At 32.3% G+C, this 57,671-nt stretch carries 55 protein-coding genes and 1 riboswitch (2 of these 56 cut by a window edge); of the genes, 9 read left to right on the top strand and 46 right to left on the bottom strand.

What is annotated here, in order from left to right; all coding sequences use genetic code 11:
* Positions 1–1,195, bottom strand: partial view of a threonine/serine exporter family protein gene (locus tag AC5LAX_RS01745; RefSeq protein ID WP_288909007.1) — the 5' portion only. 134 nt of this gene lie to the left of the window's left edge; only the first 1,195 of its 1,329 coding nucleotides appear in the window; it begins with the start codon at positions 1,193–1,195; the stop codon falls past the left edge of the window.
* Between the two features lie 269 nt (positions 1,196–1,464).
* On the opposite strand from AC5LAX_RS01745, the gene AC5LAX_RS01740 reads away from it, so the two are divergent.
* The gene (locus tag AC5LAX_RS01740) at positions 1,465–1,812 is read left to right on the top strand and encodes a DMT family transporter (protein WP_204922121.1); all 348 of its coding nucleotides are present in this window, start codon (positions 1,465–1,467) and stop codon (positions 1,810–1,812) included.
* A gap of 14 nt (positions 1,813–1,826) precedes the next feature.
* Positions 1,827–2,153 carry an SMR family transporter gene (locus AC5LAX_RS01735; RefSeq protein ID WP_288909008.1) on the top strand — a complete coding sequence of 109 codons (327 nt, stop codon included), beginning with the start codon at positions 1,827–1,829 and terminating at the stop codon, positions 2,151–2,153.
* A 92-nt stretch (positions 2,154–2,245) separates the two neighbouring features.
* Positions 2,246–2,434, top strand: a riboswitch (cobalamin riboswitch).
* Between the two features lie 254 nt (positions 2,435–2,688).
* Here the strand turns inward: AC5LAX_RS01735 and AC5LAX_RS01730 are convergent.
* The gene (locus AC5LAX_RS01730; RefSeq protein ID WP_288909009.1) at positions 2,689–3,141 is read right to left on the bottom strand and encodes a NanQ anomerase/TabA/YiaL family protein; all 453 of its coding nucleotides are present in this window, start codon (positions 3,139–3,141) and stop codon (positions 2,689–2,691) included.
* 113 nt (positions 3,142–3,254) lie between these two features.
* Between AC5LAX_RS01730 and uvrB the strand changes: the two genes are divergently transcribed.
* On the top strand, positions 3,255–5,279 hold the full coding sequence (gene uvrB / locus AC5LAX_RS01725) for an excinuclease ABC subunit UvrB (protein WP_288909010.1): 2,025 nt from the start codon (positions 3,255–3,257) through the stop codon (positions 5,277–5,279).
* Positions 5,280–5,331: 52 nt separating this feature from the next.
* On the opposite strand, the gene AC5LAX_RS01720 is transcribed toward uvrB, so the two are convergent.
* From AC5LAX_RS01720 to AC5LAX_RS01700, 5 genes are all read right to left on the bottom strand, one after another.
* Positions 5,332–6,288 carry an ABC transporter ATP-binding protein gene (locus AC5LAX_RS01720; RefSeq protein ID WP_117977062.1) on the bottom strand — a complete coding sequence of 319 codons (957 nt, stop codon included), beginning with the start codon at positions 6,286–6,288 and terminating at the stop codon, positions 5,332–5,334.
* A complete protein-coding gene (locus AC5LAX_RS01715) occupies positions 6,288–7,298 on the bottom strand; it encodes an ABC transporter ATP-binding protein (protein ID WP_115151262.1) in 1,011 nt (336 codons plus the stop codon). The genes AC5LAX_RS01720 and AC5LAX_RS01715 overlap by 1 nt, the downstream gene beginning before the upstream one ends.
* Positions 7,299–7,323: 25 nt before the next feature.
* A complete protein-coding gene (locus AC5LAX_RS01710) occupies positions 7,324–8,238 on the bottom strand; it encodes an ABC transporter permease (RefSeq protein ID WP_118035377.1) in 915 nt (304 codons plus the stop codon).
* A complete protein-coding gene (locus AC5LAX_RS01705; RefSeq protein ID WP_288909011.1) occupies positions 8,235–9,164 on the bottom strand; it encodes an ABC transporter permease in 930 nt (309 codons plus the stop codon). The genes AC5LAX_RS01710 and AC5LAX_RS01705 overlap by 4 nt, the downstream gene beginning before the upstream one ends.
* A 175-nt stretch (positions 9,165–9,339) precedes the next feature.
* Entirely contained in the window at positions 9,340–11,754 is a 2,415-nt protein-coding gene (locus AC5LAX_RS01700; RefSeq protein WP_288909012.1) for a glycyl radical protein, read from the bottom strand.
* A gap of 208 nt (positions 11,755–11,962) precedes the next feature.
* On the opposite strand from AC5LAX_RS01700, the gene AC5LAX_RS01695 reads away from it, so the two are divergent.
* The 3 genes from AC5LAX_RS01695 (at position 11,963) to AC5LAX_RS01685 (ending at position 14,189) form a co-directional block, all read left to right on the top strand.
* The gene (locus tag AC5LAX_RS01695) at positions 11,963–12,877 is read left to right on the top strand and encodes a glycyl-radical enzyme activating protein (RefSeq protein WP_288909013.1); all 915 of its coding nucleotides are present in this window, start codon (positions 11,963–11,965) and stop codon (positions 12,875–12,877) included.
* 67 nt (positions 12,878–12,944) lie between these two features.
* Positions 12,945–13,697, top strand: a complete 753-nt coding sequence (locus AC5LAX_RS01690; protein WP_288909014.1) for a DeoR/GlpR family DNA-binding transcription regulator — start codon at positions 12,945–12,947, stop codon at positions 13,695–13,697.
* Between the two features lie 87 nt (positions 13,698–13,784).
* Entirely contained in the window at positions 13,785–14,189 is a 405-nt protein-coding gene (locus tag AC5LAX_RS01685) for a hypothetical protein (RefSeq protein ID WP_224169720.1), read from the top strand.
* 61 nt (positions 14,190–14,250) lie between these two features.
* Here AC5LAX_RS01685 and AC5LAX_RS01680 read toward each other — a convergent pair whose 3' ends face one another.
* The 19 genes from AC5LAX_RS01680 to AC5LAX_RS01590 all read right to left on the bottom strand — a co-directional run bounded on the left by AC5LAX_RS01680 (position 14,251) and on the right by AC5LAX_RS01590 (position 34,844).
* Complete coding sequence (locus AC5LAX_RS01680; RefSeq protein ID WP_033405531.1) at positions 14,251–15,810, bottom strand: DEAD/DEAH box helicase; 1,560 nt, start codon at positions 15,808–15,810, stop codon at positions 14,251–14,253.
* A gap of 82 nt (positions 15,811–15,892) precedes the next feature.
* Positions 15,893–17,134, bottom strand: coding sequence for a competence/damage-inducible protein A (locus AC5LAX_RS01675; RefSeq protein WP_115151256.1), 1,242 nt, complete (start codon positions 17,132–17,134; stop codon positions 15,893–15,895).
* Positions 17,135–17,160: 26 nt separating this feature from the next.
* Positions 17,161–18,501 carry a 30S ribosomal protein S12 methylthiotransferase RimO gene (gene rimO / locus AC5LAX_RS01670; protein ID WP_288909015.1) on the bottom strand — a complete coding sequence of 447 codons (1,341 nt, stop codon included), beginning with the start codon at positions 18,499–18,501 and terminating at the stop codon, positions 17,161–17,163.
* A 33-nt stretch (positions 18,502–18,534) separates the two neighbouring features.
* Complete coding sequence (locus tag AC5LAX_RS01665) at positions 18,535–19,578, bottom strand: ABC transporter substrate-binding protein (RefSeq protein ID WP_233432698.1); 1,044 nt, start codon at positions 19,576–19,578, stop codon at positions 18,535–18,537.
* A 78-nt stretch (positions 19,579–19,656) separates the two neighbouring features.
* A complete protein-coding gene (ftsZ, locus tag AC5LAX_RS01660; protein WP_050900420.1) occupies positions 19,657–20,700 on the bottom strand; it encodes a cell division protein FtsZ in 1,044 nt (347 codons plus the stop codon).
* A 347-nt stretch (positions 20,701–21,047) separates the two neighbouring features.
* On the bottom strand, positions 21,048–21,389 hold the full coding sequence (locus tag AC5LAX_RS01655) for a small basic family protein (RefSeq protein ID WP_008538350.1): 342 nt from the start codon (positions 21,387–21,389) through the stop codon (positions 21,048–21,050).
* Between the two features lie 20 nt (positions 21,390–21,409).
* Complete coding sequence (locus AC5LAX_RS01650) at positions 21,410–22,087, bottom strand: DUF881 domain-containing protein (protein ID WP_018999195.1); 678 nt, start codon at positions 22,085–22,087, stop codon at positions 21,410–21,412.
* Between the two features lie 9 nt (positions 22,088–22,096).
* Complete coding sequence (locus tag AC5LAX_RS01645; protein WP_115151254.1) at positions 22,097–22,837, bottom strand: cell division protein FtsQ/DivIB; 741 nt, start codon at positions 22,835–22,837, stop codon at positions 22,097–22,099.
* A gap of 10 nt (positions 22,838–22,847) precedes the next feature.
* Positions 22,848–23,783, bottom strand: coding sequence for a D-alanine--D-alanine ligase family protein (locus AC5LAX_RS01640; protein WP_288909017.1), 936 nt, complete (start codon positions 23,781–23,783; stop codon positions 22,848–22,850).
* A 16-nt stretch (positions 23,784–23,799) separates the two neighbouring features.
* Positions 23,800–25,167 carry a UDP-N-acetylmuramate--L-alanine ligase gene (gene murC, locus AC5LAX_RS01635; RefSeq protein WP_008538355.1) on the bottom strand — a complete coding sequence of 456 codons (1,368 nt, stop codon included), beginning with the start codon at positions 25,165–25,167 and terminating at the stop codon, positions 23,800–23,802.
* Between the two features lie 22 nt (positions 25,168–25,189).
* Positions 25,190–26,308 (bottom strand): undecaprenyldiphospho-muramoylpentapeptide beta-N-acetylglucosaminyltransferase, encoded by a 1,119-nt coding sequence (gene murG / locus AC5LAX_RS01630; protein ID WP_117585070.1) that lies wholly within the window; start codon positions 26,306–26,308, stop codon positions 25,190–25,192.
* A 28-nt stretch (positions 26,309–26,336) separates the two neighbouring features.
* The gene (gene murD / locus AC5LAX_RS01625) at positions 26,337–27,701 is read right to left on the bottom strand and encodes a UDP-N-acetylmuramoyl-L-alanine--D-glutamate ligase (RefSeq protein WP_270510953.1); all 1,365 of its coding nucleotides are present in this window, start codon (positions 27,699–27,701) and stop codon (positions 26,337–26,339) included.
* Positions 27,702–27,792: 91 nt separating this feature from the next.
* Positions 27,793–28,767: a phospho-N-acetylmuramoyl-pentapeptide-transferase gene (gene mraY, locus AC5LAX_RS01620; protein ID WP_288909018.1), complete on the bottom strand. Its 975-nt coding sequence runs from the start codon at positions 28,765–28,767 to the stop codon at positions 27,793–27,795.
* Positions 28,764–30,155: a UDP-N-acetylmuramoyl-tripeptide--D-alanyl-D-alanine ligase gene (locus AC5LAX_RS01615; RefSeq protein WP_018999201.1), complete on the bottom strand. Its 1,392-nt coding sequence runs from the start codon at positions 30,153–30,155 to the stop codon at positions 28,764–28,766. The genes mraY and AC5LAX_RS01615 overlap by 4 nt, the downstream gene beginning before the upstream one ends.
* Positions 30,148–31,638, bottom strand: a complete 1,491-nt coding sequence (locus AC5LAX_RS01610; protein ID WP_018999202.1) for a UDP-N-acetylmuramoyl-L-alanyl-D-glutamate--2,6-diaminopimelate ligase — start codon at positions 31,636–31,638, stop codon at positions 30,148–30,150. The genes AC5LAX_RS01615 and AC5LAX_RS01610 overlap by 8 nt, the downstream gene beginning before the upstream one ends.
* Positions 31,639–31,792: 154 nt before the next feature.
* Positions 31,793–32,164, bottom strand: coding sequence for a cell division protein FtsL (ftsL, locus tag AC5LAX_RS01605; protein ID WP_022227783.1), 372 nt, complete (start codon positions 32,162–32,164; stop codon positions 31,793–31,795).
* Positions 32,165–32,182: 18 nt separating this feature from the next.
* Positions 32,183–33,118, bottom strand: a complete 936-nt coding sequence (gene rsmH, locus AC5LAX_RS01600) for a 16S rRNA (cytosine(1402)-N(4))-methyltransferase RsmH (protein ID WP_008538362.1) — start codon at positions 33,116–33,118, stop codon at positions 32,183–32,185.
* A gap of 90 nt (positions 33,119–33,208) precedes the next feature.
* Complete coding sequence (locus AC5LAX_RS01595) at positions 33,209–34,018, bottom strand: polysaccharide deacetylase family protein (protein WP_018999205.1); 810 nt, start codon at positions 34,016–34,018, stop codon at positions 33,209–33,211.
* Between the two features lie 34 nt (positions 34,019–34,052).
* Positions 34,053–34,844: a prolipoprotein diacylglyceryl transferase gene (locus AC5LAX_RS01590; protein WP_270649527.1), complete on the bottom strand. Its 792-nt coding sequence runs from the start codon at positions 34,842–34,844 to the stop codon at positions 34,053–34,055.
* Between the two features lie 325 nt (positions 34,845–35,169).
* Between AC5LAX_RS01590 and AC5LAX_RS01585 the strand changes: the two genes are divergently transcribed.
* The 3 genes from AC5LAX_RS01585 (at position 35,170) to AC5LAX_RS01575 (ending at position 36,606) form a co-directional block, all read left to right on the top strand.
* Positions 35,170–35,370 (top strand): DUF1858 domain-containing protein, encoded by a 201-nt coding sequence (locus AC5LAX_RS01585; RefSeq protein ID WP_008538365.1) that lies wholly within the window; start codon positions 35,170–35,172, stop codon positions 35,368–35,370.
* A gap of 64 nt (positions 35,371–35,434) precedes the next feature.
* On the top strand, positions 35,435–35,899 hold the full coding sequence (locus tag AC5LAX_RS01580; protein ID WP_018999207.1) for a YbaK/EbsC family protein: 465 nt from the start codon (positions 35,435–35,437) through the stop codon (positions 35,897–35,899).
* A 29-nt stretch (positions 35,900–35,928) separates the two neighbouring features.
* Complete coding sequence (locus AC5LAX_RS01575) at positions 35,929–36,606, top strand: ferredoxin-like domain-containing protein (RefSeq protein WP_008538367.1); 678 nt, start codon at positions 35,929–35,931, stop codon at positions 36,604–36,606.
* 82 nt (positions 36,607–36,688) lie between these two features.
* Here AC5LAX_RS01575 and AC5LAX_RS01570 read toward each other — a convergent pair whose 3' ends face one another.
* From AC5LAX_RS01570 to gatA, 20 genes are all read right to left on the bottom strand, one after another.
* On the bottom strand, positions 36,689–38,395 hold the full coding sequence (locus AC5LAX_RS01570) for a proline--tRNA ligase (RefSeq protein WP_270349341.1): 1,707 nt from the start codon (positions 38,393–38,395) through the stop codon (positions 36,689–36,691).
* Between the two features lie 160 nt (positions 38,396–38,555).
* The gene (gene ispG, locus AC5LAX_RS01565; RefSeq protein WP_288909021.1) at positions 38,556–39,614 is read right to left on the bottom strand and encodes a flavodoxin-dependent (E)-4-hydroxy-3-methylbut-2-enyl-diphosphate synthase; all 1,059 of its coding nucleotides are present in this window, start codon (positions 39,612–39,614) and stop codon (positions 38,556–38,558) included.
* Positions 39,615–39,651: 37 nt separating this feature from the next.
* A complete protein-coding gene (gene rseP, locus AC5LAX_RS01560; RefSeq protein WP_115151244.1) occupies positions 39,652–40,686 on the bottom strand; it encodes an RIP metalloprotease RseP in 1,035 nt (344 codons plus the stop codon).
* A complete protein-coding gene (locus tag AC5LAX_RS01555) occupies positions 40,680–41,831 on the bottom strand; it encodes a 1-deoxy-D-xylulose-5-phosphate reductoisomerase (protein ID WP_075554649.1) in 1,152 nt (383 codons plus the stop codon). The genes rseP and AC5LAX_RS01555 overlap by 7 nt, the downstream gene beginning before the upstream one ends.
* A gap of 19 nt (positions 41,832–41,850) precedes the next feature.
* Positions 41,851–42,675 (bottom strand): phosphatidate cytidylyltransferase, encoded by an 825-nt coding sequence (locus AC5LAX_RS01550; RefSeq protein ID WP_118035400.1) that lies wholly within the window; start codon positions 42,673–42,675, stop codon positions 41,851–41,853.
* Positions 42,676–42,699: 24 nt separating this feature from the next.
* Positions 42,700–43,476, bottom strand: coding sequence for an undecaprenyl pyrophosphate synthase (gene uppS / locus AC5LAX_RS01545; RefSeq protein WP_008538374.1), 777 nt, complete (start codon positions 43,474–43,476; stop codon positions 42,700–42,702).
* A gap of 83 nt (positions 43,477–43,559) precedes the next feature.
* A complete protein-coding gene (gene fdxA / locus AC5LAX_RS01540) occupies positions 43,560–43,727 on the bottom strand; it encodes a 4Fe-4S ferredoxin (RefSeq protein ID WP_008538375.1) in 168 nt (55 codons plus the stop codon).
* A gap of 3 nt (positions 43,728–43,730) precedes the next feature.
* Positions 43,731–43,931, bottom strand: coding sequence for a hypothetical protein (locus tag AC5LAX_RS01535; protein ID WP_008538376.1), 201 nt, complete (start codon positions 43,929–43,931; stop codon positions 43,731–43,733).
* Between the two features lie 4 nt (positions 43,932–43,935).
* Positions 43,936–44,493 (bottom strand): ribosome recycling factor, encoded by a 558-nt coding sequence (gene frr, locus AC5LAX_RS01530; protein ID WP_015562568.1) that lies wholly within the window; start codon positions 44,491–44,493, stop codon positions 43,936–43,938.
* Positions 44,493–45,218 (bottom strand): UMP kinase, encoded by a 726-nt coding sequence (pyrH, locus tag AC5LAX_RS01525; protein WP_008538378.1) that lies wholly within the window; start codon positions 45,216–45,218, stop codon positions 44,493–44,495. Before pyrH ends, frr begins: the two co-directional genes overlap by 1 nt.
* Before the next feature lie 182 nt (positions 45,219–45,400).
* Positions 45,401–46,048, bottom strand: a complete 648-nt coding sequence (gene tsf, locus AC5LAX_RS01520) for a translation elongation factor Ts (RefSeq protein WP_018999213.1) — start codon at positions 46,046–46,048, stop codon at positions 45,401–45,403.
* A gap of 84 nt (positions 46,049–46,132) precedes the next feature.
* Positions 46,133–46,864, bottom strand: coding sequence for a 30S ribosomal protein S2 (gene rpsB / locus AC5LAX_RS01515; protein ID WP_115151241.1), 732 nt, complete (start codon positions 46,862–46,864; stop codon positions 46,133–46,135).
* Between the two features lie 241 nt (positions 46,865–47,105).
* Positions 47,106–47,879 carry a GTP-sensing pleiotropic transcriptional regulator CodY gene (gene codY, locus AC5LAX_RS01510; protein ID WP_008538382.1) on the bottom strand — a complete coding sequence of 258 codons (774 nt, stop codon included), beginning with the start codon at positions 47,877–47,879 and terminating at the stop codon, positions 47,106–47,108.
* Between the two features lie 134 nt (positions 47,880–48,013).
* Complete coding sequence (gene hslU / locus AC5LAX_RS01505) at positions 48,014–49,408, bottom strand: ATP-dependent protease ATPase subunit HslU (protein WP_008538383.1); 1,395 nt, start codon at positions 49,406–49,408, stop codon at positions 48,014–48,016.
* 14 nt (positions 49,409–49,422) lie between these two features.
* The gene (hslV, locus tag AC5LAX_RS01500; protein ID WP_008538384.1) at positions 49,423–49,965 is read right to left on the bottom strand and encodes an ATP-dependent protease subunit HslV; all 543 of its coding nucleotides are present in this window, start codon (positions 49,963–49,965) and stop codon (positions 49,423–49,425) included.
* Positions 49,966–50,006: 41 nt separating this feature from the next.
* Positions 50,007–51,332: an FADH(2)-oxidizing methylenetetrahydrofolate--tRNA-(uracil(54)-C(5))-methyltransferase TrmFO gene (gene trmFO, locus AC5LAX_RS01495; RefSeq protein WP_008538385.1), complete on the bottom strand. Its 1,326-nt coding sequence runs from the start codon at positions 51,330–51,332 to the stop codon at positions 50,007–50,009.
* 25 nt (positions 51,333–51,357) lie between these two features.
* Positions 51,358–53,607 (bottom strand): type I DNA topoisomerase, encoded by a 2,250-nt coding sequence (topA, locus tag AC5LAX_RS01490; RefSeq protein ID WP_022227777.1) that lies wholly within the window; start codon positions 53,605–53,607, stop codon positions 51,358–51,360.
* Entirely contained in the window at positions 53,604–54,710 is a 1,107-nt protein-coding gene (gene dprA / locus AC5LAX_RS01485; protein ID WP_278403055.1) for a DNA-processing protein DprA, read from the bottom strand. Before dprA ends, topA begins: the two co-directional genes overlap by 4 nt.
* 183 nt (positions 54,711–54,893) lie before the next feature.
* Positions 54,894–56,321, bottom strand: a complete 1,428-nt coding sequence (gene gatB / locus AC5LAX_RS01480; protein ID WP_008538388.1) for an Asp-tRNA(Asn)/Glu-tRNA(Gln) amidotransferase subunit GatB — start codon at positions 56,319–56,321, stop codon at positions 54,894–54,896.
* On the bottom strand, positions 56,321–57,671 hold the 3' portion of the coding sequence (gene gatA / locus AC5LAX_RS01475) for an Asp-tRNA(Asn)/Glu-tRNA(Gln) amidotransferase subunit GatA (protein ID WP_288909023.1). It continues 113 nt past the right edge of the window; 1,351 of the gene's 1,464 nt are visible here — the last part of the coding sequence; its start codon lies off the right edge, out of view — the gene reads right to left on this strand; it ends in the stop codon at positions 56,321–56,323. Before gatA ends, gatB begins: the two co-directional genes overlap by 1 nt.

The raw sequence follows: 57,671 nt of genomic DNA, 5'->3' as shown, positions 1-57,671 counted from the left end.
CGCCATTGTTCAAAACATGATGATAATTCATATTATCCACATTTTCTAAATTAATGATACTAAATAATAAACGATACATAAAAACACCTGGAATTAAAGGAATTACAGACGGAATAGTCAATACATGACTAGGTGCATGTACTATATGTACAGCTTTCAAAGATAATAAACTGACTATAACAGCACCTGCAAGCGAAGCCGTTGCTTGTGAACAATCATATTCTAACATTAAAAAGTTGCGTACACCCACTGAAATTATCGCTCCACAGGCAACTACAATTAACAATCTAGGTGGCATATTAAAAATAGTTGCAAAACCTATAGCAGCTACTGAGGCTGCAACAGCACAGACTAAAAAGGAGTTAGAAGAAATGCTCAAGCTTGTAAAATCTTGAACTACACATAATTTTATGGCAAAAGCTATGCCAAAAGTCATACTTCCTATCATCAATAAAGTATTTATCGCCCTTGTCATTCCTGCTGTAATATAATTATCCACTAAATCATCTATCGCATTAATCAAAGGAATTCCCGGCACGATAAATAAACTACAAGCAATGAGTGGATGCCATGGCGTATTAGTTGGCATAAAATGTATAAAGTATGCACAAATAGTGGCTACGAAGGCAGAAATAGCTATTGAAGCATATGGATTAAATTTTAATAAATTGCATTTCATTCTCGTCCAATAACCTATCATTGCACAAATAGAAGTGTAGATAAATGCAAAAAAATCACCACCAAATAATAAACTAAAACCACCACAAGCCAGTCCTGCACTAATCATTACTAATGGTTTTTTATAATATCTTTTACGCAAGCAAATAAATCTCAGTTCTTTTTCAAATTCATATAAAGAATAATCTTGTTCAATAGCTCGCCAGGATAATTTACTAATTCCAGAAATTGCTGTCATATCTACTCCATGTCTATAACATTTTTGGAAATTAGTAATAGATTTGTCCCCTGTATTGATATTTACCATTATTGTCGTAAAAGTAATATGAATTTGTAATCTTCGCTCTGGTATTTTCATAAATACGCCCACGCGTTTCATATTGCGTACAATACGATTTGTATCAGCTCCACTTTCCATTAAAACTTTGCCCACACGCAAAATCAATTGTATTTTTCGTTCAATCTCCTTATCTTCTTTCAAATTTTTTAAATTATTATGTTCTAAATAATTATTCATTTTCCCTAACCTCTATAAATCTATTATTCAATTTTCTATTACCAAATAACATAAATATGATGATTTTATAACTATATCTCCTTCATCCTCTGCTATATTTATATTATTATGCAAAGTAATATTAAATTCAAATACAGCTTTGTTATTCAATCTATAATTAAAATGCATTGATAAAATTAAACAAAGAGCTATTGACTATGGTGTTATACCATAGTTTATACTTGAAATAAGAAGTAATATATTTCTATTTTAAGAAAGGATTTGTTATTATGGTTACGAAGAAATATTGCTGGTTAATGTTATTGCTAGCAATTATTTTGGAAATAACAGGTACAGCTTTAATGAAATTTTTTGCCATAAAAGGTGGTATGGAAGGTTATATCTTAATGCTTTTATTTATATTTTGTTCCTATTTTGCATTAAGTAAAGCCATTGTAAAAATTCCTATCAGTACTGCTTATGCTATTTGGGAAGGTATAGGCTTAATCGGCACAGCTTCTGTAGCTTATTTTATTTTTAATGAAGACTTATCTTTATTAAAAGTTTTAGCTTTTATGGTAATCTTAAGTGGTTTAATCATGATAAAAAAAGGAACTTATACTGTTTCAAATAAATAATGGGGTTGAATATTATGTCAGACACTACGATTGGTACTTTATTGATTATTGGTTCTGTATTTTTTGATGTATTGGCTAATATTTGTCTAAAAAAATCTCAAGGATTTAAATATAAATTATATGGATTTTTGGCAATCAGTTTAGTCGGATTTGCGTTTTTATGTTTAGCTTACGCTATTAGCATCATGGATTTAAGCATTGCTTATGCCTTATTTGGTGCTTGTGGTTTACTTTTAACTACAATTATTGATAAATTATTTTTCGGTCTACGCATCAAGCCTTTGGGAATTATTGGCTTAATGACTATGCTTATGGGCATTGTTTTAATAAAAATGATTTAAAATAAAAATAACTGCTGAGAATAAATTTTTCAGCAGTTATTTTATTTCTATTGACACAAATTCTATATAGTGATATTCTAAAAAAGAACTGAATATAGTTCAAAGAATCAGGTGTCCATTTGGACTTAATAGGGAATTCAGTACGTAATTTATTATTAAGCTGAAACGGTCCCGCCACTGTATGAGGGAACTTATCCAAATTTATGTCACTGGGAAACTGGGAAGGCTTGGATATAGTAATGAACTCGAGTCAGGAGAACTGCCTGATTAACAATCACCGTGTGCAATTAATTTATTTTAATTGCCATACCTGCGAGCGATGGGGAGGAGATTAGACAGTAAATTTTAGAATTTACTCAATGTGTCTATTCACCTCTTTTCAAAGCGAAAAGGGGTTTTTTATTTATCGGTTTTACTTTATGTCTTCAGCAAACATAAAGTAATCATTGCTCAAAATTCCAAACTAATCATTATATTGTTGTATTATTATACTTTTAGCATGCTTAAGTATTATCCTAAGCATGCTATTTTTTTCTTATAATTTAATTTTAAAGATAGCTTTTTTTATAGTTTGACTTTGTTGACAGATAATAGCTGTGCGATGAGCATCTTCTGGATAACAAATTAGAAAATCACCTTTGTTAATTAAGTTAACAGTCGCTTTTTCTTCACCTGTTAATTCCACAAAATCGCGATTTTCATCAAATGATTTTACTTGCATATCATCGCAAAAGCTCACATCAATACTTTCTTTGCCTTCAATAATCATATGCACATCAATATATTTTTTATGTGCTTCCCAAAAGCGCTCTTCACGTTTTACTGTAGCATAGTTTTCGATATTAACAAAAAACTCATCGCCATTTATTTTATAACTACCTTTTTCATATGTAGTTAAATCATGCTCTTTTGCATAAGTAAAACAAGCTTTAATTTTTTCTGTCAAAAAATCATACTTATCTGCATATTTAAGATTGCCAAAAATCATGTTTATAACCTCTTTTCTTAGTTTATTAAAATAATTATATCATGATATTGAAAAAATATTCTTCTCCATTTATCATTAAAGCTAAATATTAATATTATAAGTGAGATGATTTTATGGTACACATACCAAAATTAAATACATTACAAACTGAAAATAAAATTCCCTTTAAAGTAGAAGCACCTTTTGAACCTACAGGCGACCAACCTCAAGCGATTGAAGCTTTAGCTCAAGGTATTCAAAATGGTCAAACATCGCAAGTTTTATTAGGTGCTACAGGTACAGGAAAGACTTTTACTATCGCTAAATTAATTGAAAAAGTCCAAAAACCTACACTCGTTATCGCTCATAATAAAACGCTAGCTGCACAATTAGCTAGTGAGTTTAAAGAATTTTTTCCGCATAATGCTGTAGAATATTTTGTCAGTTACTATGATTATTACCAACCAGAAGCTTATATTGCCCAAACAGATACTTATATCGAAAAAGATTCTTCCATCAATGATGAAATTGATAAGCTTCGCCATTCTGCAACTTGTTCTTTATTTGAACGTCGTGATGTCATCATTGTTGCTAGTGTATCTTGTATCTATGGCTTAGGTTCACCAGAAGATTATTATGATTTAGTCTTATCTGTGCGCGAAGGTCAAGAATATCCTCGTGATGATATTTTGCGAAAATTAGTTTCTATTCAATATGAACGCAATGATATAAATTTTGACCGTGGTAAATTTCGCGTTCGTGGCGATGTCATTGAAATTTTTCCTGCTGGCTATAGTGATAGAGCTATCCGCATTGAACTTTTTGGTGATGAGGTTGACCGTATTTTAGAAGTAGATACTCTAACTGGAGAAGTCTATGGTCAACGCAAACATATTTTAATTTATCCTGCTTCTCACTATGTAACTTCTAAAGAACATATGAAAGAAGCTATCGACTCCATAAAAGAAGAACTTCAACAGCAATTAAAAATCCTTGAAGATAATAATAAACTCTTAGAAGCTCAACGTTTGAAACAACGCACAAATTATGATTTAGAAACTATGGAAGAAATGGGATATTGCTCTGGCATCGAAAATTATTCACGCCATTTGACAGGCAGAAAAGCTGGCGAAGCTCCGTATACACTTCTTGATTATTTTCCTGATGATTTTTTAATCGTCATTGATGAATCTCATGTTACTATACCACAGATAAAAGCTATGTATGCAGGCGACCGCTCACGCAAAGAATCACTTGTGGATAACGGTTTTCGTCTACCTTCTGCCTTTGATAATCGCCCTCTACGCTTTGAAGAATTTCTCGAGCATATCAATCAGATAATCTATGTTTCTGCTACACCAGCACCATTTGAATTAGCACAAGCAAATCAAGTAGTAGAACAGATAATCCGCCCAACTGGTCTGTTAGATCCTGAAATAGAAATTCGCCCACTTGAAGGGCAAATGGACGATTTACTTGGAGAAATCAAAATCCGCACTAAGAAAAATGAACGCGTGCTCATCACTACTTTGACTAAAAAAATGGCTGAAAATCTCACTGATTATTTAAAAGAAATGGGCATTAAAGTCCGTTATCTTCATTCTGATATTGCCACTATTGAAAGAGCGGAAATCATTCGCGATTTGCGTTTAGGAAAATTTGATGTACTCGTAGGGATTAACTTATTACGTGAAGGCTTAGATATGCCAGAAGTTTCTTTAGTAGCTATCTTAGATGCTGATAAAGAAGGTTTCTTGCGTTCAGAGACATCTCTCATTCAAACAATTGGTCGTGCTGCTAGAAATGCTCATGGTAAAGTAATCATGTACGCCGACCGCATCACCGATTCTATGCAAAAAGCCATTGATGAAACAATGCGTCGTCGAGAAGTCCAAGATAAATACAATCAAGAACATCATATAATACCGAAGACAATTCAAAAGAAAATAAAAAATCTCATTGAAACTACTATGGTTGAGGAAGAAAAAACAAGTTATGATGCTGAAAAACCAAAGAAAAAACTGAAAATGACTGCTAAAGAAAAGAAAAAATTAATTCTTTCTTTAACTAAAGAAATGCAAGAAGCTTCTCGCAACTTAGAATTTGAACGAGCTGCTCAAATTCGCGATATTATCTTTGAATTAAACGAAAAAAAATAATTTATTTTATTTATAAAAAAGCACTATAGCATGAAAACTATAGTGCTTTTACTTATTCATCATAAAGATGACAACATACATATCTGTTATTTATCATTTTCATTTCAGGTAATTTTTGTCTACAAATTTCTTTAGCTTTTGGGCAACGTGTATTGAATGAACAACCTTTTGGCGGATTTAATGGACTTGGCAATTCACCTTGCAAGATAATTCGCTGTTTATGTTTTTCTTTTTGTGGATCTGGCAATGGAATTGAAGATAACAATGCTTTCGTATATGGGTGTAGAGGATTTGTATATAAATCTTCTGTATCGGCAAGTTCTACAATTTGCCCTAGATACATAACTGCTACTTTTTGGCTGATATAACGTACCATAGCTAAATCATGAGCGATAAATAAATATGTCAGACCTAATTCATGTTGTAATTTTTCTAGTAAGTTCACGACTTGTGCTTGAATAGATACATCAAGTGCTGAAATCGGTTCATCGCAGATAATCAGTTTAGGTTCACAAGCAAGTGCTCTAGCTATACCGATACGCTGTCTTTGTCCGCCACTAAATTCATGAGGAAAACGGTTTGCCTGCTCTTTACTCAATCCCACTAATTCCAATAATTCATAGATACGCTCTTGTCTTTGTTTTTTATCTGTATATAAATTATGCACAAGCAAAGGCTCTTCAATGATATCTGCCACTGTCATTCTTGGATTTAATGAAGCATATGGGTCTTGAAATATCATTTGAATATCCTTTGTCATCTCTTTATTTTGTGAAATATCTTTGCCTGCAAATATGATTTTGCCTTTTGTCGGTTTATATAAACCGATAATAGTCCTGCCTGTAGTTGATTTTCCACAGCCTGACTCACCTACAAGACCTAATGTTTTTCCTTCTTCTATAGAAAAACTGACATCATTTACTGCTTTTAAAATTTGTTTTGGTCTTCCCCAAAAAGAACGCTTCACAACAAAATCTTTATGTAGATTTTTGACTTCTAATAAATTCATCAAAATTCCTCCCTATTCTCTTTGGGTGCAAATTCATGCTCCAACCAACATTTTACATAATGATCTTTATTTAATTGTGTCTTTTCTGGCATCAACTGCATACAAATTTTCATTGCTTTTGTACAGCGTTTGACAAATGGACAATAATCAATAGTTTCTTTTAAATCTGGTGGCTGACCATCGATCACATATAATTTATCTTCTTTATTTAAATTTAAATGAGGCAAAGATTTTAATAAACCTCGCGTATAAGGGTGATGTGCATGATAAAACAAGTCGTCAACATTTGCTTTTTCTACGATTTGACCTGCATACATAACTGCTACTTCATCACAAATATTGGCAATAACTCCTAAATCATGCGATATCATAATGATGGACATATTCAATTTTTCTTGTAAGGATTTCAATAAATCTAAAATTTGTGCCTGCACAGTTACATCAAGAGCTGTTGTCGGCTCATCTGCTATCAATAATTCTGGTTCACAGGCAAGTGCCATTGCAATCATCACGCGTTGACGCATACCGCCACTGAATTGATGAGGATAATCTTTTAATCTTTTTTGGGCAAATGGTATCCCTACTAAATTTAATAATTCTACAGCTTTTTCTGTCGCTTCTTTATCCGATAATTGTTTATGCAAAAATAAAACTTCTTTTATCTGTGTACCAATCGTAAGTACAGGATTTAAAGATGTCATTGGGTCTTGGAATATCATCGCAATTTTATTGCCACGAATTTTGGCTAAATCTTCATCTTGAAAATTGACTAAATCTTGACCTTGCCATAAAATCTGACCATTTTCAATAATGCTATTCTCTTTAGGCAATAAACCCATGATAGCATGAGCCGTCACTGATTTTCCACAGCCTGACTCGCCCACTATACCCAGAGCTTGTCCTCTTTTTAAATCAAAACTAACATTGCGTACTGCTTTTACTTTTCCTCGATAAGTCTGAAAAGCAACTGCTAAATCTTTTACTTGTAAAATTTCTTTATTTTCTTCCATGGTAAACACTCATTTCTTCACTATTTTAACGACGCATCTTAGGGTCTAAAACATCTCGCAGACCATCACCTAAAAAGTTAAAAGCCAACATAGTGACACTGATAGCTACTGCTGGAAAAAATAATTGAAAAGGATATGCACGCAAATTATTTACGCCTTCTGACGCTAAAACGCCCCAACTAGCCATCGGTGCAGAAACACCAAGTCCGATAAAACTCAAAAAAGCTTCTGTAAATATTGCATCAGGAATAGCTAATGTCATTGTTACAATGATTGCCCCCATGGCATTTGGCAATAAATGTCTAAATAAAATTCTTTTTTTCGATACACCTATTGTTCTAGCTGCCAAAATAAATTCTTGTTCCTTCATTGATAAAATCTGACCACGCACAATTCTTGCCATCTGTAGCCAATAACCAATACCTAAAGCAATAAAAATATTAATAAGCCCTGGCTTTAAAATTACCATCAATAAAATTACATACAATAAAGTCGGTACACTATATAAGATATCCACAATATTCATCATTATGCGGTCAATCTTACCACCGCAAAAACCTGCTATTCCGCCATAAATTACACCAATAAAAAGATTTAATAAACTAGCCACTATACCAATAGCTAAAGAAATTCTCGCACCATATAATACGCGAATAAAAATATCTCTCCCCAAATTATCCGTACCAAACCAATGCTCCCAACTTGGAGAACTATTTGTCATCATCAAATTTTGTTCATCATAAGTATGGCTAGAAAAAATAGGGCCAAAGATAGCTACAATGATTAAACACACAATAATGATTAATCCCAGCAAAGCCATTTTATTTTTCTTTAACCTAATCCACGCATCTTGCCAATATCCCAAAGTTTCTTCTTTTTTTTGCACCTGCAAAATTTCTCGCTCTAAAGGCACAAATAAATCTTTATTTATCATCTTCATTCACCTTTTTCTTCACCGATTTTAATGCGTGGGTCTAATAATGGATAAAGTAAATCCACTACCATATTTAAAACAATTACAATCACACTATAAAAAATTGTTACACCTAAAATTACAGTATAATCTCGATTATAAATACTAGTTACAAAATATTGCCCCAAGCCTGGTATCGCAAAAATAGTTTCAATGACAAAACTACCTGTCAAAATACTAGCTGTCATTGGTCCTAAATAAGTTACTACAGGTATTAATGAATTAGGCAAAGCGTGTTTTATTAAAACTTTGCTCCATGATAAACCTTTTGCTCTCGCTGTTTTTATATAATCTTGTGATAAAATATCCAGCATACTAGAACGCGTCAATCTAGCGATAAATGACATTGGCATTCCTGATAAAGCCAAAGCTGGCATGATTTCATATCGCCAACCATTCCACATAGCAGCTGGCAATAAATGCAATTTTGTCGATAATACATATATAAGTAATGCCGCCACAACAAAACTAGGCACAGCAACTCCTAAAGTCGTAAAAAAATTAACTGCCCTATCTTGCCATTTATCTTTTTTCACACCTGCTAATATTCCCACTGGTATGCCGATGATAATTGCTATTAAAATCGCTTCTATACCCAATTTAAAAGATACTGGAAAACCATCTTTGATGATATCATTTACACTACGACCTGGATATTTAAATGATGGTCCTAAATCGCCTTGTACTAAATTGCATAAATAATCACCATACTGTTTATATAAAGGGTCATTTAATTTATATCTTTCTTCTATGCTATGTAATACATATGGAGGCAAAGATTTTTCTGCCGTAAAAGGCCCTCCTGGTATAGCATGCATTAGAAAAAAAGTTATCGTTATAACTATCCATAAAACAATAAATGCGTTAAAAATTCGCTTAATTATATATCCCATATCTCATCTAACCTCCAATATAGATTAAACTATATTATAAAATTTAATCATCTAAACTGCAAATTTATTATATCATCAAAATTCTATATCTATAAATTTATAAACAAAAAGACTCAAATCAGTATTTACACTAATTTGAGTCTTTTATATATTTCAATAAAAATTTAATTTAAAATTATAAACATTGTTCAGTTCTGCCAATAATATCATCTTGAGTTTTCTTAGACAAAACATTGAAAAAGGCACTATAACCTGCTACGCGTACGATTAAATCTTTATGTTTTTCTGGATGTTTTTGTGCATCAATCAAAGTTTCTCTCGATACGATATTATATTGAACATGATATCCATGCAGTCTATTGAAGAAAGCACGAATTAACATTTCTAATTTTTGTTTATTTTCTTCTGTAGAAAGCATTTGCGGTGTCATTTTTTGATTTAATAACACCCCACCAGTTATTTTTTCTGTTGGCAATTTAGCTACAGATTTAAACACAGCTGTTGGGCCATTTTTATCTGCATTATGTGCAGGACTACAACCTTCTGCAAGTGGTTCATAAGCATTTCTTCCATCAGGTGTCGCCATTGTTCCCATACCTTGACCTACATTGGCACTGATTGAAGATGTACCGCCATAGCGAATACCACCGATTGGGCCTCTATGATAACGAGTATTTGGATATTTTTTGATTTCATCTAAATAAGAATCATAAGCTTCAACTACAAGATTATCTACATAATCAATATCATTACCATATTTTGGCACTTCATCAATCAACATTGCCTGAATTTTTTTATTTTCATCAGATTGGAAATCATCTAAAATAGCATTCCAAAGTTGAATTGGTGTGATTTTCTTTTCTTCAAAAACTAATTTTTTAATTGCAGCTAAAGAGTCTGCCATATTGGCAATACCGACTTGAAGTCCAGATATGAAATCATATACTGCACCGCCTTCTTTGATAGTTTTTCCTCTACCAATACAATCATCAGTAAGTGCAGAACATAAAATATCTGGCACATCACGCTCAGAAGCTTTATCAATAGCATTTTCGACAATAACACTATAACGAGTCATTTCACGTACAGTTTTATCCCATGCAGATAATAATTCTTCATAGCTCTTCATATCTTTGAAATAGCCATAGCCTTTAGTGAAGCGTTTTCCTGTAGTTAAATCCACACCATCATTCATAGCACAAAGAAGCACTCTTGGGAAATTTATATAAGACATACCAGTACAACGATAACCCCATTTTCCTGGAACAGCAGTTTCTACACAACCAATAGCACTATAATTATAAGCGTCTTCTTCTTTTACACCCCAATTAATAAAAGATGGAATGATAATTTCATCATTATTTAAAGCAGGCATACCAAAACCTAATTTCATAACTTCAATACAATCATCAAAAAATGCTTTATTGATATTTTTATGATAACGAACTGTTAAATTTGGCTGTGTAAGTCTAGTCTGCGCTACAGATTGCAATACTACAAAACTCAATTCATTGACAGCATCTTTTTTGTCTGGAGTTTGCCCACCGATAGTAACATTTTGATACATTGGTGAACCTGCTGAACTTAAAGTATGAGCTTGGGAACGCACTTTATTAATAGTTAAAGTTTTTATCCATAAACAAGTCAAAAGTTCTAAAGCTTCATCTTTGGTGATGACTTTTTCTTGAATATCTTTTATATAGTAAGGATACATATATTGGTCAAATCTACCATAGCTCAAGGAATGACCATTGGATTCAATCTGTAAAATCAATTGAATAAACCATACAGATTGCACTGCTTCATAAAAAGAAGTTGCTGGTTCATATGGAACTTTAGCACAAATTCTGCTTATCTCTAATAATTCTGCTTTTCGTTTACTATCTTTTTCTTTATCGGCTAATTCCTGAGCTAATTTACTATAACGTTGTGCAAATTGATGAACGGCTTCAATAACGATTAACACAGCCTTATAAAATATATTTTTATCAATGCTATCTGGATCAGTAAGGTCAAGCTTTGCTTTTAAATCTTTTACTCTTTCTTCATAGCCTTTTAAACCAAAAGCTAAGATTTTTTCATAATTAACAGCTAAATGAGCATCTCCTGCATTTAATTTTCCTTCCATGCCAAAGACGCCAGTTTCCATAAATACACTGACTTCTTCTGGTAAAAGAGCTTCACCTCTAGCACGAAGATTATTATTTTCCCAAAATGGAGCTATATCTCTCAATTGCTGTTTTGTTTCTTCTGTGATATAAAAAACATCACCATCTCTTTTTTCAAAAAGGTCTAATTCGTTTAATACAAACTCCATAGTATATTCGGGGAAAATTGGGGCATTTTTATTTTTTGTAGCCTGATTACCTACAATCAAAGTTTTATCTTCAATATAAATACTCATATTTTCTAAAATTTTTTGTAGCATGAGTGCTCTTACCATTACACGTGGCTGATTTTGATTTTCTCTATATACTTGTGTAGCTAATACAGCTCTTTGAGCATCAATATATGGCTTTTCATCTAAAACTTCCTCACGAAAAGCTTTCATTCTATCAGTTAATGAGCCAAAATATGCTTTATTTTCCATAATCAATACCTCCAACAAGTATAAATCTTTATTTTAATTCGTAAATATTTTCTATTTCATCTATAATTAAAATAACTTATTTAAACTTATATGTCAATATTTTTCATCTTAATAAATAATTTTACTTTCAAATGAAAGTTTTGTAATTTATTTTTATTAGCGAAAATGATATAATTTATATAAAGTAAAATTAAGCGAGGAAGTTATCATGCGTAAAGCTAATTATATGCAAACAGGTGTAATTTTTAATATTCAAAAATTCAGTATAAATGATGGCCCTGGTATCCGCACTGTAGTTTTTTTCAAGGGTTGTCCTTTGCATTGTAAATGGTGTGCTAATCCTGAAAGTCAATTAGCCAAAATCCAAATTCTCTGGGACAAGAAGAAATGTCTTCATTGCCATCATTGTTTAGAAATTTGTCCCTCAAAAGCTATTTCCTTAAAAGACGATAATATTTTTATTGATACTAATAAATGCACTCTATGCAAACAATGTATAAATACATGTCCGCAAAAAGCATTAACAAGTGAAGGAGAGATTAAAACTGTACAGCAAGTTTTAGATATAGTACTTCAAGATGAAGTTTTTTATGAAGAAAGTGATGGCGGTATTACTCTATCTGGCGGAGAATTTCTCATGCAAACTCAATTTGCCGAAGAACTATTAATCGCAACTAAAGAAAAAAATCTACATACATGCTGTGAAACGACTGGCTTTTGCACTCCCGAAAAATTTCAGCACATCATACAATATATAGATTATATTTTATTTGATTTAAAACACTGGAATAGCCAAAAACATCTCGAAGGTACTGGCGTAGATAATAAATTGATTTTAACTAATATGAAATATGCCATCTCCACTGGCAAAAAAGTTCTTCCCAGAATTCCTGTAATCCCTAAATTCAATGACTCCTTAGAAGATGCTAAAAAATTTTGTGACGTTTTACATGATGTAGGTAGTAATCAATGTCAATTATTGCCATTTCATCAATTTGGCGAAAATAAATATCATCTTTTAAATAAACAATATGCTTATGAAAACCAACCTGCTCTTCATCGTGAAGACTTACAAGATTATTTGCAAATATTTTTAGATAATGATATCCATGCCTTTTTCTAATTTTTATAATCGTTTAAGCTTATGTTATACTAATAGATAATATTTCTATTAAAGATTGGAGTCTATAATGAAAAATAGAGCAAATAAAATCTTAGAATTGCTTACACTCTCACCTGAAAATAAAATGGAAGTAACTGTGCTTGCAGAAAAATTACAAGTCTCTCAAGTAACTATCCGCAAAGATTTAGATGCTTTAGAAAATAAAGGTATTATTAAACGAGAACACGGCATTGCTCTTTTATGTAGCACTGATGATATCAATGGCAGAATAGCTTATCATTATGAAGAAAAACGCAAAATCGCCCAAAAAGCTACCGAACTCATACATGATGGCGATACTATCATGATTGAAAACGGCAGTTGTTGTGCTCTTTTAGCTGAAAACTTAACCTTATCCAAAAAAGATTTAACCATCATCACCAATAGTGCATTTATTGCTGACTATATTCGCGGTAAAGCTAATTTTCAAATTATTCTCCTTGGTGGAATTTATCAGCCTGATTCCCAAGTCATGGTAGGCCCTATGGTTCGCCAAGGTGCAGAGAATTTTTTTGTAAATTTCTTTTTCATTGGCACTGATGGCTATTCTTCAAAGATAGGTTTTACTAATAAAGACCAAATGAGAGCTCAAGCTGTGCGTGATATGGCTCTTCAGGCAGAACAAGTAATCGTTTTGACTGAAAGTGAAAAATTTTCTAAGCATAGCGTTGTTCCTTTAAATTTAAAAGATAGTGTAAAAATGGTAATAACAGATAATCATATTACAGATATCATCAAAGCTGAGCTAGAAAGTAAACATATTCAAGTTATAATTTCTTAAAATTTCTACTAAATTTAACAAAAACCAACCACCTTCAGATTATATGATATAATTAATTTATTATGATTATGAAGGTGGTTATTTTATATGGGACAAATTTCTATTAATTTAACTGATAATGATAAATTAGCTCTAAAAAAAGAAGCTAAAAAACAAAAGAAATCCCTATCTGAATTTTGTCGTGAACGCATTTTAAATCCTCATAAACAGATACCTTCTGAAAATTCTACTAATTTTATCCACAGTGCAGATATAGATAAGAAATTAACAACATTAAATAAAAATCTTATAGTTTTATTCAATGAAATAAAAGCACTTCAACAAAATCAATTAGAAATACGCAAACAAATTTATTATAATTCCTCTTATCTTTATTTCCTAACTCATGAATTATTTGCAGATAATCCAGAAATCGCTCATAAAATTGATGAAAAAATAAAAAACTTAAATTTCAATTATGATAATTCTTCAACAGACAAAAATATAAAATAAAACAAAAATAGCATTATCCCTAAAGATAATGCTATTTTTATTATAAATGCTCTATTTATTTTTATTTACCTTTTGCAGGTTCAATATTTAATTTATAGCCTTTAATAGTATTTCTATGCATTACAGATATTACTTTTTCAGCTATATCTTTTGGCACTTCCACAAAAGTAAATTTATCATAAATATTGATTACACCAATTATGCTACCTGGAATATCAACTTCTGAAGCAAATGTGCGCACGATATCTTGTGGACGAATACCTTGTTTACGACCAATATTTAAGAATAAACGTACCATACCCGGTGCTCCACCTGTATTTTCAAAACGTTCATCTAAAACCTTATCGTCTTTTTCTTTCACGCCTTCAATAGAAAGCTGTAACGCTGCTGCTGCGATATCTACATAATCAAAACCTTCATTAGCAATATCAGAAATAATTAAATGATAATCTGCATACGTATTATTATTTAATGTTTTTAACAAACGTTCTTTGATTGCTTCTCTTTGACGTTCAATAACATCAGCAGGTGTTGGAAGCTCTCCTCGTATCATGCGAGATTTTGTCATGCGTTCAATCAATTTTAATTGACGATATTCTTTTGGTTCAATGAATGTAACAGCGATACCTGTACGACCAGCACGACCAGTACGACCGATACGATGTACATAAGATTCATGGTCTTGTGGAATATCAAAATTGATTACATGGCTGATATCATCTATATCAATACCACGAGCAGCCACATCTGTTGCAATTAAAATTTCAAGTTTTCCTTCACGGAAACGACGCATAACACGGTCGCGCTGTGCTTGGCTCATATCACCATGTAAGCTACCAGCCATATAACCACGAACTTGTAATGAAGCTTGAAGGTCATCAACATTTTTCTTTGTACGGCAGAAAATAATATATTTACCACTATCTTCTATATCAAGTACACGACAAAGACCTTCGAATTTATCACGAGTTTCAAAATATAATTGGTCAACTGATGGCACTGTAAGTTGTTCACGACTGATCATTACTTTTTGTGGATTATGCATATAGCTACGTGCTAATTTTTCAATTGGTGCTGGCATTGTAGCAGAGAATAATAAAGTCTGACGATTTTCACCTTGTGCCACATTTGACATAATTTCTTCAATATCTTCAATAAAGCCCATATCGAGCATTTCATCAGCTTCATCTAAAATGAGCATTTTTACATGGTCAAGTTTTATAGTATTGCGACGAATATGGTCGATGAGTCTACCTGGAGTACCTACTACTACTTTAACCCCAAAGCGAAGAGCTCTAATTTGACGATCTATCATTTGACCGCCATATACAGGTAAAGTTTTCACGCGTTTGTATTTACCAATTTTATTAAATTCTTCTGCAATCTGAATAGCAAGCTCACGTGTTGGAGTCAATACTAAAGCTTGAATGTATTTATTCTTTTCATCAATTTGTTCAATAGTTGGAATACCAAACGCTGCTGTTTTGCCTGTACCAGTTTGGGCTTGTCCTATAACATCATGACCTTCTAACGCTAAAGGTATAGTCTGTGCTTGAATTGGAGATGGTTCTTCAAATCCCATATCACGAACAGCATTTAATACCTTTTTACTTAATTGCATATCTTCAAATTTAATAATTTTTTCTTCCAAAAAATAGTCCTCCTATTTACTTTATTTCTTCATATCAAAGAAATATAATCCATTATTTATTCTTAATATATTGTCTTATCATTTCTAATGCTTGCTGAGTAGAGCGATATCTTACACGTGCTCTATCGCCAGAAAAAATATTTTCTTTTACTACTGTATTATCTTTACCAGCTACAGCAATATAAACTAAACCTACAGGCTTTTTATCTGTTCCTCCAGTAGGGCCTGCTATACCAGTTATGCCTACACCAATATCAGAACCTACGGCTTTTCTTACACCTTCAGCCATTTGTTTAGCTACTTCTGGTGATACTGCACCCTTTGTATCTAAAATTTCTTTATCTACATCAAGGAATTTCATCTTAGCTTCATTGCTATAAGTTACAATACTGCCTTTAATATACATAGAACTTCCTGAAATAGATGTCAATCTACTAGCTAGCATTCCACCAGTACAGGATTCAGCACAAGCTACAGTCAAGCAATTATCTTTCAATAATTTAGCTACGACTTCTTCCATATTCTCATCATCAACAGCATAAATATATTCACCAACGCGAGCTTTTACTTGAGCTTCTACTACTTCAATCATTTTTTCTGCTTCACTATGAGTTGATGCTTTAGCTGTGATGCGAATAATTACGCCTTCTGGTCGAATGAGTAATGCTAAAGTTGGATTAGATTGTGCTAAAATCAAATCTTTTATCTTTGTTTCTAATAAAGACTCACCTATACCACAAGTGTTTAATACTTTAGATACAATCACATGTTTAAAGCCAAATTTTCTTTGTAAAAATGGCTTTAAACTACGTTCAAACATATCTTTCATTTCACTTGGTGGCCCTGGTAAATTAATTAAATATTTACCATTATTTTCTAAGACAACACCAGACGCTATGCCATTATAATTTAAAAATACTTCAGCACCTTCTGGAAGTGTTACTTGACGCAAATTATTTTCAGTCCAGACAACATGTCTTTGAGCAAAATGTTCGTCCATGCGTCGTTTACTTTCAGCATGGATTTTTAATTTACGTCCAAAAATTTCTGCTGACACTTCTTTTGTTATATCGCCTTGTGTTGGTCCTAAACCACCAGAAGTTATGACGATATCTGCTCTAGATAATGCATGCTCTAACACTGCTTTCATGCGATCATGATTATCACCAACAGTTGTTTGATATACTACATCAAAACCTAATTCATTAAGACGAGCTGACATATAAGCTACATTTGTATTGATTACTTGACCTAATAACAATTCACTACCTGTAGTTACGATTTCTACTATCATCTAAAACTCATCTCCAATTAAATTATTTACGCGTCTACGCGTTCACCCACTACATCATAATCAAAGCCTTGTAAAATTCTAACTTTAACAATATCGCCTGGCTGACTGATATCATCACCTTCGATAAATACTTGACCATCTACATCTGGAGCTTCACGATAAGAACGACCATATGCCATATGTTGTTCATCATCGCGACCTTCAATCAATACATCAAGGACTTTACCTTCCATCTCAATATTAATAGTTTCAGAAATTTTACTTTGAAGACTCATTAAATCATGATAACGTTCTTGCATGATATTTTCATCAACTTGATTTGGCATATCATAAGCAGGTGTTCCTTCTTCACGAGAATAAGAGAAAATACCTACTTTATCAAAACGCTGTTTTTCTACAAAATTGCGAAGTGTAGTATATTGAGAATCTGTTTCTCCAGGGAAACCAACAATAAAGCTAGAACGAATTACAACACCTGGAATACGTTCACGCAATTTAGCTAATAATGCTTCTACACTTTCTTTTGTATCACTGCGACGCATGCGTTTTAATACATCATTATGCGCATGTTGTAATGGTAAATCTACATAATTACAGATTTTATCTTCACTAGCAATCAAATCGATTAATTCATCTGTAAATGTATGTGGATAAGCGTATTGTATACGCAACCATTTTACTTTCTCAATTTTAACTAATTTTTTTAATAATTCCACTAAAGATGGTTTTCCATAAATATCTCTACCATAATAAGTTGTATCTTGCGCAATAATATTAAATTCTTTTACACCTTTTTCAGCTAAAGCTTCAACTTCTTGCTTAATATCCTCAATAGTACGGCTACGATAATTACCACGTACATATGGAATAGCACAATATGCGCAACGATGATTACAACCTTCAGCAATTTTAATATATGCACTATAAAATGGAGTAGTAAAAATACGTGGTGTTGAAGCAGTGTAAATTTCTTTAGATTCACCTGTAATCAATACACGTTTTCTTTCTTGAATAGTAGCTTCAACAGCTTCCATAATACGGCTCCATGCACCAGTGCCAACGATAGCATCTACTTCTGGAAATTCTTCTAATAATTCTTGACCATAACGCTGACCCATACAACCGGCAATAATCAAAGAACGACATTTTCCTTTGCCTTCTTGTTTATATTCTGCCATATTTAAAATAGTTGTGATAGATTCTTCTTTAGCAGATTGAATAAAAGTACATGTATTTACAATTAGAATATCTGCCTTTGCTGGTTCAGATGTGATCTCAATATTATTTTTGGCTAAAATACCTAGCATAACTTCTGTATCTACTAGGTTTTTAGAACAACCTAAACTTATAAAACCGGCTTTTAACATAATTTCTCCTCCTGAGTTTAAACTCCAATTACTTTAATTTTTTAAACGCACATTTGTTACCCATTCATCTAAAATAGCTTTTTTGGCATTTTCATCAAAAATATTATTCTTTTCTAAAAATCTTATATTTTTCCCTGCAAATTCTTTATAAGTCAAAGATGTGTAATTTGTTGGTACATAATAATAACGATTTTTTTGTAAGCTGATTTGAATATCATCACCTAATAACCATTTGATAAAATTATTTGCCTCTACTTGTTGATTACTATCTTTAACAATGCCTACAGCTGTCAATTGGTATGCAGTCCCGTCTTTTGGATAAATGATGCTTATAGGATAATTATCATTTATATATCGCAACGTTTCACTTTGTACTGCTATAGCAACATCAGCCTCTCCCATACCAACCATACGCACTGGAGTGGATAAATATTTAGCATAACGCACTACTTTAGCATGAATTTGTTGCATCAATAACATAGTATTATCTATATTTTTATCTTGACTTAACGAATACAATACATTTGCAGCAGCTGAAGCCACCATAAAATCTGTCATAGCTATTTTTATATTATTATTCTGTGCTAAATCATTCCAAGTCAAAGGAATTTGCCAATTATTTTTTACATAATCTAAATTATAACAAAAAACAATAGGGTCATACCATACACCAATCCAAGAATTATTATTATCTTTAAATCGCTCTTTTACAATATCTTCTTCTTCAGATATATTGCTTGTTAATGCATTTAAACTTTTTAATTCTTCTAAAACTGTTGAATCTGCTAAGACCATATCAACATCTTTTATATTATTATGTTGAAAATTATTTATTAAATCCTCTTTTGCTATAGGAATAAAATTAACTTGAATATTAGCATCTTTTTGATATTCACTAGCAATAATCGAAGCCATCTCTACAGGAATTGTAGTATATACTGTTAAAGTTTTAGTTACAGGTATAAATTTATTGGCTTGTTCTTTTTTGCCAACACTTTGTGTTGTATAAAGTAAAGTCGCTAATACCATAAATACAATACATAACCCAATTATCAATAAAGGTATATATCGTCGCATACTTTCACTTCCTGTTGAAATTATTTCTTTGTTGAGCAAAAAACAGGCAATCAATGTCATGATTGCCTGTTAATAACCTTATTTACTACTATGTCTCATCCATGGTGGAAGATCTGGGAAGCCCATTCCCACTTCTTCTACTGCTGGCTGTTTTGGTACTGAAGGAAATTCAGGTACACCTTCATCAGCATTTTCGTCAAATCCTGTAGCTATAACAGTTATTCTTACAGTATCATCAAGAGTTTCATCTATTGCTGTACCAAAAATGATATTTGCATCTTCATGAGCAGCTTCAGAGATAATTCTTGAAGCTTCATTTACTTGTGCTAAGCCTAAATTTGGACCACCAGTAATATTATATAACACACCTTTTGCGCCCTGAATGGAAGTTTCTAACAATGGGCTATTTACTGCAATTTTAGCTGCATCAATAGCTGCATTATCACCTTGACCTTCACCTATACCCATGAGTGCAGAACCTGCATTACTCATAATTGTTTTTACGTCGGCAAAGTCAAGATTGATAAGACCTGGAACAGCAATCAAGTCGGAAATACCTTGTACACCTTGACGAAGAACATCGTCTGCTATACGGAATGCGTCTACCATTGAAGTTTTCTTATCAATAATATCCAACAATCTATCATTTGGAATTGTAATCAAAGTATCTACATTTGCTTTTAAATTTGCAATACCAGCTTCTGCTTGTTTCAAACGTTTTTTACCTTCAAAAGTAAATGGTCTAGTAACTACACCTACAGTAAGAGCGCCAACTTCTCTAGCACATTCAGCTACGATTGGAGCACCACCTGTACCTGTACCACCGCCCATACCAGCAGTTACGAAAATCATATCTGCACCTTGTAGGGCTTTTATGATATCATCGCGATTTTCTTGAGCAGCTTTTTCACCAATTTCTGGTCTAGCACCTGCACCTAAACCACGAGTTAATTTTTCACCAATCTGCATGCGATTTTGTGCCATAGCATGTACTAATGCTTGTGCATCTGTATTTATCGCAATAAATTCTACTCCCTTTAAACCAGAAGCAATCATTCTATTTACGGCATTATTACCGCCACCACCAACACCAACTACTTTTATTTTCGCAATCGGCTCCATTTCTTGTTCCTGATCAAACTCAAACACCACTGTAACCCCCAGTTCTCTATTCTCATAAGCTTTTTTTAATTTTAAATTAGTTCTACTAAAATTTTATATTTACAATCCTGTAACTTTATGTGTTAATTATTCTTTCAATTACTTATAAAATTAAAAAATATTACACTTAATAACTAATTATATAACAAAAAACATGTTTAGCCAATATCTTATTTGTTATTTTGTCAATAATTGCTTTATTAAAACCCTACCAATATATTCTAATATATAATAAAAAAGCTCTCAATACAACAGTTTAATAGCTTAAATATTTTATTTAACTATTATCTTGTATCAAGAGACTTATTTCATTTAGTAAATATATATGTTTTAACTACATCTAAATCCTGTAATAATTTAAAACCTAATGCTAATAAAATTACATAATATAAATCTAATCCTAAACTATCTCCAATAAACACAAATAATACAGCAATAATTACATTTGCAAAAAAAGTTATAATAAAAATATTGCCTTTAAATTTATCTCTCATTATTAATTTAATAGCACTACAAACAGATTCTATCCCAGCTAATATAGCCACTGAAAATAATTTATTATATTCTGTAGGAATAACAACTGGCACTATGTATCCTATACTGCCACCTAATAAACCTGCTATCACACATAAAATAACTACATTTTTCATAAAAATCCCCTACATAAAACTCATTGAGATATAGCTGTTACATATTTAAATTCTGTCGCACCCTTATATGCAGGAATAACTATATTATTATCCTTTTTTATATCCACTTGTATTCCCCATACACTCAAAGTTTCAGCTACTCCACCACGCATTTTTATAGCATCTTCCATACTTTTAGCATTACCTATAGCCTTTATTACAAATGGAGCTGCTACTCTTGTGTTATTTACTGAAATAGTAGGACCTGCACAGCGAATTTCTGAAGTTGATATCAGTCTTTGATCATTCAATGAGATTGCTTCTGCCCCCGCAGCTCGTAATTCATTGATTACTTTTAAAATATCTTCATCATGAATTATATATAAATTCGTATTATCTGAATTTGATATGATTTTTTTGCTATCTTCAATAGATACTACTACACCTGGTCCTTTAACTGCTGTTGTTCCTGCTAAAAAATTTATCCTTTCAGGAAATTCTTTTCGCAAATTTCCATCTTCTTTCAATCTAACAATTTCTGCTTTTAATTCATCACGTTCTTGTTCCGTACGCAATAACATATCAGATAATTTTTCTATTCGTTGATATTGAGTAGATGTCTTCACATTCTCTTGAGCCGTCCTTACTTGAACAGATATCATAAATCCCAATAAAAAGCATATAAAAATTATCGAATAAAATTTTTTATCTCTAATCATTATTTAGCCTCATTGCTTTATTTTTAATACTGGTCGAGCATAACTAAAATCAATGTATTCAACTGGTATAGTTGTTGTCTTTACATCATAAAAAAATTCATTTGTTTTATTTGCTAAATCCTCTGGATCTTCTATATTACCTAAAATAATTTTTGTTCCTTTTAGGGTATAAGCTTCAATAGTATTTGCATCAGCAATATTTATTTGTATAATCTGTTGTAATACTTCTGGTTTTAAATAACCTAAATAGCTTAAAACCTTATTTACTACTTCATTTTCAACTTTATCACCAGTATATACATCATCTAAAGAAATGCCTACTATCACTGGCTTTTGTATCTTTTTAGGATCTTTATATGTGTCAATTATCACACTATTTTTATCTAAATCAACATAACCATAACTGCAATTCATAACTGCAAGTGGTAATCTTTCTACAATTTCTATATTTAAACAGTTCGGAAAATCTCGCCAAACTTTAGCTGTATCTATGCGTAAATCGTTTTGTAAATAATTTTGAATAACATCTGTTTGTACAGAAAAAATATTTATAGGTTCTGTTATTCGTGCAATCTGCAAAACATCTTCTCTAGGTAAATAAGAATTACCTGTAACTTTTACATAACCTATTTTTAATATAGGCGAGTTAATTATAAATATAATTGCTAGTATAGCAAAGAGGCCTAATAGGCCTCTTTTTAAATTTTTAGCTGCAATTAATCTTTTTGATTTAACTTGCTTTTTTGTCATAAATTATTCCTTATTTTTCTTCTATAGCCATCTGCAAAATCATTTCACATAATTCACCAAAAGAGATGCCTACATGATTTGCTGCATCTGGAACTAAAGATGTCTGTGTCATACCTGGAACTGAATTTATTTCCAATACATATGGAATATTTTCTTCACTAAGCATAACATCTACACGTACAACACCACGACAATCAGCTACTGTACATGCATCAATACATAATTTTTGAATTTTAGCTGTTAATTCTTCGCTAAGTGGTGCTGGAATAATGTGGAAAGATTCACCTTTTGTATATTTGCTCTTATAATCATATCTACCAGAATTAGTAGTTATTTCGATAATTGGTAAAGCTTTCTTTTCTTTATTTCCATAAACAGGAATAGATAATTCTCTACCTTTGATGAATTCTTCAACTAAAATAGCATCATCATATTCAAAACATGCATCAATTGCTTTTTGTAAATCTTCTTTTTTCTCTACAATCTCTACTCCAATACTAGAACCCTGAGATGCTGCTTTTACAACTACTGGCATAGAGAATTTATCAGCAATTTCTTCTACTAAATTTCTATCAGTATCTGTCTTACGATAAATAAGGCAATTTGGTGTAGAAATTCCTGTAGAACGGAAAAGATATTTACTTGCTACTTTATCCATTGTTATGGCACTGGATAAAACGCTGCAACTTGTATATGGCATATCAATCATTTCAAGTACCGCTGCAATTCTGCCATCTTCACCATATTTACCATGAACAGCATTAAATACAATATCACAGCCACTTTCTTTGATATCTTCCACTAATGTTTTTGGCACAAATTCCATGCCTACTGCATTATAACCTTTTTCTTGTAAAGCATTTAAAATAGCTGTACCAGTTAATCTAGAAATTTCTGCTTCACTAGATGGGCCACCCATCAAGACAACAATCTTTTTAAAATTCATTTTCTATTCCTCACAATTATAAACTTTGAGCTAAATTTTCACCAACAGTATAGATATTACCTGCACCCATAGTAATGATTAAATCTCCAGCTTGAATATTTTCTTTAAGCCATGGTGCAATATCTTCTAATTTTTCAATGTAAACAGCATCTACACCTGTCTGTTTTTTTACTTCATCTACAATAGTTTTACCTGAAATTCCTTCGATAGGGTCTTCACTTGCTGCATAAATATCAGTTAATACCAATACATCTGCACCTACAAAACAAGAACCGAATTCTTTTTGTAATAATTGTGTTCTGCTATAACGATGTGGCTGGAAAGCTACTATTAAACGTTTTGGATTTGTCTGTTTAGCAGCTTTTATAGTTGTTTGAATTTCAGTTGGATGATGTGCATAATCATCTACAATCCAAACATTTTCATTTCTAAATTTTGTTTGGAAACGACGTTTTGTACCAGAAAAAACTTTAAAACCTTCTGCTATTTCTTCTATGCTCAATCCCATATGATGACATACAGCAATTGTAGCTAATGCATTTAATACATTATGTTTGCCTGGAATATTAAGAGCCACATCTCCTAAAACTTCACCTTTATAAATAACAGTAAAGCTTGTATGTGGTCCATCTATTTTAATATCTTTTGCCATATAATCAGCATCATGGTCCAAAGCATAAGAAATATATTTTCTATCCACTTTATCTGCTATATTTCTAATATTTTCATTATCAAAGCATAATACAGCAAGACCTGTTTCTTTATCTAAATTCTGTACAAATTGGATAAATGCTTTGATGATATTTTCCATAGAACCATAATGATCCATATGGTCATCTTCAATATTAGTAACAACTGCAATTTTAGGATAGAATTTCAAGAAAGAGCCATCACTTTCATCAGCTTCAGCTACTAAATAATCAGATTTACCAAGTTTTGCATTACCTTTTAAATAATCTACAAAACCACCAATTAAAATTGTAGGGTCAACTTTTGCATGTTCTAAAACTACACTGATCATAGAAGATGTAGTTGTTTTTCCATGAGCACCTGCTACTGCTATGCCTTTAGCATCATTTAATAGATAAGCTAAAATATCGGAACGATGAAATAATTTTAAACCTTTAGCTTTCGCAGCTACAAGTTCAGGATTATCTTGATGTATAGCAGAAGATAAAACTAATGCTTCTTTACCTTCTACATTCAAAGCATCATGACCTTTATAAATTGTAGCACCTTTTGCTTTTAAATGTTTTACTACTGCTGATTCACTCAAATCAGAACCAGATATTTCATATCCTTTATCTAACATTACTTCAGCAATGGCACTCATACCTACACCACCAATGCCAACAAAATGTAATTTTTTTATACCTTCAAGCACTTTTCAAGTACACCTCTCACAATCAATAATTTGTTTTTTTAGCCAAATCCACTACCATTTCAGCAATAGCTAAAGCAGCACTAGGTTTTCCCATATTACGGCTAGCTTCTACCATTTCTTGTAGACGATTTTCACTAGCAAGCATTTCTTCTAATACATTTATCAATTTTTCGCCTGTAAGTTCACGATTTAAGATAACTTTAGCAGCTCCATTTTTTTCTAATTCACGAGCATTAAATTCTTGATGATTTTCTGCTGCAAATGGATATGGTATTAATACTGCTGGTACACCTCTTGCTGTAAGCTCTGCTAAACTTGTAGCCCCAGCTCTGAAAACAGCTATGTCTGTAGCTGCTAATGCTTTTGGCATATCATACAAATATGGATAAACAGCCAAATTATCTACTTTATCTAAATTAACACCTAAATCAGCTAAGCCATTTTTTACAAAATCATATTCATTTTTACCTGTAACATGCATAATCTGCACACGATAATTATTGGCAAAATGTTTATGAACTTCAAGCATAGCTTTATTAATGCTATGAGCACCACGACTTCCACCAGATACTAAAATTGTTTTTTTCGTAGTATCTAATGAAAATTCCATTAAACCTTCATTTCTTGTACTCAATAAAATATCATCACGAATAGGATTACCTGTAAATACTACTTTATTTTCAGGAAAATAACTTAAAGCTCGTTTATATCCTACTGCTATTTTATCTACAAATCTTGCTAAAATTTTATTAGTAACACCTGGAATAGCATTTTGCTCTTGTATCAAAGCTGGTATTCCCATCAAACTTGCAGCCATCAAAATAGGTCCACATACATATCCACCTGTTCCAATAGCCACATCTGGTTTAAAATTTTTGACAATACTTCTAGCCTTCATTACAGCTCTTAACGCCTTACCTGCTACTACAAAATTTTTCATAGTCAAATGACGTTCAAAACCACTTATATCTAAGGTAACAAAAGGAATTTGTTCACGTGGAATAATATCAGCTTCCAAACCCTTTTTAGTACCTACATAGAGAAATTCTGCATTTGGCACTAATTTTTTTATATTATTTATCAATGTAATTGCTGGATAAATATGTCCTCCTGTGCCACCGCCAGATACAATTATCCTCATACTATTTTCTCACTTTCTCTATTTAAACTTATTTCAATTCATTAACTAAACGTTTAAAATCACGACCACGAGCTTCATAACCTTCATACATATCAAAACTTGCACATGCTGGTGATAATAATACTACTTGTGGAGCTTTGGCTATTTTATGAGCATAATTTACTGCTTCTTGCATAGAATATCCTGCTTCATAAATCTTATCTTCTGGATAATTATGTTTTAAAGCTTCTTCTTTAAAACGTTTTGTAGCATCGCCAACTAAAATTAAATTATCCACACGTTCATTTACTAAAGCATAAAATTCATCAAGTGGAGTATTTTTATCATCGCCACCTGCTATCAAAATTATATGTGGGAATGTTGCAATTGCTTTATTAGCAGCTTCTGGATTTGTTGCTTTAGAGTCATTATAATAAGTTACCCCATCAATAGTTTTAACAGGTTCAATGCGATGTTCTACTGGAGCAAAGGCTTTCAAAGCTTCTGCCATTTTTATAGTATCGCCACCTGCCAAAAAGGCTAAGCTTAAAGCTGCTAAAGCATTTTCTATATTATGGCTACCTTTGATTTGCATATCATCTACATTACAAATAACATGCATTAAACCTTTCCAACGAATAACAAGTTGATTATCTTTTACAAAAGCCCCTTCTTCTAATTCTTGGGAACTACTGAAAAAGCAGATTGTACTTTTTGCTCTATTTGCCATATCACGAGTATGTACATCATCATAATTTAAAACTAAGAAATTTTCTTCTGTATGATGAGCAAATACTTTTTCTTTTTCAGCTTGATAAACTTCCATAGTTTTATGACGAGCCAAATGGTCAGGAGTTACGTTTAATATAGCTGCACCTTTCGTTGCAAATTCACTAGAAGCTTCCATCTGATAACTGGATATTTCTGCTACAATACAACCATTTTCACCAATGCGATAACATTCTTCACAAAGTGGTGTACCAATATTACCACCAACACCAACATTATCTTCACCATAAATAGTCTTCATTAATTCGCCTAAAAGCATAGTTGTTGTAGTCTTACCATTTGTACCTGTAACAGCAAAAATAGGAGCTTTAGCTAATTTATAAGCAAACTCTACCTCACTAATAATTTTTACTTTTTCAGCTACTTTTTCAAAAAGTGGTAAATGTCTTGGTACAGCTGGAGAAATAATCACTAAATCTGCACCTTCAAATAAAGCTTCTGTTTGTTTTCCTAAAACTACTTTTATATCTAAAGCAGTAAGCTCAGTTAAATCGTGCTTTTCACCTAGTTTTTCATTAGCATCACTTAAAATAACATCTGCTCCTAGTTTTTTAGCAAGTTTAGCTGCTGCAAAACCACTAATGCCTGCACCGATTACAATAACCTTCTTATTGCTCAAATCCATTAAAAAAACCTCCTAAAATCTTTAAATTTATTTCTTTAATACATAAGAAATAAATGAAAGAAACCTAGCTCTATCTAAATATTAATCAGTATTAACTATAATGTAAAGTCAATAAAGCTAAAATACAAAAAACAAATTCAGCAAACCAAAAAGTCATAACTACACGAGTTTCTGACCAACCTTTTAATTCAAAATGATGGTGAATTGGACTCATTAAAAATACGCGTTTACCTGTAGTTTTAAAAGATGTTACCTGAATGATTACAGATAAAGTTTCGATTACAAATAAACCACCTAAGATAATCAATAATAATTCTGTCTTTGTCAAAATTCCAAGACCAGCTAAAACACCACCTAAAGCAAGAGAACCAGTATCACCCATGAATACTTTTGCTGGATGGTAATTGAATTTCAAGAAGGCTATACATGCACCGAAACAAGCAAAACTATAAATCGCTAAATTTGCTTTATTGAAATATAAACAAACAGCAGCAAAACCTAATGAAGCTACAGCCATAGCACCAGATGCTAAACCATCTAAACCATCAGTTAAATTTACAGCATTTGTAGTACCAATAAGCACACCAATTACTAAAACATAATAAAACCAACCAATATCATAAGTTTGTCCAATAAATGGTATCCAAACATCTTGAGTAAGTCCTGTATAATTTATACCAATATAAGTTACAATAATTGCAATAATAAATTGTCCTAGTAATTTTTGTTTAGCTTTTAAACCTAAATTACGTTTTAAAACAACTTTTATATAATCATCTAAAAATCCTAAAACAAAATGACCTAACATTACAAATAAAGCTAAAGCCACTTCTATAGTAAAATCTGCAAAAATTAAAGTTGCAATAGTAATACCACCAACAATCATAATACCGCCCATAGTTGGTGTTCCTGATTTAGCTTGATGACTTTTTGGCCCTTCTTCACGAATGCTTTGACCAAATTTTAATTTATGTAGTTCTGGAATTAAAAATGGTCCTACTGCCAAAACTACAAGGGCAGCAGCTACTGCTGCCCATATCATATTTAAATTAAATGCTTCTATCATTTATATTCTTTCTCCAATAACTCAATTATTTTTTCCATATGCATACCATGAGAGCCTTTAAATAAAACAGTATCTTCTTTTTGTAATTCTTTTTTCAATACATCTACTGCTTCTTCATGACTTGCACATTCAAAAACTTTTGCTACCCCTGCTTTTTTTGCAGCTTCAGCTGTGAATTTTGTCAATGTGCCTCTAGTGATTACAATATCCACACCTAATTTACCAGCTAATAAACCAATATCTTCATGAGCTTTTTGTTCTACACTACCCAATTCAAACATATCACCCATTACTAAAATTTTACGTTTCTTAGCTACTTTAGTTAAATTTTCTAAAGCTGCTTTTGTAGACATTGGACTTGCATTATATGCATCATTTATTAAATTAAAATCAGCTAATCTTTTATATTCAAAACGCATAGCAGTTGGTTTAAATGTAGCTAATCCTTTTTGCATTTCTTCAACAGTAAGTCCACAAGCATAACCTACAGCTAAAGCAGCTAAACAATTATAAACATTGTGTATGCCTATCATATTCAATGTGAAATGAGCTACTTTGTCGCCAACAATTGCATCAAATTCTGTTTTGCCATCATTTACAGTTTTGATATCAAAAGCCTTGATATCGCCTGCATGATTGATACCAAAATAAATTGCATGAGCTTTTGTCAATCTATTCATTTTAGAAACAAATTCATCATCAGCATTTAAAATGACATTTCCATTGATTTCAATAGCTTGTGCCATTTCACCTTTAGCCTTCGCTATATTTTCCATAGATCCTAAAAGTTCCATATGAGTTTCACCTACATTAGTGATTACACCCATTGTAGGTTTAGCGATATCAGTCAATTCTTTAATTTGACCTAATCCTCGCATACCCATTTCCACAACAGCTACATCATAACTTCCATCTAATTGCAATAAAGTCATAGGAAGTCCAATTTCATTATTAAAATTAGCCTGTGTTTTCAATACATTATATTTTCCTGATAATACAGCTGCTGTTAAATCTTTTGTAGTAGTTTTACCATTAGAACCAGTTATTGCTATTACAGGAATATTGAATTTCTTGCGCCAAAAATGAGCTAAATCTTGATATGCTTTTAATGTATCATCTACAGCTAAAATATCTATATCAATATCTTCAATCAAGGAAATATCATAATCTTTATTTACAATAGCCCCAATTGCTCCTTTTTTAGCAGCATCAGCAATAAAATCATGCCCATCAAAGTTTTCACCTTTTAAGGCAATAAATAACATTCCTTCTTCAATTTTTCTAGTATCAGTTGTTACACCACCAAAAACTGAAGCTGAAGTCAATTTTTTTAAGATAGCATTTGTAGCTTGCATTACTTGTGTTAATGAAAATTGATAATTAGCCATTAATCTTCCCCCTAATTGCTTCAATAGCTACTTCTTTATCATCAAAATGAATAGTTCCTGTTTTCAAAATCTGATAATTTTCATGACCTTTACCCGCAATAAGTACGATATCATCTTTTTGCGCAAGTTCAATAGCTCTGAAAATAGCTGTTCTTCTATCTGTGATTTTTTCATGGAAATTGCCATGAAGTGCAGGAAGCACACCAGCTTCTACTTCAGATAAAATAAATTCTGGATCTTCTGTTCTTGGATTATCAGAAGTTGCAATTACCACATCAGCAAGCTGTGCTGCAATACGACCCATAATAGGACGTTTTGTTCTATCACGATCACCACCACAACCAAATACTACAATCAAACGTTTTTTAGCGATTTCACGCGCTGTTTTTAAAACGTTTTCTAATCCATCTGGAGTATGTGCATAATCGACAATTACACTGAAATCTTGACCTTGACGTACAAGTTCAAAGCGTCCTGCTACAGCTTCAAATGCTTCAAGAGTTTCTTTGATTATATCAAAAGAAATTTTTTCAGCTAAAGCTACGCCAATTACACCTAAAATATTATAAACATTGAACATACCTGTAACTTTTAAATCAAAATGAACACAATCATCTTTGTATTTTACATCAAAAGAAGCACCCGATGCTTTTATTTCTACATTTTCAGCTTTTAATACAGCATCATTTTTAATACCATAAGTTATTAAATTGCATTTTGTATGCTCAATCATTGTTTTACTGCCAAGTTCATCATCTAAATTAATTACAGCATTTTTATTAGACTTCACTAAATTTGGCGCAGATAAACTATCAAATAATTTTGCCTTAGCTAGGGCATAATTTTCCATAGTTTTATGATAATCTAAATGGTCTTGAGTAAGATTTGTAAACATTGCAGTATCATATTCACAACCTGCTATACGATTCATATCTAAAGCATGTGAAGATACTTCCATAACTACATAATCGATATTTTGTTTATACATCTTATCTAAGATTTCTTGAAGGTCAATCACATCTGGTGTTGTATTGTGAATTGGCATTTCTTCATCTTCAATCATGATTTTAATTGTGCCAATAACACCAACTTTGTAACCAGCTTTACGCAAAATATCGCGAAGCATATATGTGCTACTTGTTTTACCGTTTGTTCCTGTAACACCAATCATACGCATTTTTTTACCTGGATAATCATAAAAATATGGTACAGCAAGTTCCATTGCTTCACGCATATTTGGCACTTTTATAACTGTAATATCTGCAGGAACTTCTACATCTTTTTCAGTCATAATCGCACAAGCTCCAGCTTCTATAGCTTGAGGAATAAATTTATTACCATCTACCCTAGTACCACAGATACATACGAATAAAGTGTTTTTTCTCACACGACGTGAATCATGAGTTATAAACTCAATTTCTTTATTCACATCTCCTTTTACTTCTACATTATTTAATACTGACACTAGTTGTTCAATGGTCATTGGAAACCCTCCTGAATTTGCTTTTTATATCTTTTAGCAATCTAAAATCAAACTATATTATAGCTCACTTATTTATATATGTATACTACAAAAAATTAAGCCATAAAATCTTAAAATAAAAATTTGTTTAAGAAATTTATGGCTTAATTGATAATCAATTTTTAGTTGAAAAGAAAAACTTATCCGGTACTATCATTCCTAATTCTTGTGTAGCAATAGATTGTATTCTTTCTGGTGATTTTAAATGTGCTATTTCTAAATGAAGACGAGAATTTTCTGCTTCTAATACTGTAGATTGATTTTTTAATTGATTTAAATAATAAGCATTGCTAGCAGCTGCACCACTACGCAATATAAAAAATCCGGCTAAAGCCACAACAATCACAAATAAAATAATACATCTTGAACGCAACGCATTATTTACATTTACATTTTTTGCCTGTTCTACTTTTACTAATTTTTTAGTTTTCATCTGTTTATAATTTTTTTGACTTTCGTCATAAGCAATTTTGCGTTGCGCTAACATAATAAAATCCTCCTAAGATTATAACTTCTCTGCTACTCTTAATTTTGCACTTTTAGAACGTGAATTATCGTCCATCTCATATTTTGATGGCTTTATAGCTTTACTGCAAAGCTTTATCTCAGGCTTATGATTACATACACAAATTGGTAAATGCGGTGGACAAATGCACCCACGAGATAACTCTTTAAAAACATTCTTTGTTATGCGATCTTCTAAAGAGTGAAAAGTTATTACTGCTATTTTCCCACCCTTATTTAAATGTTTTACTGCTGTTTTAAAAGTATTTTCTAAAATTCCTAATTCATTATTTACTTCTATACGAATAGCCTGAAAAATGCGTTTTGCTGGATGACCCGTTGCTTTTTTTCGCACAGCAGCTGGTATAGCACGGCGAATAATATCCACTAATTCGCCTGTAGTTTCTATTTTCTTTTCTTGACGATATTTTACAATAAACTCAGCTATACGTTTGCTCCAACGTTCTTCACCATATGTTTTAAAAATATGATTTAATTGTTCCTCATCATATTCATTAACCACATTATATGCAGAAAAATCTTGTGTTTTATCCATGCGCATATCAAGTGGTGCATCTTGCATATAAGAAAAACCTCTATCTGCTTCATCTAATTGATATGAGGAAACACCTAAATCAAATAAAATTCCATCAATATATTCTATATTTAAATCATTTAATATGGCTTCTAAATTTTTAAAATTACTATGCACAATATCTATTTTACATTGATATTGTTTTAATCTCTCAGTTGCAACTTTTATAGCATCTTCATCTTGGTCAATACCAATTAAATGACCATTTTCATTTAATTGACTTGCAATTCTTGATGAATGACCTGCTCCACCTAAAGTACAATCCACATATATACCATCAGGTTTAATAGCAAGCCCTGCTATTACTTCTTCTGGTAGAACACTAATATGTTCAAATTCCACCAATGAAACCCCTCTCATTTTATAAAATAATCATATTTATACAAGTATAATTGTAACAGTCATCAAAATTTATTTCAATAGCAAATTCGATTAACTCTTATACCAACCCAATCGTTCAAATACTGGTACATAATGCATGCGTTCATAAAAAGATAAAAATGTATTTTCTGTATGGAAAATAGGTACTCTTTCTAAAGCATAAATATTACTTGCTCTATCCACATTACCATATTTTATCGTAAATGCGCCACGATAACCTGCGTCATTAACTAATTTAGCAATATATAAATTATATGTGCCTGTAGGATAAGCCATAAACTTTGTATCTTGATTTAATTGCGTATCTAATGTTTGTTTAGATTTTGTAAGTTCATCTTTTAACTGCGCTTCTGTAAGCTCTGTCATAGATTTATGACTAGCTGTATGCGATTGAAAATCCATACCATTTGCTTTCATTTCTTTTATTTGTTCCCAAGTTAAATAATTAGGCTGATTGCTAACAAAATCTGTAATTACAAAAATAGTACCTGTAAAACCATATTTTTTCAAAATTGGATACGCATTTTGATAATTATCTTCATAACCATCATCAAAAGTAATCATGATAGGATTTTCTGGAAGCTCTGCTCCATTTACCATATAATCGTATAATTGGTCAGTATTTATGGTATTATAACCGTTCTCTTTTAAATAAGCCATTTGTCGGTCAAAATCTTCCGGTAATACTGATAAAGCTATATTCATATTATCAACCTTATGATAATTTAATATAGTAATTGGAATATCTTCTTCATTTTCTGCTGCTGATACAGGCATTACTTTAGGACTTGATAAAACTAAAGGCAAACAAACTAACATAATAAATAATATTATTTTTGTATATATTTTTTGTTTAAACACACCTATCTTCTCTCTTTCATCTTAAAATAAACACTCAATTATGTTGAAAACGTTTTACTACATATATAAATACAGTCGCTATCATTACAGTCAATGCTATCCACTGCATTGGATATAATAACATATCTTTATTAACACTAAAATACATAAAGCCAATACCAAATCTAATAATAGCCATCAAAATAACACTAAATAAAAAAACTGTGCCTTCAGCTAAAAATTTATATTTTCTATTTATAAGTAAACATAAAACAGAAATCATAAATACTATACTATAAGCAAAAGCTTGATATAAGGCTACTGGCTGAAAATATTGGTATGCTTCAAAACCTGTTGGACGATACCTATATTCTACATATTCAGCTAAACTATGGTCATTAGGAATATCTAAACCTAACGGAGTTCCCAATGAAAATTGCATCATAAAATTTGCCAATTGCAAAATAATCAAACCAAATAAAATTGAAGGCATCATTAAATCAAACCACAACCATAAATTATAACCATATTTGCGCAAAAAAACTATACTTGTTGCTAGAAAACCCAATAATGCTCCATAAATAGATAGACCACCTTGCCAAATACAAAAAATTTGACCTATATTTGACATATATGCATCTAAATGTATAATTACATAAAAAATTCTAGCACATATTAAACTCACAGGAATTATAAAAATCAATAAATCCCACATGGGGCTGAATTTTTCACCATATAATTTAAACATTATTTTACTTATACCTAAGCCTATTAGTAATGCAAAGACAATTATTAAGCCATACCAATAAATATTGATATCACCTAAATAAAAAGCTACAAATTCCATAAAATCTCCCTCTTTATCCCCATAACACATTTTTTATTTTTCATAATGTCTTATTGTACTGCTATCTAAAAAATTTATCAATTATCTATCTTTATTATTCTGCACTAAAAATAATATTTATAAAATATACTTATAGTATTTTTTCTATTTACAGCAAAATCTTTATTAAAAATAATTTAAAATAAATTCATATCATTTTTCTATGATTATTTACAAAAATATCATTTACTTATACCAAAACTAAAAAAAATATGATATAATTCCCATGTGAATAAAATTAATTATCAAATTTCACTATAAATCATAAATAAAGGAGATATTTTTCATGACTATAACTAAAGAAATGGGTATTATGGAAGTTGTTAGCCAATATCCTGAAACTGTAGAAGTATTCGTAAACGCTGGTATGGGTTGCCTCGGTTGTGCTGCTGCTCACTTTGAAAACATCGAACAAGGTGCAGGCGCTCATGGCATCGATATCGATAAACTCATCGAAGATTTAAATGCTGCTATCGAAGCAAAATAATATATTATAAAATAAAGCCACTGACTTTTGTTAGTGGCTTTTATTTTTAAAAGGAGCTGTCTTTATGTCCATAGAAAAAGTAAAATCATATTTCAAACAATTTAATATGGAAGATAAAATTATGGAATTTCCTGTTTCTAGTGCTACGGTAACTGAAGCTGCTAAAGCTTTAAATTGCCAAGAAGCTCATATTGCCAAAACTATGTCTTTTAAATTAAATGAAGATGCTATTCTTGTAGTTATGGCTGGTGATATGCGAATTGATAACCATAAATTCAAAGAAAAATTTCACAAAAAAGCTACTATGCTCAAAGCTGATGAAGTTGAGCCTATGACTGGCTTTCCTATCGGTGGAGTTTGTCCATTTGCTCCTAAAGATGGCGTAAAAGTATATCTTGATGAATCTTTAAAACGCTTTGATAAAGTTTATCCTGCTTGTGGTAGCCGAAATAGTGCTATTGAACTTAGTATTCCTGAACTAGAAAAATATTCTAAAGCTGTTGAATGGGTAAATATTGGTAAAAACTAAACAATATGTAAATACAAAGGAGAAATAAAATGATACCAGCAGGTATAATCCATCAAAAAAATAATTTCTATACAGCTAGAATTGTAGGTAATTGTGGCGAATTTTCAGCTCAAGAATTAATAGCTATCGCTCAAATTGCGTCAACATATGGCAATGGTAAAATTACTGCCACATCTAGAGGTACTATAGAAATTGAACAAATTTCCCCAGATAATATTGAGAGCATGTTAGCTGAAATAAAAGCACACAATCTGCGCTTAGGTGGTACAGGGACTACAGTTAGAGCTATCGTCAGCTGTAAAGGTACTACTTGCACTAAGGGTTTATATGATGTACATGCTTTAGCAACAGAATTAGATGATTTATTTTATGGTCAAATCGTACCTAAAAAATTAAAAATCGGTGTGTTTGGCTGTATCAATAGCTTAGGCAAAGCAAAATCTCAAGATATTGGCATAATGCCATCATTTAAAAATCCACATAAATTTGAAATATATATCGGTGGATTGTTAGGAAATAGCCCTGTATATGGTCAACATATTGATATCGCTTTAAATAAAGAACAATTAATTTGTGCTATAAAATTTATCATTGAAATTTATCAAAAAAATGGCAAATATCCTCAACGATTACGCAAAGTCTTAGATACAAATCCTAACCTTTGGCAAGAAATAACTGATTATTTAACAAAATTAATTCAAAAATAATAAAATAGCAAAAGCACCTTAAAAGTCAAAAACAATCTAACTTTTAAGGTGCTTTTTTATATAATGTCGTACTTAAAATCTATTATAGATTTTTAAGCATATCTTTTACTGTTTGTGCACAATCATCAACTTTTACATTAGAAGTAGCACCATCACGGCGAACTTTAATTTCTACTTCATTAGCATCTAAAAGTTTAGGGCTTACAGTAATACGTACTGGATAGCCAATTAAATCAGCATCTTTAAATTTTACGCCAGCTCTGTCTTTTCTATCATCTAAAAGTACATCTATACCAGCATTTTTCATATCAGCATAAAGTTTTTCTGCAATCTGCATTTGAGCTTCATCTTTAGCGTTGATAGGTACAATAACCACTTCAAATGGTGCAATAGATGCAGGCCAAATAATACCATTATCATCATGGAATTGTTCAATAGCAGCTGCCATTGTACGGCTAACACCGATACCATAGCAACCCATGATCAATGGTTTTTCTTTACCATTTTCATCAAGGAAAGTAGCACCGAGTGCTTTACTGTATTTTATACCAAGTTTAAATACTTGTCCTACTTCGATACCATGAGTCATTTTTACTGGAGCGCCACAATGAGGACATGGATCTCCTTCTGCAATAAGGCGAATATCAGCTACGATTACATCACCGAAATCGCGTTTTGGATTAGCATTTTTATAGTGGCAATCTTCTTCATTTGCACCGCAAACAGCATTATGCATTTCCATTACTGTAGCATCAACAACCACGATTGCATCTTTGCTAAGACCGATTGGACTCATGAAACCAGGCACACCACCAATAGCGCGAATAGCAGACTCTTCTGCCATTTTTAATGTGATTGCTCCTGTAATATTTTGTAATTTTACATCATTTACTTCATGGTCGCCACGAACAAATGCGCAGATTACTTGGTCTTTTTCATTTTGGAAAATAACAGCTTTGATATTTTTTTCAATTGGAGTATTTAAAAATTCAGCTACAGCTTCAATAGTTTTTGTACCAGGAGTATTTACTTTTTCAAGTGGTAATTCTTCTTCATCTGGTGCAACAATTGGTTTTAATTCGGATTTTTCAGCGTTTGCTGCATAATCGCATTTTTCACAGTAAACAATATCAGATTCACCTGTCTCAGCTAATACAGTGAATTCATGTGTTGTAGCATTACCAATAGCGCCGCCATCAGCTTCTACAGGGCGGAATGTAAGGCCACAACGATTGAAGATATTTGTATATGCATCATACATATCTTTATAAGATTTATCAAGACCTGCTTCATCTTTATCAAAAGAATAAGCATCTTTCATGATAAATTCACGACCACGCATAAGACCAAAACGAGGACGAATTTCATCACGATATTTATTTTGAATTTGATATAACAATAATGGTAATTGTTTATAAGAACGTACTTCATTACGTACTAAATCTGTAATAATTTCTTCATGTGTTGGTCCAAGGCAGAATTCACGATTATGTCTGTCCACTAAACGGAACATTTCTTCGCCAAAAACTTCCCAACGACCAGTTTCTTTCCAAAGTTCAGCAGGTTGTACAATTGGAAGAGCTAATTCTTGACCGTCTTTAGCTTCCATTTCTTCACGAATAATTTGTTCTATTTTGCGTAAAGTACGCCAAGCAAGAGGCAAATATGTATAAACCCCACCTGCTACTTTACGAATAAAACCAGCTCTAAGCATTAGCTGATGACTAGGTACTTCAGCTTCTGCTGGAGTCTGACGCAATGTAGGCGCATAAAGTTTAGATGTACGCACTATAAATTCCTCCTAAAATATATGGGAAAAACCCTTTTCAATATTAATTAACTTATATATTCTATCATACTTTAGCTAAAATAAAAATGTTCATTATCTTCTTTGCCACTAAAAAAGCTGTAATAAAATTAAAAACTAAAATTTTATTACAGCTTCTTTTTTATTTTATAAGTTTATCTAATTCTTCAAATAAAGCATCTACTAATTTATCTTCAGCAACTTTATTTATAACTTCGCCTTTGCGGAAAACTAATCCTTCGCCTTTTCCACCAGCGATACCAATATCAGCATCACGAGCTTCACCTGGGCCATTTACAACACAACCCATAACAGCAACTTTAATTGGTTTTGTTATTCCTGACAATCTTTGTTCTACTTTTTCAGCAATACTTGGTAAATCAATATTACAACGACCACAAGTAGGACATGAAATAAGTGTAGGTCCATATTCTTTAAGACCTAATGCTTTTAAAATTTCATTTGCTACTTTTACTTCATTTACAGGATCACCAGTCAAAGAAATGCGGAATGTATCGCCTATGCCTTCAGCAAGTAAAGCACCTATACCTACAGCGGATTTAATAATTCCTGTATTTACAGTGCCTGCTTCTGTTATGCCTAAATGAAGTGGATAATCCACTGTTTCACTCATCAAGCGATAAGCATCTAGCGTTAATGGTACATCATGTGCTTTTAGTGAAATTTTAATATCATAGAAATTTAATTTTTCTAGAATTCTTATATGCTCTAAAGCACTTTCAACTAACGCTTCTGCTGTTACTTTACCATATTTTGCCAACAATTTTTTATCAAGTGAACCTGCATTAACACCTATACGTATAGGAATATTTCTTGTTTTTGCAGCTTCGACTACTGCTTTTACACGCTCTTCATCGCCAATATTCCCAGGATTAATACGAAGTGCATCTATACCTTGTTCTATAGCTTTTAAAGCTAGACGATAATCAAAATGAATATCTGCAACTAAAGGTACATTGACTTGATTTTTAATATTGTAAATATTTTCAGCTGCTGACATATCAGGTACAGCTACACGAACAATATCACAACCAGCATCTACTAATGCTTTAATCTGTGCTACTGTGGCATTTGTATCTGTTGTTTTAGTATTAGTCATAGATTGCACAGAAATCGGTGCACCGCCACCAATTTTCACATCACCAATACTGATTTGTCGTGTCATTTTTCTTTTTATCATTATATCCAACACCTTTTTATGTTGTATTTATTAACTCTTAGCCAAATAAACGACCAACATCTTGAGCTGTAGCGAAAAACATCAAGGATAATAATAAAATTATACCTGCCATTTGCACTACTCTTACATATTTTGCTTCAATAGCCTTACCACGAATTGCTTCTACTAATAAAACTACAAAATGACCACCATCTAAAGCAGGAATTGGCAATAAATTTATTACTCCTAAGTTCAAACTCAATAATGCAGCAAATTGTAATAATGGAACTAAACCTAAATGTGCAGCTTGACTAGTCATTTGAGCTACGCCCACTGGGCCAGATAATTCTGCACTAACACTACCTGTTATCATGCCAATAAGACCACTATACATTTGGTAAATAATATTTACTACTGTAGCAAATGCTAAAGCAATCGATTCACCAAAGCCTACACTTTTTACATCAACTGGCGCAGTTACCCCAATCAAAGCACGCTTAGCTTGTTCATCATATTTTGGCACAACAGAAGTAGCCATCTGTTCATTATCACGGATAAATTCTATTTTTAAAATTTTCCCATCAGCATTTTGCACTTTCTGTACAAAATTTGTCCATGAAGTAATTTGTTCTCCATTTACGCTTAAAATTTTATCTCCATCTTTTAAGCCAGCTTGACTTGCTGCTTCTCCAGAAATAACTTGCCCTAAAACTGGAGCATTTGATGGAGTTTGTATACCATTAAAGAAAAAAACTCCTGCAAAAATCAAAAAAGGTAAAATAAAGTTCATTATCGAACCAGCTAAAATTACAATCATTCTAGCCCATACAGGACGAGCCCAATACGCTCTATCGCCTGCATCTTCATCCATGCCTTTTTCCATTCCTGCAATTTTATTAAAACCACCAAGAGGAATAGCTCTTATAGAATATACTGTTTCCCCTTTTTTTGTACTTACTAATTTAGGACCAAAACCAATTGCAAATTCATCTACACGCATACCAGTTTTTTTTGCAGTAATAAAGTGTCCAAATTCATGAACTAATACTAGCAAACCAAAGACAAATACAATAGCAATTGCACTGATTAACACTTATAAATCTTCTCCTTTACTTGCTTGCGAATATTGCTATCAATTTCAAATAAATCTTCAAGTTCTGGTTCTACCAAAGTTATATGAGATTGCATAGCTTCTTCTATTATATCATAAATATCTAAGAAACTAATCTGTTCATTTAAAAAAGCTTCTACGGCAATTTCATTGGCAGCATTCATTACACAAGGCATAGAACCGCCTATTTTCCCAGCTTCATATGCCAAAGCAAGCCCTCTAAATGTATCAGTATCTGGTTTTTCAAAAGTTAAATCTTTCATTTGCCAAAAATCTAATTTTTCAGCAGGACAAACCATTCTTTCTGGATAAGTAAGTGCATATTGTATAGGAAGTCTCATATCAGTTGAACCTAATTGAGCAATAACTGATCCGTCCACATATTGCACCATAGAATGAATAATACTTTGTGGGTGAACTACTACCTGAATTTTATTATAGTCCACATTATATAATTGTTTTGCTTCAATTACTTCTAAGCCTTTATTCATCAAAGATGCGCTATCAATAGTAATCTTACGTCCCATTTTCCATGTTGGATGACTTAAACACTGTTTTACTGAAACATTTTTTAAATCTTCTATTTTCTTACCTCTAAAAGGACCGCCAGAAGCAGTAACTAATAATTTATCAACTTTATTCATATCTTCGCCATGTAAACATTGAAATAATGCTCCATGTTCACTATCAATCGGCATGATTTCAATCTGTTTTTCACGAGCTTTTTTCATGACTAAATCACCAGCTACTACTAAAGTTTCCTTATTAGCTAGTGCGATATTTTTACCAGCTTCAATAGCTCTCATAGTTGGACGAAGACCTGCAAAGCCCATTAATGAAGTAACTACTGTATCAATTTTATCTGTAGTAGCCCCTTCGATTAATCCTTCTTCACCATAATATAATTTAGTTTCTCCTACATAACGAGCTTTCAATTTTTCATAAGCTTCTTTATTATGCAAAATCGCCATAGCTGGTTTAAATTCATTTATTTGTTGTTCTAATAATTCATCATTATTATTAGCGGCTAAAACTTCAATTTTTAAGAAATCACTATGATTTCTAACTACATCTAAAGTTTGAGTTCCAATTGAACCTGTTGAACCTAATACTGCAATTTTTTTCATTATATTATATTCCTTTACCTTAAATATCTAATAAAAATATTGCTATATAATAAACGAGCGGTGCTGTAAATAATAAACTATCAAATCTATCTAACACGCCACCATGACCTGGAATTAAAGTACCTGAATCTTTGATACCTACAAATCTTTTAATACAAGACTCTACTAAATCGCCAAATGTACCAATAATTGCTATCAATGCACCCATTAATAACATAATCATCATATCAAAATTAAAATAATTGCCTAAAAGACCTACACATATCATTGAACCTAAAATTCCGCCAACAAAACCTTCAACGCTTTTTTTAGGACTGATTTCTGGACATAAACGATGTTTACCTATACTGCAACCTACAAAATAAGCAAAGCTATCACTAGCCCATGTACCAATAAAAGTAAGCCATATTAAAATACAACCTACAGAAAATTCTCCTAAAAGACTATTTGTCGCTAAAATAGTTGAATTCTCAATCATTCTAAGCATTATTAAATGATAAAAAGGAATAGCTATATACATTGTTCCTGCTAAGGTAATGCAACCATCTAACACAGAAAAATGCTTATGATTAAATATCATATTCATTAAGGAAACAAATATAGCTACTACAATACCAAATACAATATTATTAGCCATATATCCACTCAATACCATAAAACAAATAATCAATAAGCCCCAAAATAATGGTATATTATAATTCTTATGGGCAAAAGCATTTACATATTCTCGCCAAGCAAGACAAGCAAGTAATATAGAAACTGCTATAAATAATGAACCCCCTATTTGAATTACACCTGTAGCTATTATCATACCAATAATTCCACTGATAATTCGCGTTAGCAAAATCTTCCACCGCCCTAAATATAATTATTTGCTACTCAAACCACCAAATCTTCTATCTCTCTTTTGAAAATCAACAATTGCTTGAAGAAATTCTTCAGAAGAAAAATCTGGCCAATTTGTCTTTGTAAACCAAAATTCGGCATACGCTGCCTGCCATAATAAGAAATTACTCAATCGTATATCGCCACTTGTTCTAATCATTAAATCTACAGGTGGCAAATCTTTTGTATATAAATTATCGTCAATCACTTTATCATCAATCTTATCAATAGATAAATCACCTGATTGTACTTCACTAGCTATATTTTTTACTGCTGTTACAATCTCATCTCTACCACCATAATTTACAGCAACATTAAATCTTACACCAGTATTATTTTTAGTGCGTTCTTCTGCTGCATGTAATTCATTTGGTAAATTACCTGGTAATTCATCAACTCTTCCGATAAAGTGAATACGTACATTATCTTCACACATTTCATCAATTTGTTCTGCTAAAAAACTAGAAAATAAATTCATCAGAAAATTAACTTCTGTCATTGGTCTTTTCCAATTTTCAGTAGAAAATGCATATACTGTTAAAATAGGTATATTATATTTTATACAAGTTTTAAGAATTTTTTTTAGTGTTTTTACGCCAGCTTTATGTCCAGATGTTCTAATTAAACCCTTTCCAGTAGCCCAGCGACCATTTCCATCCATAATTATACCAACATGTTGTGGTAATTTATTTAAATCTAATTGTTTATCTATAGAAATATCTCTTTTTTCTTTTTTAGAAGAAAATATTTTTTTGAGCATACTAGAAGCCCCTTCCACATAAAATATAAGAAATAAGCCCCTCTTTAGAGGGGCCTTTCCAGTGCTTATTGCTAATAAAACAATTATGCTTCAATAGCACCTGCTGGACAACCAGCTTGACATGCACCACATTCTACACACATATCTGCATCAATTTCATAATGGTTTTCACCTTCAGAAATAGCACCTACAGGGCAAGTACCTGCGCAAGCACCGCAAGAAATGCAATCATCAGTAATTTTATAAGCCATCTATTACACCTCCTTTCGCATCTTGGCAGCAGCTGTAAGCTCTAATACATTATCATCTAAAACTTTTACTCTGACAATATATAGTTTACTATCATCAACTTTAAAATAGCCTCTCATTGGCACAGTATAGTTCATTTTAAATTTTATATTTCTAGAATTTAATCGCTCTATAGCCTCAACAGCTGGCAATCCTAAATATTCCATACAATCAAACTTCCATTATTTCTTTTTCTTTTTCCGCTCTAGCAATATCGATTTCTTTAATATATTTATCTACGATTTTTTGAATATCTTCTTGAGCTTTTTTAGCATCATCTTCTGTGATAGATTTTGCTTTTTCTAATTTTTTAATAGCTTCATTAGCATCACGGCGAATATTGCGAACAGATACTTTAGATTCTTCTGCACGTTTATTCAATGTTTTTACAAGGTCAGTACGACGTTCTTCAGTGAGCTGAGGTATATTTAAACGAATTACTGTACCATCATTATTTGGACTAAGACCAAGGTCAGATCTTGTAATTGCTTTTTCAATTTCATGAAGCATTGGTTTTTCCCATGGTTGAATTAAAATCATACGAGGTTCAGGAACGGAGATATTACCTACCTGATTTACTGGTACTAAAGAACCGTAATATTCTACCATTACTTTATCTAATAATGCAGGAGTTGCACGACCTGCACGAAGAGAAGCAAATTCAGATTTTGCTGCACTTAAAGTTTTTTTCATACGCTCTTCATTTTTAGCTATTACTTCTTTAATCATTAATCATTACCTCCAACAGTTGTTCCAATATTTTCGCCTAAAGCAGCTTTTAAAATATTTTCATGATTATCTATATTAAATACTACTAAAGGAATTTTATTATCCATGCAAAGACTTGTTGCTGTAGAATCCATTACTGCAAGTCCACGATTTAATACTTCTAAATATTCAAGGCTATCGAATTTTTTAGCTTCAGGATTTTTATTAGGGTCAGAATCATATACACCATCTGTATTCTTTTTACCCATTAAAATAACTTCAGCTTCAATTTCAGCAGCACGAAGAGCAGCAGTTGTATCTGTAGAGAAATAAGGATTACCTGTACCAGCACCGAAGATAACAACTCTACCTTTTTCTAAATGACGAATTGCTTTACGACGAATATAAGGTTCAGCAACTTGACGCATTTCAATAGCAGATTGAACACGGCTGTCAACGCCCATACCTTCTAAAGCATCTTGAAGTGCTAAAGCATTCATCACTGTAGCAAGCATACCCATATAATCTGCTGTAGCTCTATCCATACCTTTATTGCTACCAGCAAGACCACGCCAAATATTTCCGCCACCTACAACGATAGCTACTTCAATACCATACTCACGTACTTTTTTAATTTGTTTAGCGATAGATTCAACAACTTCTGGATTAATACCAAAACGCTGTTCACCAGCTAAAGATTCACCACTTAATTTGAAAACTATACGTTTATATTTAATATCAGCCACAATAAAACCTCCATAAAAACTTATAATTATCAACCTGCATAATATCTTTTCTTATTTTATCATATATCTATGGCAAACGGTAGACATTATAATTTTTTTCTATATCTAATTTTTATACTAATTTTATCTTATTACAAAAAAGAGAACACCGAAGTGTTCTCTCTTTGTATTTCATAATGAAATTATTTAACAGCTGCCATAACTTCTTCTACAAAGTTATCAGCTTTCTTTTCAATACCTTCACCAAGTTGATATCTTACGAAACGACGAATGGAGATATTTTCACCGATTTTAGCAATTTTGCCTTTTACAAGGTCAGAAATTGTAACATCTGGATCTTTAATGTATGGCTGATCTAAAAGACATACTTCTTTATAATATTTTTCGAGACGACCTTCAACCATTCTTTCAACGATTTTTTCAGGTTTGCCTTCATTAATAGCTTGTTCACGAAGAACTTGACGTTCATGTTCGATAGCTGCTGGATCTACTTCTTCACGACGTACGCAAGTTGGGTTAGCAGCAGCAATCTGCATAGCAATATCACGAGCGAAATCCTGGAATTCAGGAGTACCAGCAACGAAGTCAGTTTCGCAGTTAACTTCTACTAATACACCGATACGTCCACCAGCATGAATATAAGATGTTACAACACCTTCAGCTGCTACACGACCAGCTTTTTTAGCTGCGGAAGCAAGACCTTTTTCTCTTAAAAAGTCAATTGCTTTGTCCATATCACCGTCAGTTGCAGAAAGAGCTTTTTTACAGTCCATCATACCTGCACCAGTTTTTTCACGTAATTCTTTTACTAATGCTGCAGTAATAGCCATTAATATTTCCTCCTTAGTCAATAAAAGGCAAGGGTTTGGGCCCTTACCTTTTTAATTGTTATATAAATTTAAAATTAACTAAAATTATTCAGCGTCTTCGCTAGTAGCAGCTTCTTCTACTACTTCGCCAGCTTCACCTTGACGACCTTCGATAACAGCATCAGCCATACGGGAAGTTAAAAGTTTAACAGCACGGATAGCGTCATCGTTACCAGGAATTACATAGTCAATTTCGTCTGGATCGCAGTTTGTATCAACGATTGCAACGATTGGAATGTTAAGTTTTTTAGCTTCTGCTACAGCAATTCTTTCTTTACGTGGGTCAACGATAAATAAAGCGCCTGGTAATTCTTCCATGTCTTTAATACCGCCAAGAGATTTTTCAAGTTTTTCTTGTTCACGTTTTAAAGCAAGAACTTCTTTTTTGCTAAGAACTTCAAAAGTTCCATCTTCTTCCATAGCTTCAAGTTCTTTTAAACGATTGATGCTTTTACGGATAGTAGCGAAGTTAGTCATCATACCACCGAGCCATCTTTCGTTAACATAGAACATGCCGGATTTTAAAGCTTCTTCTTTAACAGCTTCTTGAGCCTGTTTTTTAGTACCTACGAAAAGAATGCTTTTGCCTTCTTCAGCAACGCTACGTAAGAAATCATAAGCTTCGTCAACTTTTTTTACAGTTTTCTGTAAATCGATAATGTAAATACCATTGCGTTCTGTGAAAATGTATGGAGCCATTTTAGGGTTCCAACGTCTAGTCTGATGACCGAAATGAACGCCTGCTTCTAATAATTGTTTCATGGAAATAACTGCCATGATGGTGCACCTCCTGTTATTTTTTCCTCCACATTCTTTAGCTTTGTTTTAACCCTTTTAGATATTCTTATCAGCGTACTAATAAGGTATATCTAACTAGGACACAGTACAAAATCGGAATGTGTGCGTTTTTTTACACCGTTAAGCATTATATCATAATTTTTTTGTAAACACAATAATAAATTATCATGCTTTCAGATAAAAAGAACGATGTTTTTATCAACATCGTTCTTGAAGATTATTATCTTTTTAATTTTTGAATTTCATCTAATAAGTGTTCATTTAATACTCTGATATAAGTACCTTTCATACCAAGAGATTTAGATTCAATTACACCAGCGGACTCAAATTTACGAAGTGCATTAACAATTACAGAACGAGTAATACCTACACGGTCAGCAATTTTAGATGCAACGAGTAAACCTTCAGTACCATTTAATTCACTTAAAATATTTACAGCTGCTTCAATTTCAGAATAAGAAAGTGTTGCTAAAGCAATCTGTACAGTAGCTTTTTTACGTGCTTCAACTTCAATTTTTTGAGAATTATCACGTAAAATTTCCATACCTACAACAGTGGCACCATATTCAGCTAATAATAAATCATCGTCTGTAAATTCTTCATTAAATTTAGCTAATACTAATGTACCAATACGTTCACCAACGCCATAAATAGGTACAATAGTTGTAATTTTGCCTTCTACTAAACATTCACTATTATCATCAAAAGCACAAATTTCTTTTTGTGGAATATTAGAAGATGTGCTATCCATTTTTAAGAGCCAATTAACATAGTGTTTTGGAAATTCTCCTTGGCTTACAATTTTGTCAATCATTGTATCACATTCAAAATCATCAAGGAAGGCATATCCATAGATTTTTCCTGTTTTGCTAACAATATATACATTTGCTTCTATAACATTGCTAAGTACACGGGAAATGCTATCGTATTCTACCACTTCTGCTTTTTGTAAAAGTTTATTTATTTTTCTTGTTTTTTCAAGTAATGTTGCCATCTGTTATCCCCTTCCTGCACAGAAAAACTTTTGATTTTCTGTTAAACCTTTCCTTTTTTTATTCTATCATATCTATAAGTCAATTTAAAGGAAAATTTTTATATTTTTTTGAATTTTATACAATATTTATCAAATTACAAAATGAACTGGCTTAAGTCGCGATTTTTAACGATTCCACCAAGTTTTTCATTTACATAATCAGCATTAATTACTACATTTTTTTCTTCTAATTCTGGTGCATCAAAAGATAAATCTTCTAATAATTTTTCCATAATTGTATGAAGTCTTCTTGCTCCAATATTTTCCATTTGTTCATTTACTTCACAAGCTACTTGAGCTAATCTTTCGATAGCATCATCAGTAAATTCAATGGAAACATCTTCTGTAGCAAGTAATGCTTTATATTGTTTTAATAATGCATTTGTTGGTTCTGTTAAAATACGTTTAAAATCTTCTTCAGTTAAAGAAGTCAATTCCACACGAATTGGGAAACGACCCTGAAGTTCTGGTATTAAATCAGAAGGTTTCGCCATATGGAAAGCACCTGCTGCAATAAATAAAATATGGTCTGTTTTCATCTGTCCATATTTTGTGGATACTGTGGAACCTTCAACTATTGGTAAGATATCTCGCTGTACACCTTCACGAGATACATCAGGACCAGAAGAAGAACCTTTTACTGCAACCTTATCAATTTCATCTAAGAAAATGATACCATTGCGTTCTGCAAGTTCAATAGCTTCTTGAGCAATAGACTCCATATCCAATAATTTTTGAGCTTCTTCTTGAGTGAAGATTTCTCTTGCTTGAGCAACTGTAACTTTACGTTTTTTGCGTTTTTTAGGCATTAAATTGCCAATCATATCCTGAATATTATTGCTCATGTCTTCCATGCCAGAACCTGCAAACATACCAATTACAGGAGCTGCTTTTGGTTCAACATCAATTTCAATAATATCATTTTCTAATTCACCTTTTAAAAGGCGTTTTCTGCACCATTCTCTGCCAGCAGAATATTTTGGTTCTTCCACTTTTTCTGTGCTTTCTTCTTCTTTGTTTGCACCACCAAAGATAGCACTGAGTGGATTAGATACAGCACTGGATTTTGGTTCTGGAACATAAATATCTAAAATACGTTCTTGAGCCATTTCTTTAGCTTTATCTTGTACTTGTTCTAATTTTTCTTGTTTTAACATACGTACAGCAGATTCAGCTAAATCTCTAACCATGGATTCTACATCTCTACCTACATAACCTACTTCAGTAAATTTAGTAGCTTCAACTTTTACAAAAGGTGCTTTTACAAGTTTTGCTAAACGTCTTGCAATTTCTGTTTTACCAACACCAGTAGAACCAATCATCAAGATATTTTTAGGAATAATTTCATCTCTCATATCTTCTGGGAGATGACGGCTACGCCATCTATTGCGAAGTGCAATAGCTACAGAACGTTTTGCTTGTGATTGTCCTACAATATATTTATCTAATTCTTCAACAACTTGACGAGGAATTTGTTCATTCAATTTCATGAATTTATTCTCCTTTATTTATCTAATTCTTCCACTATAATATTGTGATTTGTATATACACAAATATCAGCAGCAATAGTAAGTGCTTCTTTAGCAATTTCAGCTGCAGTCAAATTAGAATGTTTAGCTAATGCACGACCTGCTGAAAGTGCATAAAATCCGCCAGAACCAATAGCTGCAACATTACCATCTGGTTCAATTACTTCACCATTACCAGAAAGTAGTAACATTGTATTTTCATCAGCAACGAGTAATAATGCTTCTAATTTGCGAAGAACTCTATCTGTACGCCAATCTTTAGCAAGTTCTACCGCTGCGCGAGTTAAATTACCATGATATTCAATTAATTTAGATTCAAATTTTTCAAATAAAGTAAAAGCATCGGCTACAGAACCTGCAAAGCCAGCTAAAACTTTACCATTATATAAACGACGTACTTTACGGGCATTTGCTTTCATAATAGCAGCTTGTCCAAAAGTAACTTGTCCATCACCAGCTATAGCAGTTTTTCCATCTTTTTTTACTGCTATGATAGTGGTTGCTTTAAAATTTTCCATAAAATCATCTCCATTTATAGGCTATATTCATATTATCAGTTTTACTTAGATAATTTCAATACATCTATTTTAAATTTTGCTAAAAATTCTAAGGCACGTTCTGCAATTTTTTGTTTTTTCAACTTTTTATCACGAATGCGTTCTTCTAAAGGTGGCATCAAACCAAAATTAGCATTCATAGGCTGAAAATGTTTTGCTACAGCAGAAGTAATATATTTGCACATAGAGCCATGAGCTGTCTGTTCTGGGAAAATCACTGGATTTTCTCCTTTAGCTAAATATGCTGCATTAACACCTGCCACAAGACCAGACGCTGCGGATTCTATATATCCTTCAACGCCTGTCATCTGACCTGCAAATAATAAATCATCTCTATCTTTGTATTGCAAAGTTGGTCGCAATAATTCTGGAGAATTAATAAATGTGTTTCTATGCATTACGCCATAACGCACAAATTCAGCATTTTCAAGTCCTGGTATTAAACCAAATACGCGTTTTTGTTCTGGCCATTTCAAATGAGTTTGAAAACCTACTATATTATATAGGCTATCTGCTGCATTATCTTGACGAAGTTGCACTACAGCATAAGGTCTTTTTCCTGTTTTAGGATCTTCTAAACCTACAGGTTTTAATGGTCCATATAGTAAAGTATCTATACCACGACGAGCCATTTCTTCAACAGGCATACAACCTTCAAAAAACTTAGCTTTTTCAAATTCCTTAATTGGTGCAAGTTCTGCCGTTGTCAATTCTTGCCAAAATTTTTCATATTCTTCTTTATCCATAGGACAATTAATATAATCAGCTGTTCCTTTACCATAGCGAGAAGCGCGATATGCTTTACTCATATCAATAGACTCTTTGCTGATTAATGGTGCCGCAGCATCATAAAAGTAAAAATAATCCTGACCTGTCAATTCACCGATGGATTTTGCTAATACTTCTGAAGTCAATGGACCACTGGCAATAATTGTAATAGCATCATCTTCTTGAGGTATTGTTTCTATCTCTTTATTTATCACAGTAACATTAGGATGATTTTTTACTTTATCTGTAATATATTGACTAAATCCTTCTCTATCTACAGCTAAAGCTCCACCAGCTGGTACACGATTTATATCAGCGGACTCCATGATGATAGAATTTAGCTGTCGCATTTCTTCTTTTAATAAGCCTACAGCATTTTCAAGTCCTGCACCACGCAAAGAATTACTACATACTAATTCAGCGAATTTTTCTGTCTTATGTGCAGGTGTAGATTTTTCTGGTCGCATTTCATATAAATCTACTTTTATACCTCTTTGAGCCACTTGCCATGCAGCTTCACTGCCAGCCATACCAGCTCCTACGATAATAACTTTTTTCACGCAAAATCTCCTTTCCTATTTCTATCTATGCTTCGTTTTCTTCTTTATGCTCTTTATTTTCATTTTCTTCTTTTGCTTGTGCTTCTTTTTGTGCCAATTCCGCTAATTTCTTAGCAGTCTGCTGTTGAATTTTTTCTTTTAATTTATTAATTTCCTTATTTATAGGAGTATCTTCTTTTCTTGTAGCACAATCATCATTACTGCAATATAAAATAGTTCTTCCATTTTTGAAACGATGTCTAAATAAGAATGAACCACAAGTCTTGCAATTGCTTGTAAGTGGCATATCCCATGATACATAATCGCACTGTGGATAATTTTCACAACCATAAAATACTACACCACGACGTGTACGACGTTCAATGATTTTGCCACCACATTTAGGGCATTTAACACCTGTATCCTTCAAAATAGGTTTTGTATTTCTACATTCTGGAAAACCTGGACATGCTAAGAATTTACCATAGCGACCTTGTTTTATGACCATCATACGACCACATAATTCGCATTGTACATCAGAAACTTCATCTGGCACTTCTACTTCACCAATTTCTTCTTCTGCATGTTCTAAAGTTTTTTCAAATGGCCCATAGAATTCTTCAAGCAAAGTATTTTTTTGAATTTTACCTACTGCTATTTCATCTAATTTATTTTCCAAATCAGCAGTAAATTTCTCATCAACAATATCTTTAAAATATTTTTCCAATAAATCTACTACTACAAAACCTAAATCAGTTGGTTCAAATTTTTTATCACTGCGAACTACATAACCTCTAGCTAAAATAGTTTCAATAATCGGTGCATACGTACTAGGACGACCAATGCCTCTTTCTTCCAAAGTTTTAACTAAAGAAGCATCATTATATCTAGCTGGTGGTTCTGTAAAATGTTGCATTGCTTCTAATTTTTGAATAGATAATTCATCGCCTTCCTGCAAATCTGGCAAGATGACATCTTTTTCTTTTTTATTATCGCTATCATTATATACAGCAGTAAAGCCTGCAAATTTTAACTGCGAACCAGTAGCTTTAGCTAAATACTTATCGCCTTTAATAGTTACACTCATAACATCATAGCTAGCAGGTAACATCTGACAACCTAAGAAACGTTGCCAAATTAATTTATAGAGTTTTAACTGTTCTTTGCTCAAATATTCTTCAACAGTAGCAGGGCTTAAAGCAATATTTGTTGGACGCACTGCTTCATGAGCATCTTGAGAAGATTTTCCAGCTGCATAAATATATGGTTTTTCTGGCAAATATTCTTTACCGAAATTCTCTTCAATATAATTTCTAGCTTCATTTAAAGCTATTTCTGAAATACGTGTAGAGTCTGTACGCATATATGTTATCAGACCAGTTGGACCTTTTTTACCTAAGCTAATACCTTCGTAAAGCTGTTGAGCTATCATCATTGTTTTACGTGAAGTAAAACCTAATTTTCTAGCAGCATCTTGTTGTAAACTACTTGTTGTAAATGGTGCTGGAGCTTTGCGATGACGTTGACGTTTCTTTATTTCTGTTACTTTAAAAGTAACTTTTTCAATATCACTACATAATTCATCAGCTTGAGCTTTAGATGCAATTTTTACATCTTCTTTTTTCGCTGAAACCATCAATTTTTTATCATCAATAGCTACTAGCTCTGCTCCAAACATACTAGAACGAGGTTTTTTCTTAAATTTAAAATCAACTGTCCAATATTCTTCTGATTCAAATTTTTGAATTTCTTTTTCACGGTCACAAATTAATTTTACTGTTACCGATTGTACACGCCCTGCACTCAAACCTTTGCGAATTTTCTTCCAAAGAAGTGGACTTAATTTATATCCTACAATACGGTCAAGCATACGACGTGCTTGTTGAGCATCTACTCTATCAATATTTATTTCTTTAGGATTTTTTACTGCTTCTTGAATAGCAGGTTTTGTTATTTCATTGAATACAATTCTACATTTTTCATGTTCATCAATCCCTAAGATATGAGATAGATGCCAAGCAATAGCTTCGCCTTCACGGTCAGGGTCAGAGGCTAAATAAACTTTTTCAGATTTTTTAGCTTCTTTCTTTAAAGATTTAATTAAATCTCCCTTGCCACGAATATTGATATATTTAGGTGCAAAATCATTTTCTACATCTATACCAAACTGACTTTTAGGTAAATCACGAAGATGTCCCATAGAAGCCATTACTGTATATTTTTTATTGCCTAAATATTTTTCAATAGTCTTTGCTTTAGTTGGCGATTCTACTACTACAAGCGTTTTTTTCTTCATTCAAAGCACTCCCTGATTGCTCTTATATAAAAATTTGGACTTGTCTCTTTAACTAGTCCCTTCAATTTCATTTGTAATAAAATAAACGATATATTCGAAACATTTATTCTCAATTTATATATGATTTCATCAATACATTTAGGCTCTGTAAAAGATAAACTATCATATATAAGTTGTTCTTCCGCTGTCATGGAAAAACCTAATTCTATTTGTGTTTCTTTGGATATACTTTGCTGATTAGTTACAAAATTATATTCTTCTACAATATCATTTGACCTTGTAACTAATTTAGCACCTTGTTTTATTAAACTATGGCAGCCTTCGCTTTTTTGCGAATAAATATTTCCTGGTATGGCAAATACATCTCGCCCTTCACTTAAAGCAAATTCTGCTGTTATCAATGAACCACTCTTTTTCGCAGCTTCAACTACTAATATTCCTTTGGACAATCCTGTGATAATTCTATTTCTAGCTGGAAAATTCCCTGGTTTTGGCAATGTATTTAGTGGATATTCTGATATTACAGCACCATTTTGAGCTATAGCTTCTAAAAGTTGCTTATTTTCTTTTGGATATATAATATCTAATCCACAACCTAAAACAGCAATAGTCTTACCTTTTTTCAAAGCTCCTGTATGAGCTTTAGTGTCTATACCTTTAGCAGCACCACTAACTATTACAAAATTAAATTTAGCTAATTCCTCAGCCATATTTTCTGCTATCTGTTTTCCATAAGTCGTTGGAGTTCTTGAACCTACTATACCTATACAAATTTCATCTTTAGGCAATTGACCTTGATAATATAAAATAAATGGAGGATCATAGATTTCTTTCAATAACTTTGGATATTCTTCATCTATTTCTATGCAGACTTTAATTTTATAATGTTTTAATTGCTCTGTTAATTTATCTATAGATATTTTCTGTCTAAATTCTATTAATTCAGACAATGTTTTACTGCCTAAACAATTACTTTGTTCTAACATTTCTCTTGTCGCTGTCCATATTTTTTCGCCGTCATGAAAATATCCATAAAGTTGACGAAGCGTTTTACTACCTATGCCTGGCACAGAATTTATGGCAGCCCAATATATATTTTTCATTGTTTATTACATTCCCATACAAATAAATCTTTAGATAAACCGTATATATTTTACTATTATCACTATTAACTGACAATTTGTCAAATTTTTTATCAAAAGAATATAGATATCACCATCTAAAACAAAAAGCTATTGTATTAAAAAATTTAACACAATAGCTTTTTATTATTCTTAGACCATAAATCAGCCTAATTTTTCTTTTATCATTTTATTTACAAGACCAGGATTTGCTTTACCTTTACTTGCTTTCATTACTTGACCGATTAAAAAGCCCATAGATTTTGGATAATCTGCAACAGCTTTTGGATTATCTGCAATTGCTTTATCTACAATTTCTTCTATTGCTTTTGTATCAGTAATCTGTACTAAACCTTTATCTTTTACAATTTTTTCTGGAGTATCTCCACTTGTCCACATTTCTTCAAATACAGTTTTTGCTATTTTAGAAGAAATTGTGCCCTTACCAATTAAGCCAATTAAGCTTGCTAAATTTTGAGCAGATACTGGAGAATTTTCAATAGTCATTTCATTAGCATTTAAATGCTTGGACAATTCACCCATAATCCAGTTAGAAGCAAGTTTTGCATCAGCACCAGCATCTACAACAGCATCAAAGTATTCAGCCATAGCACGAGTAGAAGTGATGATTTCCGCATCATAAGTAGGAAGACCATATTCATTTACTAAACGAGCTTTTCTTGCATCTGGTAATTCAGGAAGTTCTTTTTTATATGCTTCAATCTGTTCATCAGTTGTAACAATTGGCACAAGGTCAGGTTCTGGCATATAACGATAATCTTGAGCTTTTTCTTTGCTACGCATAGAAAGTGTAATTCCACGACCATCGTCCCAAGTACGAGTTTCTTGTACTAAGATACCGCCATCTTCTAACACTTCATTTTGACGTTCAATTTCATATTCTAAAGCGTCTTCGATTACTTTGAAGGAATTCAAGTTTTTCATTTCAACTTTTGTACCAAGTTTTTCGCTACCTTCTGGACGAAGAGATACGTTTACATCGGCACGTAAATTACCTTCTTCCATTTTACAATTGGATACATCAATATATTGTAAAATAGATTTTATTTTTTCCATATATGCACGAGCTTCTGCTGGAGAATGCATATCTGGTTCAGATACGATTTCGATAAGTGGTACACCAGTACGATTATAGTCAACATTAGAGCTACTAGAATCTTTGATTGTAGTACCAGAGTGAACGAGTTTACCAGCATCTTCTTCCATATGAATACGAGTGATGCGAATACGTTTTGTTTTGCCTTCTACTTCGATATCCACATAACCATGTTCAGCGATTGGTAAATCAAACTGAGAAGTCTGGAAATTTTTTGGTAAATCTGGATAGTAATAATTTTTTCTATCAAATTTACTGAATTTATTAATTGTACAATTGAGTGCAAGACCTGCTTTGATAGCAAATTCTACTACACGTTTATTGACAACAGGTAATACACCTGGAAGACCAAGACAAACAGGGCAAACATGTGTATTTTGGTCTGCACCAAAGGAAGTAGCACAGCTACAGAAAATTTTTGTATTAGTTTTTAATTCGCTATGAATTTCCAAACCAATGACTGCTTCGTATTTCATTATTCTACCCCCTGACCAATTTTATTAGCATAATCATGATTTACTTCATAAGTATATGCTGCACGAATAATAGTTTCTTCATCAAGTGGGCGACCAATAAACTGCATACCGATAGGCATATTATCTTTGCTTCTGCCACAAGGAATGGAAATACCAGGAAGACCTGCTAAGTTAAGAGGAACAGTGAAAATATCCATCAAGTACATTTTTAATGGATCATTTGCCATTGAACCTAATTTATATGCAGGTGTTGGTGCTACTGGAGCCAAAATAACATCTACATCTTTAAAAGCATTATCAAAGTCTTGTTTTACAAGTGTTCTAACTTTTAATGCTTTTAAATAATACGCATCATAATAACCAGCACTTAAAGCATAGTTACCAATCATAATACGACGTTTTACTTCTGGACCGAATTTTGCAGTTCTTGTATTTGTCATCATGGAAACAATGTCTTCACCATCTACACGAGAGCCATAGCTTACACCATCATAACGAGATAAGTTTGTAGAAGATTCTGCTGGAGCTATTAAATAATATGTGGAAATAACATAATCTGTATGTGGTAAAGAAATATCTACGATTTCAGCACCGAGTTTTTTCAAATCTTCGATAGCTGTATTCATAGCTTTTTTTACATCTTCGTCCATACCATCGATAAAATATTCTTTTGGTAAACCGATTTTTAATCCTTTTATATCATTTACTAAGGATTTTGTATAATCAGGAACATCACTATTGATAGATGTAGAATCTTTTTCATCATGACCTGCAATCACATTCATTACATGAGCACAGTCTGTTACATCGCGAGTCAATGGACCAATCTGGTCAAGTGAAGAAGCGAATGCTACTAAACCATAACGAGATACACGACCATAAGTAGGTTTTAAACCAACAACACCGCAAAAAGATGCTGGCTGACGAATAGATCCACCAGTATCAGAACCTAATGCCCAAATAGCACTACCAGCACTAACTGCTGCAGCACTACCACCAGAGCTACCACCTGGTACACAGTCCAAATTCCATGGATTATGTGTAGCAAAAAATGCAGAGTTTTCTGTGGAACCACCCATAGCGAATTCATCCATATTCAATTTACCAACTAATGCTGGTTTTTGAGCTAAAACTTTATCCATTACTGTAGCATTATATGGTGGTACAAAATTTTCGAGCATATAAGATGCACAAGTTGTTTTTAAACCTTTTGTACAAATATTGTCTTTTATAGCTGCTGGTATACCTGCTAAAACAGAGATTTTTGCTCCGCCAGCGATATCAGCATCAACATTTTCTGCTTGTTGTAAAGCATAATCAGCTGTTTTTGTGATATATGCTTTTACTTTA

Source organism: Megamonas sp. (genome assembly GCF_986095205.1).
Note: the sequence above shows the minus strand (reverse complement) of the source record. Positions and strands in the feature narration are given on the sequence as shown.

Bases quoted from the DNA above. Each gene is read 5' to 3' on its own strand.
- AC5LAX_RS01740 (WP_204922121.1), top strand. From the start codon at position 1,465: ATGGTTACGAAGAAATATTGCTGGTTAATGTTATTGCTAGCAATTATT.
- AC5LAX_RS01735 (WP_288909008.1), top strand. From the start codon at position 1,827: ATGTCAGACACTACGATTGGTACTTTATTGATTATTGGTTCTGTATTT.
- AC5LAX_RS01730 (WP_288909009.1), bottom strand. From the start codon at position 3,141: ATGATTTTTGGCAATCTTAAATATGCAGATAAGTATGATTTTTTGACA.
- uvrB (WP_288909010.1), top strand. From the start codon at position 3,255: ATGGTACACATACCAAAATTAAATACATTACAAACTGAAAATAAAATT.
- AC5LAX_RS01720 (WP_117977062.1), bottom strand. From the start codon at position 6,288: ATGAATTTATTAGAAGTCAAAAATCTACATAAAGATTTTGTTGTGAAG.
- AC5LAX_RS01715 (WP_115151262.1), bottom strand. From the start codon at position 7,298: ATGGAAGAAAATAAAGAAATTTTACAAGTAAAAGATTTAGCAGTTGCT.
- AC5LAX_RS01710 (WP_118035377.1), bottom strand. From the start codon at position 8,238: ATGAAGATGATAAATAAAGATTTATTTGTGCCTTTAGAGCGAGAAATT.
- AC5LAX_RS01705 (WP_288909011.1), bottom strand. From the start codon at position 9,164: ATGGGATATATAATTAAGCGAATTTTTAACGCATTTATTGTTTTATGG.
- AC5LAX_RS01700 (WP_288909012.1), bottom strand. From the start codon at position 11,754: ATGGAAAATAAAGCATATTTTGGCTCATTAACTGATAGAATGAAAGCT.
- AC5LAX_RS01695 (WP_288909013.1), top strand. From the start codon at position 11,963: ATGCGTAAAGCTAATTATATGCAAACAGGTGTAATTTTTAATATTCAA.
- AC5LAX_RS01690 (WP_288909014.1), top strand. From the start codon at position 12,945: ATGAAAAATAGAGCAAATAAAATCTTAGAATTGCTTACACTCTCACCT.
- AC5LAX_RS01685 (WP_224169720.1), top strand. From the start codon at position 13,785: ATGGGACAAATTTCTATTAATTTAACTGATAATGATAAATTAGCTCTA.
- AC5LAX_RS01680 (WP_033405531.1), bottom strand. From the start codon at position 15,810: ATGCAATTAAGTAAAAAGGTATTAAATGCTGTTCGTGATATGGGATTT.
- AC5LAX_RS01675 (WP_115151256.1), bottom strand. From the start codon at position 17,134: ATGATAGTAGAAATCGTAACTACAGGTAGTGAATTGTTATTAGGTCAA.
- rimO (WP_288909015.1), bottom strand. From the start codon at position 18,501: ATGTTAAAAGCCGGTTTTATAAGTTTAGGTTGTTCTAAAAACCTAGTA.
- AC5LAX_RS01665 (WP_233432698.1), bottom strand. From the start codon at position 19,578: ATGCGACGATATATACCTTTATTGATAATTGGGTTATGTATTGTATTT.
- ftsZ (WP_050900420.1), bottom strand. From the start codon at position 20,700: ATGGAGCCGATTGCGAAAATAAAAGTAGTTGGTGTTGGTGGTGGCGGT.
- AC5LAX_RS01655 (WP_008538350.1), bottom strand. From the start codon at position 21,389: ATGAAAAATGTAGTTATTTTATGTGTGATAGCAGGTTTATTAGGTGGC.
- AC5LAX_RS01650 (WP_018999195.1), bottom strand. From the start codon at position 22,087: ATGATTAGAGATAAAAAATTTTATTCGATAATTTTTATATGCTTTTTA.
- AC5LAX_RS01645 (WP_115151254.1), bottom strand. From the start codon at position 22,837: ATGACAAAAAAGCAAGTTAAATCAAAAAGATTAATTGCAGCTAAAAAT.
- AC5LAX_RS01640 (WP_288909017.1), bottom strand. From the start codon at position 23,783: ATGAATTTTAAAAAGATTGTTGTCTTGATGGGTGGCCCATCTAGTGAA.
- murG (WP_117585070.1), bottom strand. From the start codon at position 26,308: ATGAGGATAATTGTATCTGGCGGTGGCACAGGAGGACATATTTATCCA.
- murD (WP_270510953.1), bottom strand. From the start codon at position 27,701: ATGGATTTGAGCAATAAGAAGGTTATTGTAATCGGTGCAGGCATTAGT.
- mraY (WP_288909018.1), bottom strand. From the start codon at position 28,767: ATGATAGAAGCATTTAATTTAAATATGATATGGGCAGCAGTAGCTGCT.
- AC5LAX_RS01615 (WP_018999201.1), bottom strand. From the start codon at position 30,155: ATGGCTAATTATCAATTTTCATTAACACAAGTAATGCAAGCTACAAAT.
- AC5LAX_RS01610 (WP_018999202.1), bottom strand. From the start codon at position 31,638: ATGACCATTGAACAACTAGTGTCAGTATTAAATAATGTAGAAGTAAAA.
- ftsL (WP_022227783.1), bottom strand. From the start codon at position 32,164: ATGTTAGCGCAACGCAAAATTGCTTATGACGAAAGTCAAAAAAATTAT.
- AC5LAX_RS01590 (WP_270649527.1), bottom strand. From the start codon at position 34,844: ATGGAATTTGTAGCTTTTTATTTAGGTGATATCAATATTTATTGGTAT.
- AC5LAX_RS01585 (WP_008538365.1), top strand. From the start codon at position 35,170: ATGACTATAACTAAAGAAATGGGTATTATGGAAGTTGTTAGCCAATAT.
- AC5LAX_RS01580 (WP_018999207.1), top strand. From the start codon at position 35,435: ATGTCCATAGAAAAAGTAAAATCATATTTCAAACAATTTAATATGGAA.
- AC5LAX_RS01575 (WP_008538367.1), top strand. From the start codon at position 35,929: ATGATACCAGCAGGTATAATCCATCAAAAAAATAATTTCTATACAGCT.
- ispG (WP_288909021.1), bottom strand. From the start codon at position 39,614: ATGATAAAAAGAAAAATGACACGACAAATCAGTATTGGTGATGTGAAA.
- AC5LAX_RS01555 (WP_075554649.1), bottom strand. From the start codon at position 41,831: ATGAAAAAAATTGCAGTATTAGGTTCAACAGGTTCAATTGGAACTCAA.
- uppS (WP_008538374.1), bottom strand. From the start codon at position 43,476: ATGCTCAAAAAAATATTTTCTTCTAAAAAAGAAAAAAGAGATATTTCT.
- fdxA (WP_008538375.1), bottom strand. From the start codon at position 43,727: ATGGCTTATAAAATTACTGATGATTGCATTTCTTGCGGTGCTTGCGCA.
- AC5LAX_RS01535 (WP_008538376.1), bottom strand. From the start codon at position 43,931: ATGGAATATTTAGGATTGCCAGCTGTTGAGGCTATAGAGCGATTAAAT.
- frr (WP_015562568.1), bottom strand. From the start codon at position 44,493: ATGATTAAAGAAGTAATAGCTAAAAATGAAGAGCGTATGAAAAAAACT.
- tsf (WP_018999213.1), bottom strand. From the start codon at position 46,048: ATGGCTATTACTGCAGCATTAGTAAAAGAATTACGTGAAAAAACTGGT.
- rpsB (WP_115151241.1), bottom strand. From the start codon at position 46,864: ATGGCAGTTATTTCCATGAAACAATTATTAGAAGCAGGCGTTCATTTC.
- codY (WP_008538382.1), bottom strand. From the start codon at position 47,879: ATGGCAACATTACTTGAAAAAACAAGAAAAATAAATAAACTTTTACAA.
- hslU (WP_008538383.1), bottom strand. From the start codon at position 49,408: ATGAAATTGAATGAACAAATTCCTCGTCAAGTTGTTGAAGAATTAGAT.
- hslV (WP_008538384.1), bottom strand. From the start codon at position 49,965: ATGGAAAATTTTAAAGCAACCACTATCATAGCAGTAAAAAAAGATGGA.
- topA (WP_022227777.1), bottom strand. From the start codon at position 53,607: ATGAAGAAAAAAACGCTTGTAGTAGTAGAATCGCCAACTAAAGCAAAG.
- dprA (WP_278403055.1), bottom strand. From the start codon at position 54,710: ATGAAAAATATATATTGGGCTGCCATAAATTCTGTGCCAGGCATAGGT.
- gatB (WP_008538388.1), bottom strand. From the start codon at position 56,321: ATGAAATACGAAGCAGTCATTGGTTTGGAAATTCATAGCGAATTAAAA.